This window comes from Oryzihumus sp. (assembly GCF_054325275.1).
This window is the reverse complement of sequence record NZ_JBTCWL010000013.1, coordinates 1-57,671: the sequence shown is the minus strand read 5'-3', so window position 1 is coordinate 57,671 and position 57,671 is coordinate 1. Positions and strand designations below refer to the sequence as shown.

The window sequence follows — 57,671 nt, the reverse complement described above, 5'->3', positions numbered from 1 at the left end:
GCCAGGGCCAGGGCGTCCGCACGCGGCTCAGAGCCCACCTGGTTGCGACAGGACACATGCCGGCACCGACCACATCAGCAGGTGGATCCTGACCAGAGACCTCACGTGCGCGGGCTGCGCCGCCTGCGCCGAGGAGGCGGAGTCGCTGCTGCAGCTCGTTGCGGCGGAGGACGGGATCGACCCGGGGCCGGTGATCACCCGGCTCCGGGGCTGGACCGCCTGCATGCGCCGGTCGGGTCGTGATCCCGCGCCGGTGCCACGACGTCGAAGCGCGGCTGCCGTAGGGTGCCGGCCCGTGACGTGTCGAAGGGGGACAGTGCGGTGATCGGCAACCTGCAGTGTGTGGTCCTGGACTGTCCGGACGCGCCCGGGCTCGCGCGGTTCTACCGGGAGCTGCTCGGCGGTGAGGTCAACCGCCCGGACCGACGCTGGGCGGTCAACGACGACTTCGCCACGCTCCACACGGATGCCGGCCTGGTGCTCGCCTTCCAGCGGGTGGCCGACCACCGGCCGCCGCGCTGGCCCGACGGCGAGCACCCGCAGCAGGTCCACCTCGACCTCGGCGTCCCGGACCTCGACCGGGCCCAGGAGCAGGTCGTCGGCCTCGGGGCCACGCTGCTGCACGTCGACCCGCGCGGGTGGCGGGTCCTCGCGGACCCGGCCGGCCACCCGTTCTGCCTGCTGCGCGGCTGACCGTCCAGGCGCTGCCGCGGGGGTCAGGCTCCCAGGCCCGCGCGCTCGGCCAGGAAGGCCCGCTCGGCGTCGTTGCGCGTCAGCTCGAGCGCCCGCCGGTATGCGGCGGCCGCCTCCTCCGCGCGCCCCTGACGGGCAAGCAGGTCGGCCTTGATGGCATGGAGGTACTGGTAGGACTCCAGCGCGCCGGTGCCTTCCAGGCCTTCGACCTCGGCGAGGGCCTGCGCCGGTCCGGAGACCTCCGCCACCGCCACGGCGCGGTTCAGGGCCACCACGGGGGATGGCCAGATCGACAGTAGCTGGTCGTAGAGGCGGACGATCTGCGGCCAGTCGGTCTCCTCGAAGGTGGCCGCCTCGGCATACAGCGAGGCTATGGCCGCCTGGAGGAGGTAGCGACCAGGCGGCCCGGCGCGCAGTCCCGCGACGATGAGGTCGTGTGCCTCGGCGACTGCCTTCCGGTCCCATCGTGACCGGTCCTGCTCCGCGAGGCGCACCAGCCGTCCCTGGTCGTCGACCCGGGTGCTCCGTCGTGCATCGGTGACGAGCAGCAGGGCGAGCAGGCCGCGGACCTCACGGTCGTCGGGCATCAGCTCGCGAAGCATTCGGGACAGGTGCACGGCCTGCTCCACAAGGTCCGTGCGCACCAGGGAGCCACCCGACGGCGCGGTGTGGCCCATGGTGAACAGGAGGTGGATCACCCCGAGCGCCCCGCGCAGCCGGTCGGGGAGCTCGGCGTGGGTCGGCATCCGGTAGGGGATCCGGGCGGTCGAGATCTTCTTCTTGGCCCGGGTCAGCCGTGCGCTCATGGTGGTCTCGGTCACGAGGAGCGACCGGGCGATGTCCGCGGTGGAGATCCCGCACACCAGCCTCAGGGTCAGCGCGAGCTGGGCCTCCTGGGCCAGTGCGGGGTGGCAGCACATGAACACCAGACGGAGCCGCTCGTCGGTGATGCGGTCGGCGGTCCCGTCCATCCACACCCCGGCCGGGTCCTCCACCTCGCGCGCCGGGTGCTCCTCGGGTTCCACCAGGAGTGGCAGCTTGGAGCGCAGGACCTGCTCGCGCCGGGTCGCGTCGATGGCCCGGCGCTTCGCCGCGGTGGTCAGCCAGCCCAGGGGACTGGTCGGGACGCCGTCCCGGGGCCAGGCCGCCAGGGCCGAGGCGTACGCCTCCTGGACGCACTCCTCCGCCAGGTCGAGGTCGCGCGCGACGCGCACCGTCGAGGCGAGCACGACGGCCCAACCCCGACGGTGCGCGTCAGCGACAGCTGCCGCCACGGCAGCGGGCGAGAGGCCACTCACCTCGTGACCGGCTCCCGCACGAAGCTGCCGGCTACGGGGCGGACCTCGACGCCACCGCCGTACTGGGTGACCGGGTTGCGGCCGGCGATCCTCAGGGCCTCGTCCAGGTCCGGCGCCTCGATGATGTAGAAGCCGGCCACCACTTCCTTCCCCTCGAGGAAGGGGCCGTCCGTCACCGCGTCGCCGCGGATCGACGTGGCGGTGGCGATCGACTCCAGCGCGAAGGCGGCCGTCATGCAGCCCGCCTCCTCCAGCTCCCGGGCGTGACGCTCGTGCACCTCGAGCTCCTCCGGTGACGCGTTATCGCCGTGCGCGGCGTCCGCCGCGTAGATCAGGACGGCGTACTGAGCCATGGTCTTCTCCTTCCGGGTCAATGTGAGCCTGACACCCCTATGTCGAACGGGCACCGCGAATTCGACAACGGGTGCGGCCGGCGCAGGCGTCGGGTCCTCCACCAGATGCCCGAGGTGCGGCTCCCGCATCCGGGCGATGAGGGCTGCGGGGCCGGTTGCCTCACCGGTACGACGGGTGGACGAGGGCCGCACCGCCGAACGGCCCTCTAATCGAAGGGACATCGGACGGGTCTGCGAACGGGGAACAGCATGGCGCTCGGCACGGCGGACGTCGCCCACATCCTGCTCGCGCTCGTCGTCATCCTTGTCGCCGCGCACGGTGTCGGGGAGCTCTTCGCCCGGCTGCGCCAGCCCCGCGTGATCGGCGAGATCGTCGGCGGGCTCCTGCTCGGCCCGACGGTCCTCGGCGCACTGGCCCCGGCGGCGCAGCACTGGCTGTTCCCGGCACACGGGACGACCGCGACCGTGCTCGGCTCGACCTACCAGCTCGGGCTGCTGCTGCTGATGTACTGCTCCGGCATCGAGGTGCGGTCGGCGGTTCGGCGCCGCGAGGGCCGCACGGTGGCGTGGATCCTCGGCACGGGCACCGTCCTGCCGTTCCTGGCGGGGCTGGCCGTGCTGCCGTTCGTCGCCGAGCGCACGTTCTACGGCCCGGCGGGCAACCACACCTCGTTCCTGCTCGTCTTCGGCATCGCCATGGCGGTCACCAGCATCCCGGTCATCTCGCGCATCATGCTCGACCTCGGGATCCTGGGAACTCCGTTCTCCCGCATCGTGATCGGCGCGGCCGTGGTCGAGGACGTGCTGCTCTACATCGTGCTCGCCGTGGCGCTCGGTGCCGCCGCCGAGCCCTCCAGCGCGCTGTTCGGGCTGCCCGGCGCCATCGGGGTCGTCCCCGGCTCGTCGTGGGACTTCGCGTACCACTCGGCCGCCACGGTCGGTGTGCTCGGGCTGAGCCTGCTCGTCGGCCGCCCGCTCTACCGGGCCACCGCGGCCTCCCGGGTCAACCTGGTCCGCCGTCGCAGCCCGGTCGCCTTCCAGCTCGTCTTCCTCCTGCTGGCCTGCCTGCTGTGCATCTTCCTCGGCATCCAGCCGTTCTTCGGTGCCTTCGTCGCCGGGATCATCGTCGGCTCGGCCACGACCGCGCCGAACCCGGCGGAGGAGGGGGCCACGGTCGCGATCAAGGACTTCGCGTTCGCGTTCTTCGTCCCGATCTACTTCGCGGTCGTGGGCCTGCAGCTGGACCTGCTGCACAGCTTCAACCCGTTGTTCTTCCTCGCCTACCTGCTCTTCGCCTGCGCGGTGAAGGCGGTCAGCGTGTATGCCGGCGCCCGCTTCGGGGGTCAGCCCTCCGCGGCGGCGGTCAACCTCGCGGTGGCCATGAACGCGCGTGGTGGTCCGGGGATCGTGCTCGCCTCGGTCGTCTTCGGCGCCGGCATCATCAACCAGTCCTTCTACGCCGTGCTCGTGCTGCTGGCCGTCGTCACCTCATTGCTGGCCGGCAGCTGGCTCGAGCGCGTGCCGCGCGACCGGCTCCTCGGCGCCCACGACGACGACCGGTCGACCCGGTCACGGTCCGGGCGCGCCACCGGCCGGCAGCCACACGGCATACCGGCCGGCGAAGGTGGGCCCGCGGCCCACCGTGACCCTGCGGGCGGCTAGCCCAGGTCGATGCGGGCCCAGTCGAGCTGGCCCTTGAACCAGTCGCCACCGTTCTTGGACCCGATGTAGATCGGCTCCTTGGTCAGGGTGATGTTGCCGACCTTCACCGACTTCGAGCTGACCTGGTTGCCGTCGACGGTCAGGGTGACGGCGTTGTCCGTCTTGGTGCACGCCAGGGTGTGCCAGGCGTCGTCGTCGAGGTTCGGGCCCGCCACGAGGTTGGCCTTGGTGATGCTTCCGTTGAAGAAGCACAGGGCCTGGGCGATGCTGCGCTTCTTGCGGGCCACGACCTCCAGCCGGAACGTCCCGCCGGGCGTGGCGCGGACGATGTCGTAGTCGCCCACGTCGGTGCCGGGGACGTCGTCGATCTGCAGCCGCGCCGAGACCGTCACGGGCCTGCTGCCGATGGGCACCTTGGTGGCGCCCTTGACGACGACCTGGCCCGACGTGCCGTCGAAGGTCAGCACGTCGCCGTCCGAGGTGACGCCGCCCTTGATCGTCCCGTCCAGGTGGTTGGGCCCGCTGTCGGACACCGTCGACGACGACGAGTCGTTCATCTCCCAGTCCGCGAACGTGGTGGTGCCCCCGTCGGCGGCGGCGGCGGGGGCCAGGGCAGCCGTGAGGGCAAGGGCAATCGCTGCGTGCATGGTGGCTCTCCTTCAGGTGTGGCGCCGGACGCGTCTCCGGCCGACCTGACCCTGACCCCGGTCCCCCTCCTGGGCTCGCGGCCGAGCGGGTCGGCCCCACCATTGCGGCGAACGCCCGACCCCGGGACGGGCGATTGCATGGCATCGGACTCACCCCTTCGCCGGATCTGCGGGCCGGGCGTGCCCCGTGCAATGGAGGGGTGGGGAACGCGGATCGCCCGCCCCCGGACTTCCTTCGACACCAGGGGGTTTGACCGACCGATGCTGACCTTCGTCCTGGGCACCGGCCGTTGTGGCTCGACGTTGATCGCCGAGCTTGTGGCGCGGCACCCCGACGTCGGCTTCGTGTCCAACGTCGACGACAAGCTCTCCCGGCTCAACCTCAAGGGCCGCTGGAACAGCGCGCTGTTCGCCAGGTCCGACGAGCGGGACCCGTCGCTGCGGCCGTTCCGCGACCGTCGTCGGGCGCTGGAGCGCGGCCGGCTGCGGGTGGCGCCGTCCGAGGGCTGGTCGGTGCTCGAGCGGCAGGTGTCCGGCATCTTCCCCCAGCCCACGCGTGACCTGACCGCCGCGGACGCCACGCCCTGGCTCGTCGGGCGGATCCGCGAGTTCTTCGACAGCCGGATCGAGGCCCAGGGCAAGCCGATGTTCATGCACCACCTCACCGGGTGGCCGCGCTCGGGCCTGCTGTCCGCGGCGTACCCCGAGGCGAGGTACGTCAACGTCATCCGCGACGGCCGGGCGGTCGCCAACTCGTGGCTACAGATGGGTTGGTGGGACGGCTACCAGGGGCCGGAGCGCTGGTATCTCGGCCCGTTGCCGGAGGCCTACCGCGAGGAGTGGGAGGAGTCGGGGCGTTCCTTCGTCGTGCTCGCCGGCCTCGGCTGGAAGGTGCTCATGGACGCCATCAAGGAGGCCCGGGCGCAGGCACCGGCCGGGCACTGGCTCGACGTGCGCCTCGAGGACTTCATGACCGACCCGCGCGGCCAGATGGAGGCCGTCCTGGACTTCCTCGGTCTGGAGTGGACGCCGCAGTACGAAGCCGGGTTCGCCCGGCACTCCTTCCAGGCCAGCCGCGGACAGGCCTGGCGCCGCGACCTCAACGAGGCCCAGGTCGAGCAGCTCGAGCGCGTCATCGCCAAGCCGCTGCTCGAGCACGGCTACGAGCTGACCGAACCCCGACCCGACCACCGGACCCGCTGACGCACGGCGTCGGCTGAACACCCAAGGAGCCCCTCGTGTCCCAGGACATGGTTGTCCCCACCGCCGAGACCCTCGCGACCCGCACCTGCACGATCTACGTCGTCCGCCACGGCACGACGACGATGAACGTGGAAAACCGTTACCGCGGACGCCGGGACATCCCCCTCGACGCGCAGGGCTACCAGGACGCGGTGGACGCGGCGCGCCAGCTGTCCAAGGTTGGCCTGGCCGCGGTCTACACCGGCAGCCTGCGGCGCACCATCGCCACCGGGCAGATCATCGCCGACGAGGCCGGGGTGCCGGACATCCGGATCATGCACGGCCTCATCAACGTCGACTACGGCGCGTGGGAGGGGATGACCTCCCAGGAGGCCGAGATGTACGACCCGGTCGCGTTCCGGCTGTACAAGACGTCGCCCTCGCGCGCCGTGTGCCCCAATGGCGAGCGGCTGCGCGACGCCCAGGAGCGGATGCTCTCGGCCCTGCAGCTCATCGGTTCGCGCCACCCTGGTGAGCACGTCGCCGTGGTCTCCCACGCAGTGATGATCCGGCTCGTGGTGGCCGCCCTGGAGCACACCGAGGGCGAGCAGTGGCGCATCCCGGTGGGGCGCGGCTCGCTGACCACGATGATGGTCGAGGACGGCCGGGTGCGGCTGCACCGGCTGCCAGATGGCGATGACGTCGACTGAACCCGGTCGCACGCCCGGCCCGAGTCCGGCGAGCGCCCGGCTGTGAGCCCGGACGCGCGCGTCGGCGCAGATCAGGGCCGGTATGCCGGGCCGTGCGTGGGCGCGCCCCCGGCCGGGACCGCGACGGTGAACCGGGCGTGACCGGCGGGTAGCATGGCGGCGGCAGCGTGGCCGGGAACCCTCGGTGCGCTGTCGGCCTCCGACGTCGACCTTCTGGAGCCCACCCGCGTGACTACCTCCCGCCCGGCTGCCGTCATCGTCCTCGCCGCAGGCGAAGGCACTCGCATGAAGTCGGCCACCCCCAAGGTGCTGCACCCCATCGCAGGGCGGACCCTCCTGGGTCACGCCATCGCGGCTGCGCGCGGCACCGACCCCGTCCACCTCGCGGTCGTCGTCCGGCACGAGCGGGACCGTGTCGCCGCCCACGTCGCGGAAGTCGACCCGGCGGCGGTCATCGCCGACCAGGACGAGGTGCCGGGCACCGGCCGGGCCACCGAGTGCGCCCTGGACCTGCTGCCCGCCGACCTCGAGGGCACCGTGCTGGTGACCTACGGCGACGTGCCGCTGCTGACCGCGGCCACGCTGCACGACCTGATCGAGGTCCACCACGCCAGCGGCAGCGCGGTCACCGTGATCACCGCGACGCTGGAGGACCCGCACGGCTACGGCCGCATCCTGCGCGACGAGCACGGCGAGGTCGCCGGCATCGTCGAGCAGAAGGACGCCACGGCCGAGCAGCGGGCGATCACCGAGATCAACTCCGGCCTCTACGCCTTCGACGCCACCGTGCTGCGCAAGGCGCTGGCCGAGGTGGGCACCGACAACGCCCAGGGCGAGAAGTACCTCACCGACGTGCTCGCCATCGCCCGGCGGGAGGGCCTGAAAGTCAGCGCGCACCTGGTCGCCGACCTGTGGCAGACCGAGGGCGTCAACGACCGCGTCCAGCTTGCCCGGCTCGGCGCCGAGCTCAACCGCCGCATCCTCGAGGGGTGGATGCGCGAGGGCGTCACCGTCGTCGACCCGTCGAGCACGTGGGTGGACGCCGACGTCACCATCGGCCGCGACACCGTGATCCAGCCCGGCACCCAGCTCAAGGGCGCGACCACCATCGGCTCCGGCGTCACGCTCGGCCCGGACACCACGCTGGAGGACGTGGAGGTTCGCGACGGCGCCAGCGTCGTGCGCACCCACGGCTCGCTCGCGGTGATCGGCGAGGGCGCGAGCGTCGGGCCGTTCGCCTACCTGCGCCCCGGCACCGAGCTCGGCACCAAGGGCAAGATCGGCACCTTCGTCGAGACGAAGAACACCACGATCGGCGAGGGCGGCAAGGTCCCCCACCTGACCTACGCCGGCGACGCCACGATCGGTGCCGGCGCCAACATCGGGGCCGGCACGATCTTCGCCAACTACGACGGGGTGAACAAGTACCCCACTGTGGTCGGTGACCACAGCTTCGTCGGGTCCAACTCGGTCATCGTCGCCCCGCGCACGATCGCCCCGGGCAGCTACGTCGCGGCCGGCTCGGCCGTCACCGTCGACGTCTGGCCCGGCGAGCTTGCCGTCGCCCGCGGCCGGCAGCGCAACATCGCCGGGTGGGTCGCGCGGGCCCGCGCCGGCACCCGCACCGCAGCCGCCGCCGAGGCAGCTGCCGAGGCAGCCGTCTCCCAGGTGGCCGCCACCAGCCCGACCGACCGCCCCGACGCCCCCGAAGGGACCCCCGCCTCATGACCGGTCTGAAGCGCACCACCGAGAAGAACCTCATGGTCTTCTCCGGTCGGGCCCACCGCCAGCTCGCCGAGGAGGTCGCCTACCAGCTCGGCACCGACCTCGTGCCGATGCAGGCCTACGAGTTCGCCAACAGCGAGATCTACGTCCGCTACGAGGAGTCGGTCCGCGGCTCCGACGCCTTCGTCATCCAGAGCCACACGGCGCCGGTGAACGAGTGGATCATGGAGCACCTGATCATGGTCGACGCGCTCAAGCGCGCCTCGGCCAAGCGGATCACCGTGGTCATGCCCTTCTACGGCTATGCCCGTCAGGACAAGAAGCACCGCGGCCGCGAGCCGATCTCGGCCCGCCTCATGGCCGACCTGTTCAAGACGGCCGGCGCCGACCGGCTCATCTGCGTCGACCTGCACACCAGCCAGATCCAGGGCTTCTTCGACGGACCGGTCGACCACCTCATGGCGCTGCCGATCCTGTCGGACTACGTGCGCCAGAAGTACGGCCAGGAGCAGCTCGCGGTGGTGTCCCCCGACGCGGGGCGCATCAAGGTCGCCGAGCAGTGGTCCGACCGCCTCGGCGGGGCCCCGCTGGCGTTCATCCACAAGACCCGCGACATCACCCGTCCCAACGAGACGGTGGCCAACCGCGTCGTCGGTGAGGTCAAGGGCCGCACCTGCATCCTCGTCGACGACATGATCGACACCGCCGGCACCATCACCAAGGCGGCCGACGCGCTCATCGCCGACGGCGCCTCGGACGTCATCATCGCCGCCACCCACGCGATCCTGTCCGGTCCCGCCGTGGACCGGCTGAAGAACTGCGCCGTGCGCGAGGTCATCGTCACCAACACGCTGCCCATCGCCGCCGAGCGCCACTTCGACAAGCTGACCGAGCTGTCGATCGCGCCGCTGATCAGCCAGGCCATCCGCGAGGTCTTCGAGGACGGCTCGGTCACCAAGCTGTTCGACGGCAAGGCCTGACGCCCCCGTCCCACCCTTCTTGCTCAGCTCAGGCCGGTTCCCGAGGGCGTTCAGTCCCGGGGACCGGCCTGGGTCGAGCAAACCGGCCTGAAGCGAGCCCGGGGCCTGGCGTTAGGGCCCGATTTCCGTATGACGCGGCCCCTCGCCTAGAATCGCGAGGTTGCCTCGGCGAGGGACGCTGCAGGGCTGGTGCGAACCAGAGCCCGTGAAGCAGTCCGTGATCGACGCGGTGGTGCTGGACGCCTGTCTCGCGCCCGCACGCGCCGGTTCGCCCGCGTCGTGCCGCGCCCCGCGTCGAGGCCACCGCACACCAGGAACACCACCCACCGTGCGCGTGCCGCCCGCTATCCGGCCCGTGCGCGACCGTGAAGCAAGCACAGGAGAGACATCGTGTCCGAGATCAAGCTCGCCGCCGAGACCCGCACCGAGTTCGGCAAGGGTGCCGCCCGCCGCATCCGCCGCGCCCACCAGATCCCCGCCGTGATGTACGGCCACGGCACCGAGCCGGTGCACATCACCCTGCCGGGCCACGACACGATGATGGCGCTCAAGCACGCCAACGCCCTGCTCACCATCGAGCTCGACGGCAAGCAGCACCTGGCCCTGGCCAAGGACGTCCAGCGTGACGCCATCAAGCCGGTCATCGACCACGTCGACCTCGTCGTGGTGAAGAAGGGCGAGAAGGTCACCGTCGACGTGCAGGTCCACGTGACCGGCGACGCCGCCCCGGAGACCGTGGTGACCGTCGAGCAGCAGACCGTGCAGCTCGAGGCCGAGGCCACCCACCTGCCCGAGAGCATCGAGGTCTCGGTCGAGGGCGCCGTCGCCGGCACCCAGATCCACGCCTCCGACCTGACCCTGCCGAGCGGCACCTCGCTGGTGACTGACGCCGAGCACCTCATCGTCAACGTCAGCCAGGCGATCACCGCCGAGGCCCTCGAGGCCGAGCTCGCCGAGGCCGAGGCCGAGGCCGGCATCGAGCACGAGGAGGCCGGCGAGGCCGCCGAGGGCGAGGCCGCTGCCGAGGGCGAGACCGAGGCTGCCGCCGAGGGCACCGACGAGGCCTGAGCCGCTGCACGGCCCGGGGCACGCGCCCCGGGCCACACGGCATACTGCATCTCCCATGGACACCTGGCTCATCGTCGGACTCGGCAACCCCGGTCCGTCCTATGCCGGTAACCGGCACAACGTCGGCGCCATGGTCATCGACGAGCTGGCCGCCCGCGCCGGTGCGACCCTGCGGTCGCACAAGGCGCGGGCGGTCGCGTCCGAGATCCGCATCGGCACCCTGCCCGGCGGGGCGCCCGGGCCCCGGGCGGTCATCGCCCGGCCGCTGTCGTACATGAACGAGTCCGGTGGTCCCGTCGCCGGGTTGGTGTCGTTCTTCAAGATCCCCGTCGAGCATCTCGTCGTCGTCCACGACGAGCTCGACATCCCCTTCGCCGACGTGCGCCTCAAGCGCGGTGGCGGCGAGGGTGGCCACAACGGGTTGAAGTCGATCACCAAGTCGGTCGGCACCCGTGACTACCTGCGCGTGCGGGTCGGCATCGGCCGCCCGCCCGGCCGCATGGACGCTGCGGCCTTTGTCCTCAAGGACTTCTCCGGCACCGAGCGCACCGAGCTGCCGTTCCTGCTCGGCGACAGCGCCGACGCGATCGAGAAGCTGGTCACCGACGGCCTCGAAGCGACCCAGCAGGTCTTCCACTCCCGCTGAGGTTCACGGCGCCCGCGACGCAGCGTGGCTCCATACGTTTGCATGAGCCTGGCGCTCCTTCCAAGAGCGCAAGGGCGCTCGTCCAGGAGGGCGATCGCCCGAATTTGTTTGTGCGGCAAGGTGGTTGGACCGGCGGGTTCCGACCATGCCTCTCCCGCCCACCGGTACACAGGTCCTTCCGGGAAGGGTGGGGTGGGAAGGCGGACCGCGGATGACCGACTACGCGCGCCCGACCCGTCGCCAACGGCGCAGACGCGCCGCTCGCGGCTCAGGGGTCGTGCCCGCACAGGTCGGGACCCCGGACGCCATCCGCACGGAGTCGCTGACCACCACCCGCACCGCGCCTGACGTCCTCGACGCGCCACCGCAGCCGAGCGTCCGGGCGCGGGTCTGGGAGCGCCGCTACCGGCGCACCGCCGTCCTCATGGACCTGCTCGCCGGCTGCGTCGCCGCCGTGCTGGGCTGTGTCGTCCGGTTCGGCGCGGAGCCCCGCCTGGCCTACGTGCTGCTCAGCATGGCCGTCCCGGTCGCGTGGATCGTCGCGGTGACGTGTACGCACGGCTACGAGAGCCGCTACATGGGCGTCAGCACCGAGGAGTACCGCGCGCTCGTCGACGCCGCACTGGGCCTGTTGGCGGTCGTCTCGGTGGTGGCGTTCGCGGGCCAGATCACCATTGCCCGTGGCTACGTCGTCCTCGTGCTGCCCGCGCTGTTCGTGCTCTCGCTCATGGGGCGCAAGGGGTTGCGCCGCTGGCTGCACGCGCAGCGCCGTGCCGGGCTGTTCATGCAGCGCACCGTCGTCCTGGGCCGTGCCGACTCCGCACGCGACCTCATCCGTCAGGTGCAGGCCTCGCCGGTGCACGGCCTGTCCGTGGTGGCCGCGTGCGTGTCCGGCCTCGACGGCGCGTGGGAGGACGCCCCGGAGCTGGAGGGCGTCACCGTCTACGGCTGCCCGGAGGACGCCGTGGCCGCCGTCGACCTCTTCGACGCCGACGTCGTCGCCGTCGCCAGCCACCCGGACCTCGGCGGACCGGTGCTGCGCCGGTTGGCGTGGGCCCTGGAGGAGCGCGACGTCGACCTCGTCGTGGCTCCCGGGATCCTCGAGGTCGCCGGCCCCCGGCTGTCCATCCGACCCGTGGCCGGCACCCCGCTGCTGCACGTCGAGCGCCCGGTCATGTCCGGGGTGCGCCGCGCCGTCAAGGTCGTGGTCGAGCGGGTCATGGCCATCTGCATCGCCCTCGCCGCACTGCCGGCCATCGAGCTGGTCGCCCTCGCCGTGCACCTCGACTCGGCAGGCCCGATCCTGTTCCGGCAGAATCGGATCGGGGCCCGGGGAGAGCCGTTCGAGATGCTCAAGTTCCGCACCATGGTCACCGACGCCGAAGACCGGATCGCCGAGATCGACGACGGTCACGAGACCAACGCGGTGCTGTTCAAGAAGCGCAACGACCCGCGGGTGACCCGGGTGGGCAAGATCCTGCGGCGCTACTCCCTGGACGAGCTGCCCCAGCTGTTCAACGTGCTCAGGGGCGACATGTCCCTCGTCGGCCCGCGGCCCCCGCTGCCGCAGGAGGTCGAGAAGTACGAGCCCGACGCGGTCCGGCGCCTGCGGGTGCAGCCGGGCCTGACCGGGCTGTGGCAGGTCAGTGGCCGCAGTGACCTGTCGTGGGAGGAGTCGCTGCGGCTCGACCTCTGGTACGTCGACAACTGGTCGCTCGTGCTGGACGTGCAGATCCTGATCCGCACGCTGCGCGCCGTGGTCCGGGGCGCGGGGGCTTACTAGGGGGCGGCACCGGGTCGGCCGGGGGCCCACGATGCCTCCGGACCGGCTCGGTGCGCCATGAGCGCACAAAGGAGAGCCATGCGCACAGCACCACCGAACACGGCCGCGGACGCAGCGACCGGGAACGTGCCGGCCACACCACCCGTCGGGGTGCCGCGATGAGCACCCGCGGCGTCGTGGCCACGTCCCTGGCCGCCACGCTGGTCCTCGCCGGCGCGGCCGCCGCGCAGGCTTCCGTCACCACCAACCCCCTCTCCTGCGTCCAGCCCGACGGCCGGGTGAGCGCCGTCGCGATCAGCGGCGGCACGGCATACCTCGGCGGGAGCTTCACCCACGTCAAGGACAAGGGCGGCGCCACGGTGGTGCGCAACCGGCTGGCTGCGGTCGACACCGCAACCTGCGCGCTGCTGCCGTGGGCACCATCGGCGGACAGCAACGTCCTCGCCCTGGCCGTGCAGGGCAGCACCGTCTTGGCCGGCGGCGACTTCACCCACATCGGTACGACGGCCCGCAACCACCTGGCGGGCCTGGCCACCGGCAGCGGGGCACTGACGTCGTTCAACCCCAACGTCAACAACAGCGTGCGGGCCCTGGCCGTGTCGGGCTCGACGCTGTACGCCGGCGGGACGTTCACCTCGGTCGGCGGGACCTCACGGAGCAAGCTGGCGGCGTTCTCCACCGCGGACGGCAGCCTCGCCGCGTGGAAGCCCAAGGCGTCCGGGGCCGTCAACGCGCTCACGATGTCTGCGGACGGCTCCGACGTCTACGTCGGCGGCACGTTCACCGCGATCAACGGCACGGGCTCGGCGGCCTACCTCGCGGCCGTCAAGGCGTCGGGCAACGGGGCGCTGGACCCGTCGTTCGACCCGGCACCCACCTTCCCGATCCTCGCCCTGGCCGCCGACCAGCGCGGGGTGTATGCCGGTGCCGGCGGCTCCGGTGGCCACTTCGTGATCTGGAACCTCGACGGCTCGCTCCAGCGACCCGTCTACCAGACCGATGGCGGCGTGCAGGGCGTGGCGGTCGACGGCGACTCGGTGTATGCCGGGGGCCACTTCACGAACTACTGCGTCGGCAACACCGGCTCGGGCAGCCCGTTCCTGTGCTCGACCAACCTCCCGCGGCGCAAGATGTTCGAGGTGTCGCTGTCCTCGGGCAACCTGACCGGCTGGAACCCCGCCCTCAACAGTGCCCACGGCGCCTTCGCGGTGGTCGTCGACCCGGCGACCCACCGCCTGTGGGTCGGCGGTGACTTCACCACCGTCAACGGGTCCGCCGTGGCCCACCTGGCGGTCTTCCCGCCCACGCCGTAGCCCGGCCACGCACGCCCGGGAGGCACCCGGCCTCCCGGGCGGTGCCATGCCCGCGGGTCGCTGGGTGCGGGAGGCCCTGGGTGCGGGGGTATGCCGGGTGCGGCCCCCGGGACGGACCTCCGGAAAGCGGACGTGTCGCGGTCGGACGGTGGCGCGATCGGACCGAGTGCGCGGTCGGACAGGTGGGGTGGGCGTGCGGCAACAGCCGGCCCCGTCACCGTTGGCGGGTGGCGGGGCCGGCTGCCGAGCGTGGCTGGCGCCGTGGCTCAGGGGGTCCCGGTGAAGAGCACCAGGCCTTGCTGCACCCGGGTGGGGCTGGCGACCCAGGTGAAGTCGCCGCCGACGAGCAGACCGGCCGGCACGGCCGCGAACGACCACACGCCCATCGGGGAGTCGAAGCTCGGCGAGTCGGGCAGGAGCGCCCCGGACGACGCGCTGAACACGGCAAACCGCTGGCGTGCCGAGGTCGTGGTGCCGGTGGGGACGACGCGGCACTGGCTCCCGTGCGTGCCGTAGTAGAAGTCGCCGTTGACCTCGAGCGCGCCCTGCATCCCGCCGTTGCAGGCGGTCCGCCAGTGCAGGCCCGTGCTCGAGTAGGTGGTCAGGTAGACCGCATCCCACTGGTAGATGTCGTCGGGGCAGATGTCCCCGCCATACAGCCGCCTGCCGTCGTCACTGAGGTACAGGTGCACGATCCACGTTCCGACCGTGCTGCAGCCGCCGAGGACACCGCCAAGCTGCCGCGCGTTGAGCGCACCGGTCGTGCCGCTGACGACCGCGATGCCTCCGGGGCGGGAGACGCCGTTGACCGTGGTGAACGGTCCGCCGAGGAAGACCATGCTTCCGTCCGCCTTGACCGCCAGGCTCTGCACCATGCCCCCCTGCCGAAGGGTGCCGGCGGGGCCGGAGGTGTTGGCCTTGAACGTCGAGTAGATGGCTGCGATCACCGGGCTGAGCTTGACCGTGTGGCTGTGGGCCGTGCCGTTGACCGTGGTGAACTGGCCGGCCGCGTAGACCGCGTTGCCTCCGAAGCCAAGGGCCAGGACCTGGTTGTTGAAGACCGGCTTGAAGTAGGGGTCCAACATGCCTGTGCTGGTGACGATCGAGGCCATCCGGCTGCGGGCCTGACCCTGCACGTGCAGGAACGCGCCACCGAGGTAGAGCCGCGAGCCGTCGGCGGAGAGCTGCAGGTCGAGGACCTCGTTGTCGGTGTCGGCGGTGAAGGACGGGTCGACGGCGCCGGTGCTGGCCTTCAGGGCTGCGATGCCCTTGCGGACCACGCCGTTGACGCTGGTCATCTCCCCGCCGACGAAGACGGTGCTGCCGGACGGGGCCAGGGCACGGACGCGGTCGCCGGACACGGGGTCCCAGCCGGTCAGCGCGCCGGTGTTGACGTTGAAGGCCGCCGCGTCGTGGCGGGTGGCCGACCAGGACTGGCCGAACCGGCCGCCGACGTAGAGCAGGGCGCCCTTGAGGGCGAGGGCGGAGACCTCCGGGAGGCAGGCCGGGTTGGCGTTTCCATTCCCGGTGGTGTGCCGGATGTTGCAGCCATAGAGGCCGGGATTCAGGCTGCCGATGGTGCCGCCAGGGGTCACCGATGCGAGCCTCGGGCGGGAGATGCCTCCGATCACGGTGAACAGCCCGCCGACGTAGGCCGTGCCGTCGGAGGGGTCGACGGACAAGGCCTCGACAGTGCCGTTCGCCGATGGGTTCCACGATGTGACGTAGCCGGTTGTGGTGTACCAGGCGGCAACTCGGCTCCGTGCCACGCTGGCGGTGCCGCTGGCGGCGGTGTCGAAGGTGCCGCCGCCGTACAGGCGAGACCCGTCGGGTGACAGCCCCAGGGTGAGCACCGAGGCCGTTGCCCCCGACCGGAACGTGCCGTCCAAGGCCCCTGTCGTGGCCGACAGCTTGGCCAGGCGGTACCGCGTCGTGCCGTTGACGACGGTGAAGTCCCCCCCGGCGAAGACCGAGCTGCCGGCGTAGGCGAGGCTGCGCACTGTGGAGCTGGCGCTGGCGGACCAGCCCGGGACCGCCGCGCCGCCGTTCTGGTCGACCGCGCCGAGCCGGGTCGCGGCGACCGGGGTCGAGCCGATCTGGGTGAAGTCACCACCGAGGACGACCGCCTTGTCGGTGACCGCGATCGCGTAGACCGTGCCCTTGGGTCGGGGATTCCAGCTGGTGACCTTGCCGCCGGCCGTGATCTGGGCGGCGCCGGGACGGTAGACGCCGTCCACGTGGGTGAAGCTGCCGCCGATGAACCACCCGCCGGACCCGTCAGGCACGGCGGCGTTGACCACGTCGTCGACCAGCGGCGCGCCGGAGAGCCGGTTGCCGCTGCTGCCGTCGACGCCCACGCCGTAGCCCGTGGACGGACCGACGTAGTCGAATCCACCGGCGAGGTAGACCCGTCCGCCGGCCGCGACGATGTCCGTGACGCGGCCGTTGGTGCCCCACCAGCTCGGGACGTCTGCGGGAGCGGGGTTGTAGCTCAGGTTGGGTGGCGACGCCGACGCGGCGACGGGGAGCGCCAGCGCCACGGCCAGCCCGAGGAGGGCGGCGAGCCGGCGGCGGGGGCTGCCGCGCAGCAGGTGGAACCCGGCGCGAGCGGTCATGGTCAGCAGGCTTTCGAAGCGATGGTGGAGGCGGAGCCGGACATCTGAGCGGCGTTGCCGAGCGCGGCCCTGCCCTTGGCGTCGGTGGCCGCGGCGTCGGCCAGGGTGGTGCTCTGCAGCGTCGAGGCGGCAACCAGGGCCTGCTGCACCTCGGTCGTGCTGAGGACGGTGGGTGGGTGGGCCTCTGCGGCGACCGCGCTGCGCAGGGCGGCGAGGTCGCTGGTGACCCGGGCTGCCGCTGCCTGCAGCGGGCCGAGGCTCGCCCTCATCCGCGCCGTGCCGGAGCCCTCGGCGGCGACCGCCGAGCGCGCCCGGGCGGCGGCCGACCACGTCGCCGCGGCGTTGTCCCGCACGGAGGTGCAGTCGCGCACCCCGCCGAAGGCGGAAGCCCGCTCGCGCGCGAGTGCCGCCCGTCCGGCGGCCAGGGCGTCGGCGACGGCCTGGCGCTGGGTCGCCAGGTTGCTGGCGGTCCGCACCCCGGCGCTCGCGCTGGTCAGGGTGAACAACGAGGTGGTCAGGGTTCTGTTGGCTGCCATCACCCGCTGCTGCCCCGGCGTCAGCGACACCGGGGCGACGGTCGCCGGCGAGGTCGGCGTGGAGGTGCCGGGCCCGGCGGAGTCCGTCGAGGAGCTCGCGGCGGCCGTCGGACGGGCACCCGAGCCGTCGCTGGAGCACCCGGTCAGGGTCAGGGCGGCCGCGGCCCCGAGGGCGGCGAGCACGCGCAGGCGCACGGTCACCACCGGGTCCTCCCGAGGGTGGCGCCCGGCAGGGCTGCGGCCGGCCGGCGGCGCAGCCGGCTGGTCTGTGGGTCCATGCGGACCTCCTCGAGGTAGAGCCGTTCGAGCTGGTCCACGGCCGCGTCCCAGCGGTAGGTGTCGAGCACCTGCCGGCGCAGGCCCGCGGCGGCAGCCCGCTCCTCCCGCGGCGCGGCGAGGGCGGTGGTCAGGGCGGTTGCGAGGCCGGCCTCGTCGCCGGCGGGGAACACCCGTCGGCCCGGGGCGTCGGCGCCCAGCACCTCGAGGTGGGGAGCGATGTCGCTGGCTACCACGGGCGTCCCGTGCGAAGCAGCCTCCAGGAGGGTCAGCGGCAGTCCCTCCAGCAGCGAGGGCTGCACGAACGCCGCCGCGTGCCGGTAGAGCTCGGCCAGCAGGTCGCCGTACGCGAAGCCGGTGAGCATGACCCGGGGGTCCTGCGCGGCCAGGTCCCGCACTAGGCCGGTGTAGTCGTCGGTGAAGCTGGAGTCGCCCACGACGACCAGGGGCAGGTTGCCCGGCACCCGCCGGTAGGCCCGCAACAGCTGGTCCGGCGCCTTCTCCGGCACCAGCCGCCCGACGAACAATGCGTAGCCGCCCGGGGTCAGGCCGAGCTCGTCGACGATCCGGTGCGCCGGCAGGTCCGGGGGCTCGACGACGCCGTTGGGGATGTAGTCGCAGCCGTGGCTGAAGTGCTCGAGGTAGTGGTTTTCCAGGGCTCTGGACACGACCACCGTCCGGTCCGGCAGGTGGCCGCTCATCCAGTGGCCGGCCCCGAGCACGGCCTGGGCGGCGTGGCCCCACTTGCCCCTCTGGTGGTCCAGACCGTGGATCGTCAGCACCACCTTGGCGTGCGAGAGGTAGTGCGGCACCGGGCTCAGCAGGCCAGGGCCGATCCCGTGGTAGTGCACGATGTCGGCGCCGCCGAGCAGCCCCAGCGCCGTGGAGGAGGCGCTGTGCACGATGGCGTCGAGGTGCTTGGTGCCCACCGTCGGTGCGCTGCGCAGTTCCATGCCCAGGTATGCCGCGTCCCTCGCCGCACCGTAGGAGGACCGGCAGAACACGGTGACGTGGTGGCCCCGCTCGGCCAGGCGGCGCCCGACCTCCTCCACATGGTGCTCGATCCCGCCGAAGGTCGCGGGCAGGCCCTTCTGGCCGATCATCACGATCCGCAGTGGGCGCCAGGCGGCTGCCACCGGGGCCGGGGGTTGCGGGCGGCGGCGCGTGGCTCGGGACGGGACGGTCCTCAGGTGGATGGTCAACGGCGCTCCCGTCCTCGTCGCACGCGGCGCTCCGCTCGCGCCTGCTGGTGCCCAGCCGACCGCGCATACGCATGTGTGAACAGACACCAAAAGCGTTGCTCAGCAACGGGATTCGTGGTCCCAGTGATTGCATGAGCGGCAGCTACAGGATCTGCGGCCACGGCTGCGGTGGGTGGATGAGCGCTGGCTCATGCACCTGGCGTAGAGGTGCGCCCGGCCACCACGCGGCCGACCCGGCCGCGTCCACGCAGCAGGGCGCTGAGCATGGTGCGGTCGTCCTGGCTCAGCCCGAGCAGGAGCACTGCGGCCAGGTAGGCCACGGTCACCACGACGGCGCCCACGACCAGGGTGGGCAGCCAGCCGGGGACGTAGCGGTGCACCAGCATGGCGGCCGCGACGGCGGGGACGCCGGCCAGCAGGGCCTTGCCGATCCCGGCCCCGGACGGCGCGACCCCCAGGGTGAAGCGCACCTGGGTGGCCTTGGCGACGTTGGCCACGACCAGCGCCGCGCTCCAGGCGATGGCGGCGCCGACGGCGCCGTAGGCGGGGATGAGCCACATGCTCAGGGCGATGTCGAGGACGAGGACGCCGACGTTGTCGACCATGTTGAGCCACACCCGGCCGGACATGGTCAGGACTGTGCCGCACGGCCCGGCGGCGGCGCTGACCAGCTGCCCCGCGGCCAGGATCACCGTGACCGCGGCTCCGGTGCGGAAGCCGTGGCCGAAGACGCGCAGCAGCTCAGCGGGGAAGACCACCAGCAGGACGAACGCGGGCATCGACAGGCGCACGATCCAGCTCGTCGCGCTGCCGTAGGTGCGGGCCAGCTCGGCGTTCTGGCCGGTGTGGTGCAGGTGCGCGATGTGCGGGGAGAATGCTGCGTTGATGGGCGCCATGACGAAGACGGCCAGCATTACCAGGCGCGTGGACACGTTGAAGACTCCGACCTCCTGGGCGCTGCGCAGGTTGCCCAACAGGACCGTGCCGGCCCAGATCAGCCCCGTCGCGGCCAGCGCCGAGAGCCAGCTGACCATGGAGAAGCTCGTGATCTCGCGGATCCGGTAGACGGGGTCGGCCTGCGGGGTGAGGCGCATCCGGCGGTAGAGGGACCACGCGGCCAGGGCGGCTGCGGTCCAGGCCCCGATGGCCAACGCCCACAGGGCCCCGACCAGCCCGGCGCCAAGGGCGAGCGCGGCGGCGGTGAGGGCCAGCCGGACGACCGGCTCGTAGATGCGGCCGATGTAGGTGAACGGGCGCTGCGTGCGCCAGCCCTGGGTGGCAGCGAGCGCGGCGTCGGAGAAGGTGGCGGCGGGCAGCGTGAGGGCCACCAGCCGGATGCCGGTGACCATTCGCGGGTCGTGGAAGTAGTCGGCCACCCACGGCGCGACGGCGGCCAGGCCGAGGCCGAGCACGGTCGCCCCGGCGACGGTGGTCCCCAGCCCCAGCCGGACCGTGCCGCGAAGGCCGGAGGCGTCGTCGTCGGCGAGGTGGATCGCCACGAACCGGGTCAGGGCCGAGCGGAACCCGGCAAGGGAGACCAGGCCAAGGAGCGACAGGAGCGCGAAGCACTCCGCGTAGCGGCCGACGTCGGCGCTGCCCAGCACGTGGGCCAGCGCCGCCATGATCGCGAACAGCGCCGCCTGGTTGCAGACGGCGCCGACGAGGTTGAGCCCACCACCGCGGGCCATTCCCTTGAGGTGCGCGCCTCCGGCGCCGGCAGGGGTGCCGGCGCCGGAGGGGTTCACCGTGGTGGACACGCCCCCGGTCCGCCTCAGCCGCCGGCGCCCGGGAGGGAGCCAGCCGGCTCGCGAGCCCCCACCGACTCGCGCGGCTCCTGCCGCGTCCAGGCCAGGTCCTGACCGGCGGGGTCCTGCTCGGGACGGCTGGCGCTGGTGGCCCGCGACCGGCTCAGTAGCTCCAGCATCGCGACCAGGGCGATGGCGAGGAACACCGCCGCGCCGGTCACCGGGAGCACCAGTGACAGCAGCGCGGAGGTCCTGCTGTCCGCGGTCGTGGCGCTGATGTCGGCCACCTTGGCCGGGTCGGCCGCCTCGAGCTGGGCCCGGGACTGGGCGAGGTTCTGCTGGGCGGAGGTCACCGCGGCGGCGGACGCGTCACGGTTGGAGGCGAGCACCTGGTACTGAGCCAGCAGCGGGCCGAACCTGGGCAGCTCGGCTTTGAGCGAGGCGATGGCGCCGTTGATGGCCGCCGCGCCGGTGACCGCCCCGTTGGCCTGCAGCGTAGCCCACTGCTGGGTCAGGCTGTTCAGCCGTTGCAGCGTCGTCTGGTAGACGAGATTGGGATCGACCATGTTGTTGGTCTTCTCCCAGGCCACGATGGCGGCGTTGCTCTGGGCCAGGGCCGCCTGCGCCGAGCTCAGCTGTCCCTGGCTGAGCGCCACCTGGGTGCTGAACAGCGTCTGCAGCGTGTGCTTGCTCAGGCTCTGCAGCACCGGCTGGACGGTCTTCTGGTCCGTGCTGGTGTACCCGAGCTGCATGACGCTGCTCGCGCCGACCTGGGTGACCGTGACGTTGTCGGTCAGGTCCGTCCGGGTGACGTTGGTGTCCTTGCTGACGGCATCGAGCACGGCCGGGACGTGCGCCGTCGCGGTGAACTGCGCGACGAACTGGTTCACGGCCTGGGACCCGCTGTACTGGTTGCTCGTCGAGCCACCCACCAGGGCCGGCGCCGACACGGTCGACGTGCCGGTGTAGGTCGTCGGGGCGGCCATGACGATGTATGCCGTGACCGCGGCGGCGAGGATGGGCACGCCCAGGAGCACCCACAGTCGGCGTCTGGCGACGCGCAGGTAGTCAGCGATCTCCATCGTGTTCTCCTTGCTCTTCAGCGCTGGACGGCACCCGAGCGCGCTGGGGATGGAAGCGCCGGGTTGTGGGTGGGATGCGGGTTGTGCCGCCGCGCCACGTATGCCGCGGCGGCGGTGAAGGTGATCAGGTACCAGAGGCTGACCACGTTGGACATGACGTTCGCCGCGAGGCTGGTGAGGATGTAGCACCAGGCACAGCCGAGGGCGCCTGCGGCGACGCCACGTTCGAGGGTCCCGGGGCGGGACCGGCTCACCGCACGGCGGGCGTTGCCCACCATGGCGAGGAGCATCGCGATGTAGGTGACCAGCCCGAGCACGCCGGTCTCGACGTAGGCCCGGATGAAGTCGTTGTGGGGCTGCTTGGCCGCGTCGGTCTCGTACTGGGTGACGTTCAGCCCGATGCCGGTGACCGGGTTGGCGTTGGCCAGGGGGAGGACCTCGGTCCAGTAGTTGAGGCGCCAGGCCAGCGTGTTGCCGGTCGGTGCGCCGCCCGCGGTGGAGCTGGTCCCGATCTCGGAGAACCGGCTGCCGACGCTGGGGAAGAGCACGGCGGCGGCCAGGACGCCCACGGCCACGCCGCCGAGCACCACCTTGCTGCGCTGGACGATCCCGATGATGACGATGCCGACGACGGCGCCGATCAGCGCGCCACGGGTGAGGGTCAGGATGAGGAACACCCCGGACAGCGCGAGCATGGGCGCCAGCGCCATCTTGGCCCGCCGGCTCACGTAGGGCAGGATCCCGACGCCGAACACGATCATGAACGCGAGGTAGCGTGCGAAGGTGTTGGCCTGGGCGAACGGCCCGGTGAGGCGGGTGTAGCTGCCGAGCACCTCGGAGGCGGAGTGCCCCGAGGCGATGCTGTAGAGCTGGTACAGCAGCGGGAACACCAGCGAGGCGTAGGCCGCTGTGAGGACCTTGCGCAGCATCTCCGGGGTGGTGATGAGCTGCTCGAGGACGACGTACATCATCACCACGGACAGGATCCGCAGGGCCTCCAGGGCGCTGGCCTGCGGCTGGGACGAGCCGGGCAGCCCGACGAACCCGGCCACGCTGAAGCACACCAGGGCCAGGCGCAGCCGGGAGCCGCGCAGGTGACCCGTCCGCGCATACTGCGCGATGAGCCACAGCGCCGCGGCGAGCAGGAACAGGACCGCGAGGATGCTCGAGGGGTCCAGCCCGCGGGCGACTGCGGTGTTGGTGAGCGTGTTGCCCGACGACGGGCCGCTGAGCTTGAACAGGTCGATGCTCGCGCGGGCGCCCAGGATCAGCAGGACGAACGCCGAGAACCGGGTGAACGCGAGCGTCGCGAGCACCCCGGCCAGGACAGCGGCCAGCGGCACGATGACCAGGCGCCGGTCGGTCCCGGCCGTCGACATGCCGCTGAACGCCGCGGCGCCGGCCATCACCACGGCGGCGACGAACGTCAGCACGCGCCCGGTGCGGGTCGGGGGCACGGCGGCGGCGCCGTTTCGCCCCGGGGCCAGCGCGGTCATGCCCTCTCCTCCCACCGGAAGTCGATGCCGGGCATCGAGTAGAGCTTGTCGTCGTGCGGGGCGAAGTACTCTTCGAGCCATTTCTCCGTGCTCGCCGGCATCGCGTCATAGCGGCCGACCTTGAGCCGGTTGAGTCCCTGAAGGCGCACCTGGGGGAGCCCCAGGAAGTCCCAGACCACGGACAGCTGCGCATGCGCCTGGGACAGCAGCGCCTCGCTCTGCAGCACGAGCACCTGCTCGGGGCTGAAGAGGGAGTAGAGGTGCTCGAGCTGCTCGGCGTAGTGCCCCCGATGCAGGTAGCTGTGGTGACGGAGCTCGTAGCTCTCGTAACCCGGCTCGCGCCTCATGCGCTCCGCCTCACCCTTGAGCCGCTCCGCCTCACGCGCGAACGCCTCGTCCACCGGCAGGTCCTCGCAGCCGATGACGAGCTCGCGCTGGTAGTGCGACCACGCCCGGGCGACCGGGTCGCGCAGCGACACGATGAGCTTTGCGCCAGGGAGCTCCTCTGCGATCCGCTCCGGTGCGAGGGGGTGGAACATGTAGTAGGGGCTGGCCTCGCCGGTGATCTTCCACTCCGGCCGTGGCTTCTCGAATCTCGAGGTGTACCACGCGAATCCGCGACCGTGGTTCACGTCGAAGTAGTGCGTCCCCTTGCGGGTCAGGCACGGAGCGACATTGGGGTGCCGACTGATCCAGTCGTAGAGAGAGCTGGTGCCTCCGCGCTTGGTGCCGACGACCAGGAAGTCCGGCGTCATGCGGCCCCCGCCGGAAAGCAGGGGGCGCAGGGGTGCCAGCAGGTGCCCCCCTTTGTGTCGTAGGCTCACCGGGCCACCCCTCGTGGCGGTTCGAGCGAGGCCGGGGGCGTGAGGAGATGCCGGCAACTTGGCGCGGCATCGTTCGACATGCCTTCTGCGTCAATGTCTTTGGTCGTCCCAACCATGTCCACGTCCGTCCACTGATGCGACCTTCCCTCGACGGTACGGTCGGCCCGCAGACGGTGAACCCGTTGAGCGAATGAGGGGTCGATACGTCATTGGCATGACCATTGGCACAGGGGTCGCACAGCCCTGGACGGGATCGCCGAAACGCCGTCGGCCGGCCGTTCCCCTGTGCTTCAGTGGAGGGATGATCGAGGGTGAACGCCTGGTCTTCATCGGTGGGCTGCACCGCAGCGGCACGACGCCGCTGGCCGATGCACTCGCCCAGCACCCGGACATCAGCGGCTTGTCGGGCACCGGCGCGCCGCACGACGAGGGGCAGCACCTGCAGCCGGTCTACCCGCGCGCCAAGGTGTATGCCGGGTCCGGGCACTTCGCGCACGCCCCCGAGGCGCACCTGACCGAGTCCTCGCCGCTGGTGACGCCGGGGAACGCGGCGCGGATCCTCGCCGCCTGGCAGCCGTACTGGGACCTCGACCGCAGGCTCCTCCTGGAGAAGTCCCCGCCGAACCTCATCATGGGCCGGTTCCTGCAGGCCCTGTACCCGGGCTCGGCGCTGATCATGGTGGTGCGCCACCCGGTCGTGGTCGCCCTGTGCAACAAGAAGTGGCGCCGGCTGGTCTCGCGCAACATCCGCCGCTACAGCACGCTGGACGGGCTGGTGGCCCACTGGGTGCAGGCCCACAGGCTGCTGCTGGAGGACACGCCCCACCTGCAGCGCCTGCACCTGGTCCGCTACGAAGACCTCGTCGAGCGCCCGGAGGAGGAGCTGGCCCGGATCCAGGCCCACCTCGGCCTGTCCACGCCCTTCCCCACCGGGACGATCCGGCCCAGCCACAGCGAGCGTTACGCGCAGCAGTGGGAGGCGATGCGCTCCGGCCTGACCCCGGGGGCGTACCAGCGGCGGCTCATCACGCGACGCCACGCGGCCGACATCGCGGCGTACGGCTACGACGTCGACGACCTCGGCGTGCGCGGTGACTGGCCGCAGGCCCCGGCGAGCTCTCCGGCCGTCGGCTCGTAGCCGCCCGGGGCCGGTCAGGCCGAGGCGAGGACCGACGCCAGCGGCTGTCGGGTGGTCACGATGACCGGCGAGCCGTGCACGGTGACCGTGCCGCTGCTGACGGGGGCCGCAGCTGCACCCGACGGGCCGGCGGTTGCGCCGTGCCCGACGCTGACCTGCTGGTCACCACCGGTGCTCCACAGGACGAGCGTGCTCTGGCTGCCGGACGTGAACGCGACCCCGCGCAGGGCGCCGCGCACGACCGGCGAGATCCGGGCCCCGCGGGAGGCGGCGACGAGGTCGCGCATCGTCACGCCGGCGGAGCGGATGGTCCCGTCAGGGTCGAGCAGGCCGTAGCGCGCCTCCTGGCCGGTGGCGCTGCCGCTGTTGTCGGCCGAGGTGGCCAGGGGGAGCCAGATGACCCTCCTGATGTCCCCGGCGAGCAGGAGCGAGACCGTGCGGGTCATGTCATCGGTGCGCTCCTGCTCGCTGCCGTTGGCGTTCTTCCAGAAGCTGCCGACCTCCCACGCCTCGATCGGGTGGCCGGACGGGGTGTGCGAGGCCAGGTAGCCGGTGAGCAGGGGCGCGGCGCTCCACGGCTCGTAGAAGTGAACCTGGCGGATGTCGGTGACGCCGCGCTGCGCGAGGCTGGTGGCCACGGCGAGGTACGCGAGGTTGCGCCGGCCCTGGTCAGAGGCGAGGACGGTGCGGAGCTGGTCTGCGGAGCCCACCTGGGGGATCTGCTCCCCGCGTGTGCCGATCCTGTTGGCGTAGTAGGTGTTCCAGGCCTGCACGGCGGCATCGTCCTTGCCCTGGCTGAGCAGCTGGTCGGCGATGCCGTAGCCGTAGCTGGTGCTGCTCATGCCCGCGTCGGCGACCTTTGCCGTCGGGTCGGCGGACCGGATCTCGCTCGCGGCAGCCTCGGTCAGAGCGGTCAGCTGCTCCGGGGTCCCCGACCAGAAGCTGGCCGAGTTGACCTCGTTCTCCACGGCATAGGTGTGCACGCCCATGGTCTTGTACCGGTCGACCACGTCGCGGACGAACGAGCGGTACTGGCCAAGGTCGGTCGGCATGGCCGACTCCGTCTTGTTCCTGACGCCGCGCACGTGCTGTGCCTGGCCGCCGGTGGCCCAGCAGGCGCCGACCCGGATCTTGATGTCCAGGCTGATGCCGTGCTGTTGGGCGACCTTGGCGAGGTCGTCGATCTGGCGCCAGTTCCGCTGCCCCTGCTGGCTCTCGACGTCGCACCAGACGAGCTCGGTGAACGTGGTCGTGCCGCGCAGCGACTCCAGGTAGGGGCCGAAGGCGCTGACCCGCGACTTGTCCCACTTGGCACCCAGTGGGCTGACCCCCGGGGCGGAGGTGGTCCCGTCGGTCCCCGTGCCACCGGTCGGCCCGCCGGAGGGCGCGCTGGACGGGCTGCCCCCGGTGTGCTGGGCCGAGGGGGGCGCGTTCCCGGTGCAGGCTGCGAGGACCAAGGTGAACTGCGCCGCGGCCAGGAGGGCCAGGGCGCGTCGGAGCCGACGGTGAGGCATCAGAGGTACCCGAGCTCCTTCAGGGTGGGCCGGGCGGTCAGCCACAGCAGCGCGCGCATGAACGGGTCGAGCTCGCGACGGTAGGTGCCGACCCGGGAGGCGTAGACCGCGTCGGTGGTGCCGGCCACCCCGCGCCGCGCGTTGAGCTGCTGGTGGTAGCGCTGCGGCACGTCGTGCCGCTGCCTGTCGAACTCCAGCACGGCCGGGTCCCACGGCTCGCCGAGGAAGTCGAAGAGCCGGCGCAGGGTGGCCTCGCCGTCACCGACGAGGTCCTCGTAGCGCAGCTCGAGGTACTGCCCCTCGGGCATCCTCGACCCGGCTGCCCGGGCCGCGGCGATGTAGCGCGGCCACTTCACCGACGACTTCACGCTGGACCAGTAGCCGAAGCGCTTGCGGTGCGAGACGGCGACGTCGCGCCCGTCCCGGATGACGTGCACCACCTGGGCGTCGGGGAAGACACGGGTGATGAAGTCCATCGACAGGGCGTAGCGCGGGCTCTTGTCGGCCCAGCGGACCTTGCCGTGCGCGGCCGCGTAGTCGCTCTGGATCCCGCCGAAGAACGCCGCGATGCGCGCCAACCACTCCTCCTGGCTGAAGCCGTACTGCGACAGGCGCTTCCAGTCCGCGCCGACGACCCGCTCCAGGTCGGCGAGGAACCGGGTCTCGGGACCGCAGGCGATGTGCGGGTGGCTGTCCAGCATCAGCCGCAGCATCGTGGTGCCCGAGCGCTGGCAGCCGACGACGAAGACCGGGCGGGCCATCAGCTCACTCATCCTTGCTCCTTCCCCGCCGGGTCGGCCCCGGCACGCTGGCGCTCCAGCACCTGCTCCAGCCGGGCGGTCATGGCGTCGCACAGCTCCCTGACGCGCGGGTCGATGGACAGGCGCCGGCTGCCGTGCGAGACGCGGCGCTCGACGTGGGCGGACAGGTCCGGACGCCAGGGGAAGTCGATGAAGCCGCACAGCTGCCGCATCGTGGCCTCGGGGTCACGGACCAGGTCGTCATAGGACAGCAGGAGCACGTCGTCGCGGGCGTCGAGGCCGAGGTCGAAGAACAGCCCGTTGCGCAGGCACCAGAAGAGCGCCGCCCCCGAGTCGGGCGTCAGGGCGTCCACGCCGAGGGATCGCACCAGCTCCACCGCCTCCGCCGGCAGCCGGGCCGCCTGCCAGTCGCCGTCGGCCTCCCCGGCGGCGATGCGGCGCAGCGCCGCAAGGTTGGAGTCGCCGAACTTGGACACCTCCGAGCGGGCCCGGTCGTCGACGTCGCGGACGACCCAGACCGCCCGACCCGGGGTGCCGGTGGGCAGGTCGAGCAGCTGGTCGACCCGCTGGGAGTCGCACAGCGGCTTGACCAGCACCACCCGGTGGCGGCTGCGCGCGACCACGTCGAGGAGCACGTCGTCGGGGCGCATGCGGAAGCGGTGGAAGAGCCGCCGGTCGTTCTCGTTGTGCACCTCGACCTCGGGCGCCGCGTCCAGGCCGCGCAGCAGCATGTTGGTGCCGGAGCGCTGCAGGCCGACGACGTAGACCGGCAGTGCCATCCCGGGGGCCACCCCGTGCGCGCCGCGCCAGCGCCACTTCGCGACGGCCGTGCCGATCCGCTCGCGCGGGTCGAGGCGGTCCTCCTCGATGAGCCGGCCGATGCCCTCGGTGCGCGCCCAGTGCACGTGCCTGGCGATCCGCTTCGCGGTGTATGCCGCGCGGCCGGGCTCGCGGCGCGTCTCGCCCCGGGTGGCGCTCACGCCGCACGCTCCGCGGCCCGGCGCTGGGCGGCCAGCACGGAGGCCAGCTCGGCGAGGCGGTCGGGGGAGTGGGCGCGGACGTAGTCGACGAGGGTCTCGGCGTCGGTGACCTCGTCGACCCCGGCGGCGCCGTAGCCCTGGGCGAGGAAGGCGACGTGCTCGGCCTCGCTGAGTCCCAGCGGTCCGATCAGGGTGGCGGTGTTGTCGATGAGCCGGCCCATCGGGCGCTGGTCGACGCGGTAGAACCCCGGCGCCAGGTCCTGGCCGGACGCGAGGAGCAATGCCAGGCGGTGGCCGCCGTCGCCGACGTGGACGCGACGGTCCACCACGGCACCGCTGTCGGTGGGCAGCCCGGAGCGCGCCCCGCGCAGGGTGACCGGGTGGCGGGTGTCGAAGCCGCCGGAGCGGAAGGAGTCCCACAGCGCCACCGAGCGCGTCACCCGCTCGGCGAACTGCGCCTCGAACAGGTCGCGGTCCTGCAGCACCCATGGGCGGAACCGGGCCATGGCGACCTTCTCGAACCACACGGCATACGCACCCTCGCGCGCGGCGGCGACGATCTCGGCGTCGCTGCCGCGGCCGGCGGCGCGCTGCTGCTCGACCAGCGCGAACAGCCCCGCTCGCACCAGCACGTCGTAGCGCAGCGGGCTCACGAGCTCGGCCACGGACAGGCTCTCGCGGCCCGTGGTCTTGGGGCGCCACGTGGCGGCACGTCGCGCGGTGCGGCGCAGCGTCGCGACCGGTGAGCGCTTCACGAGGGCCGCCCCGGCCGCTGCGTCAGTGGTGTGTTGTCCACCTGCATCTCCCGTCCTGGTGGGGTCCACCGGGCCGTTGACCGACCTCCAGTGAAACACCTCGAAAGGGGCCCACACGGCCGGTTTCGGGGAATGCACAGGCAACCTGCAAATGACGTAGGGCGTGGATTGTCCGGGGTGCAGGCGGTCTGTCGCTTTGGACCGAAAAGCGTTGTCAGACAGATGTTTTCGCGTTCGCCGGATCGCGCCGCCCGACCTGTGCTGCACTGGTGGAGGCAGTCACGGACCACGGGCGCGGGCCCGGGAGGCGGATGCTGTGCGGATCCTCCACGTCAACAAGTTCCTCTACCGTCGCGGCGGCGCGGAGGGCTACATGCTCGACGTCGCCCAGCTGCAGCGCGAGCAGGGCCACGAGGTGGCGTACTTCGGCATGGACCACCCCGACAACGACCAGCCGCAGCGCTTCGGTGCCAGCTTCCCGGCGCACGTCGAGCTCGAGCCGCCACCGCCAGGGGTGGCGCGTCTGCGCGCGGCCGGGCGCATGGTCTGGTCGACCTCGGCGAGCCGGGGGATGCGTGAGGTGGTCCGCCAGTTTCGGCCGGACGTCGTCCACTGCCACAACGTCTACCACCAGCTCTCCCCGTCGGTGCTGCAGCCGCTGCGGGCGGCCGGGGTGCCCTGCGTGATGACGCTGCACGACTACAAGCTCGCCTGCCCGAGCTACCAGCTGCTCGACCACGGCCGGCTGTGCGACGCCTGCGTCACGGGCGGCGTGTGGCAGGCCGCGCGACGGCGCTGCAAGGACGACTCGCGCGGTGCCAGCGCGCTGCTGTCGCTGGAGTCGTGGGTGCACCGCACCACCGGGGCGTGGTCGGCCGTCGACCTGTTCATCAGCCCGAGCCAGTTCCTGGCCGGGGTAATGGCCCGGGCGGGGGTCTTCCCCGAGCGGATGCGTGTGGTCAACCACTTCGTCGACCCCGGCGGGCCCGGGCCTGCGGAGCAGCCCGGGCGGGGGCTGGTCTTCGCCGGCCGGCTCGCCCCGGAGAAGGGCGTGGACACCCTCATCGAGGCCATGGCGCGGATGCGCACGCCCACCACCCTGACCGTGGCCGGGGACGGCCCGGCGCGGGCGGCGCTGGAGGAGCAGGCGGCGCGGGTCGCGCCGGGCCGGGTGGAGTTCGTCGGGCGGCTGGACAAGGCGGACCTGCAGCAGGTCGTGCGCAGGTCGGTCGCCTCCGTGGTCCCTTCGGTGTGGCACGAGAACCAGCCGATGACGGTGCTCGAGGCCTTCGCCCTCGCGGTGCCTGTCGTGTGCACCGACCTGGGCGGCCTGCCCGAGCTGGTCCGTGACGGCATCGACGGAGCGGTGGTGCCGGCCGGGGACCCCGGCGCCCTCGCGACTGCGCTGGACGCGGTGGTGGCCGACCCGGCCGCGGCGCACCGGATGGGGGTGGCCGCGCGCGAGCGGATGGTGGTCGACTTCAGCCCGCAGGTGCACCTGGACCGGGTGGCGGGGGTCTACGAGGAGGCGCGGATGCGCGTTCAGGGACGGGTGTGGACCGGGACAGGGGCGCGGCGATGAGCAGCGAGGCACGCGGCATACCGGCGGCGGGTGGACCCGTGCGGGTGCTGTACTTCGCCGGCAGCGGACGCAGCGGCAGCACCGTCATCAACAGCATCCTCGGCCAGGTCGACGGCGCGTTCGCCGCCGGCGAGCTGCGCTACCTGTGGCAGCGCGGGGTGGCCGAGAACCGGCTCTGCGGCTGCGGCACGCCGTTCGCCGACTGCGCGCTGTGGCGCCAGGTGATGGACGAGGTGCGCGCCGACGTGTCCCCGCTGGACGCCGCGGGCGTGGGGAGCCGGCTGCTCTCCCGGCTGCGGATGGCGCGGGTGCCGGCGATGCTGGCCCGCCGCGCGCTCGGACGCCGGGCCGTCCCCGCGCACCCCGACGACGTGGCCGTCGCCCGCCTGTATGCCGCGCTGGCCCACGTCAGCGGCGCCCGCGTCATCGTCGACTCCTCCAAGCTGCCGCCCTACGCGCTGCTGCTGTCCGGGCTTCCCGGCATCGAGCTGCACGTCCTGCAGGTCGTGCGCGACTCGCGCGCCACGGCGTTCTCCTGGCGGCGGCGCAAGCAGGCTCGCGACTATGCCGAGGGAGACGGCTTGATGCCGCAGCAGCCGCTGTGGAAGAGCTCCCTGCTCTGGCTCGTGTGGAACTCCCTGACCGTCCTGCTGTGGCACCGCGACCGGGAGCACTACGTGCGGCTTCGCTACGAGGACTTCGTGCGGGCGCCGCGCGAGTCGATGGATCGGGTGGTGCGGATGGTCGGGCTCGACCCGGCGACGCTGCCGTTCGAGAGCCCGACGAGCGTGCGGCTGGAGCCGACGCACTCGGTCGCCGGCAACCCCTCGCGGCACCGGGTCGGCTCGGTGGAGCTGCGCCCCGACCACGAGTGGCTGCAGGCGATGCCACGGCGCCAGCGCGTGCTGGTCACGACGCTGACGGCGCCCGCGCTGCGAGCCTTCCGCTACCCCCTGCTGCCCGGCGGGCGCCCTTAGGGCTCAAGGGTCGCGGGCAGGCCGAACGCGAGGACGTGGCGCGCACCGACGAATGCGTTGCTCTCCACGATCCTGCCGTCCGCGACCCGCAGGACGTCGACGACCAGCGCCTCGTAGTGCGTGCCCCCGGGATGGCGCAGGTAGTTGACCAGTGCCGGCCGCCCGTTGGCGGACGTGGGGAACGTGCGCCAGTCCAGGGGACGACCGAGGAGCTCGGCGGCCGCGTCGATCCCGACCACCGGGGGCTCGGGCGGCATGGTGATCCGGACGTCGTCGGCGAGCAGAGCGCGGAAGTCCTCCGGGGTCCTGGCCTCGGCGTAGCGGCGCAGGACGTCCTCGTCCTCGATGGTGAGCTGCGGTCGGCGCCAGTCCTGGCGATCCGCCGGGACGCGGCCGCGCAGGGTGCCGCGGGCCCGCTGCAGGAGGCTGTTGACGGCCGCGACGCGGGTGCCCAGCGTGCCGGCGACCTCCTGGGGCGTCCACCCGTAGACGTCGCGCAGCACGAAGGCCGACCTCTGCCGAGGAGGCAGGTACATCAGCGCGGCGAGCAGGGCCAGCTCCACGGTCTCCCGGGCGGCCAGGCCCGTCTGCGGGTCGTCGGCCAGCAGGGCGTCGGGATAGGGCCCGAGCTCGGTGGACCACTCCAGCGGGTCACCGGACGGCACGGTGCGCCGGGCGGCCGCCTTGCGGCTGTCGAGGAACACGTTCGTGGCGATCCGGTAGAGCCAGGTCCGCGCCGACGCCCGCCCCTCGAAGCGGCTGCGGGCCCGCCAGGCGCGCAGGAACGTCTCCTGCACCAGGTCGTCGGCGTCCGCCACGTTGCCGGCCAGGCGGTAACAGTGGACGTGCAGCTCGCGTCGGTGCTCTGCGAAGGCGCTCTGCAGCCACACGTCACGCGCGTCGGTCACCTGGCCCCCTCTGTCCGCAGTCGTCGTCATGACAGTACTGACGTCCACACGCCGCGATCGTCATCGGTGACCGATGACGATCAGTGGCTGGCTCGTCAGTACCGGTGGCAGACCAACGGCACGCGAAGGAGACACGTCATGACGCCAACCCCGGCACACCGCCCTGCCCTGCCCCCGGTCGTCGACAGGGAGACGTGGCTGCGCGAGCGCGAGGCGCTGCTGGCCCGGGAGAAGGCCCACACCCGCGAAGGGGACGCGATCGCCGCCGCGCGCCGGCGGCTGCCGATGACCCCGGTGCCCGAGGTGACCGTCGAGGGCCCGGGCGGGACCGTGCCGCTGGTGGAGGCGTTCGAGGGCCGCCGGATGCTCATCGCCTACTTCCACATGTGGCACGACGGTGAGCCGTTCGAGGACCAGTGCGAGGGGTGCACCTTCTCGACCTGCCACATGCAGACGCTGGACTACCTGCATGCCCGGGACGTGACGTATGCCGTGTTCGGCCAGGGCGCCTACGACGAGAGCTCCGCGTTCGCGCAGTTCATGGGGTACCCGTTCCCCTGGTACTCGGCGAGGGACTCCGACCCCGCCCTGCTGGACGGTCGCGACTTCGGGTTCATCGCGTGCTACCTGCGCGACGGGGACCAGGTCTACGAGACGTACTGGACGACCGACAGGGGCGTGGAGGCGTTGATGACCAGCTACTACGCCCTGGACCTGACCGTGTACGGCCGGCAGGAGCACTGGGAGGACTCACCCGTCGGCTGGCCGCGGGTCGAGGGACACCCGTGGCGCCTCGACGGCCGCCCGGTGGCGCAGTGGTCCCGTCCGGGCGTTGCGACGTCCCGATCGGGCGTCGTGGCGGCGAAGGCTTCCTGTTGCGCGACGTGACACCGCCGGAGGCACCAGGTCCGCCGGACCGCCCGTTCCCCCAGGGCGATCCGACGGACCTGGTGTGTTCGGTGGGGCGCGAGTGGGACGCCCCGGGCTCCGCGCCCGCCCGTCAGGACGCCTCGCCGATCATGCCCGCCGCGACCGTGCGGTGGGTGCCCTCGTCGATGAGCACGAAGCCGCCGGTGGTGCGGTTGCGGGAGTACTCGTCGCACATCAGCGGTGCGGTGGTGCGCAGCTTGACCCGGCCGATCTCGTTGAGCCGCAGCTCCTGGGCATCCTCGTCGCGGTGCAACGTGTTGACGTCCAGGCGGTAGCTGAGGTCGCGGATGATGGTGCGCGCCGAGCGGGTCGTGTGCTTGATGGCGTACTTGCGCCCGACCTGCAGCGGGGCGCTCTCGTCCATCCAGCAGATCATCGCGTCGACGTCCTGGGCGACCACCGGCCTGTTAGTCGGCCGGCACAGCATGTCGCCGCGGGAGATGTCGATCTGGTCCTCCAGGCGCACCGTCACCGACATCGGCGCGAACGCCTCCTCGAGCTCGCCGTCGGCGGTCTCGATCGCCTTGATCCGCGAGGTGAACCCCGACGGCAGCGCCATGACCTCGTCGCCGCGGCGCAGCACGCCACCGGCGATCTGCCCGGCATACCCGCGGTAGTCGTGCCAGTCTTCGGACTGGGGCCGGATGACGTACTGCACCGGGAAGCGGACGTCGATGAGGTTGCGGTCGCTGGCCACGTGCACCGTCTCGAGGTGGTGCAGCAGGCTGGGCCCGTCGAACCAGGGCATCTTCGCCGAGCGGGTGACCACGTTGTCTCCGTGAAGCGCCGACACCGGCAGCACGGTCAGGTCCGGGACGCGCAGCTTGGCGGCGAACGAGACGAACTCGGCGTGGATCTCGTCGAAGACCTCCTCGGAGTAGTCGACGAGGTCCATCTTGTTGACGCAGAGCACGATGTGCGGGACCTGCAGCAGCGTCGCCAGGAACGCGTGCCGGCGGCTCTGCTCGACGATGCCCTTGCGCGCGTCGACGAGCACCAGCGCCAGGTCGGCGGTCGAGGCACCGGTGCCCATGTTCCGGGTGTACTGCACGTGCCCGGGGGTGTCGGCGATGATGAACTTGCGCCGGGGGGTGGAGAAGTAGCGGTAGGCCACGTCGATCGTGATGCCCTGCTCCCGCTCCGCGCGCAGGCCGTCGGTGAGCAGCGCGAGGTTGACGTGCTCCTCGCCGCGGTCACGGCTGGTGCGCTCGACCGAGTCCATCTGGTCCTGGAAGACCGTCTTGGTGTCGTAGAGCAGCCGGCCGATCAGCGTGCTCTTGCCGTCGTCGACGGAGCCGGCGGTGGCGAACCTCAGAATGTCCACGATCAGAAGTACCCTTCCCGCTTGCGGTCTTCCATGGCTGCCTCGCTGAACTTGTCGTCGCCGCGCGTGGCGCCGCGCTCGGTGATCCGGGTGGTGGCGACCTCCTCGATCACCTTTTCCACCGTGTCGGCGTCGGAGGGGACCGCCGCGGTGAGGCTCGCGTCGCCTACGGTGCGGTAGCGCACCCGCTGCACCGAGGTGGCCTCGCCGTCCCGCGGGCGGAAGAACTCGTTGACGCCGAACAGCATCCCGTCGCGCTCCACGACCTCGCGGTCGTGCGCGAAGTACAGCGACGGCAGGGCGATCTCCTCGCGCGCGATGTAGGACCAGATGTCGAGCTCGGTCCAGTTCGACAGGGGGAAGACCCGGATGCTCTCCCCGACGTGAATCTGGCCGTTGTAGGCGTTCCACAGCTCGGGGCGCTGGTTCTTGGGGTCCCACTGGCCGAACTCGTCCCGGAAGCTGAAGATGCGCTCCTTGGCTCGGGCCTTGTCCTCGTCCCGCCGGGCGCCGCCGAAGACCGCGGTGAACCGGTGCTTGGCGAGGGCGTCGAGCAGCACCGGCGTCTGGATCCGGTTGCGCGTGCCGTCCGGCGGCTCGACGACCGACCCGTTGTCGATCGCCTCCTGCACGCTGGCGACGATGAGCTGCACCTTGAGCTCACGCACCCGCCGGTCCCGGAACTCCAGCACCTCGGGGAAGTTGTGCCCGGTGTCGACGTGCATGACCGGGAAGGGGATCCGGGCCGGCCAGAACGCCTTCTCCGCCAGGCGCAGCATGACGATCGAGTCCTTGCCGCCGGAGAAGAGCAGCACCGGCTTCTCGAGCTCGGCGACCACCTCGCGGAAGATGAAGATCGACTCGGCCTCCAGCGCGTCCAGCTGGCTGAGCTGGTAGTCGTTGGCGACCGGGGCAGGGGCGTTCATGAGGCCTTCTCCTCGTGCGTGACGGCGGCAGGGGTCAGCTCGGCGATGGCCGCGAGCACGCGCTCGCTCACCTCGGGACGGCAGATGAGCAGGTCGGGCAGCAGCGGGTCGCTGTGGTTGTAGGTCAATGGCGTGCCGTCGATCCGGCTGGTGTGCAGCCCGGCCGCGCGGGCCACCGCCACCGGGGCCGCCGAGTCCCACTCGTACTGGCCGCCGGCGTGCACGTAGGCGTCGACGGTGCCGTCCAGCACCGCGGTCGCCTTGACCCCCGCCGACCCCATCGGGACCAGCTCCGCGTCCAGCCGCCGGGCGAGCTCCTGCACGAAGGCCGGTGGCCGCGAGCGGCTCACCGCCAACCGCAACCGCACCGGTATGCCGGCCGGCCGGGCCGGTGGTGCGTCCGTCGCCAGGGTGGAGTGGCGGGCCGGGCGGCCCACGGCGCCGGCGACCAGGTCGCCGCGCTCCCACAGGGCGACGTGCACCGCCCAGTCGTCGCGGGGTGGCTCGCCGAACTCCCTGGTGCCGTCGAGCGGGTCGATGATCCACACCCGCTCCGCGCCCAGGCGGGCCCGGTCGTCCAGGCCCTCCTCGCTGAGCACCGCGTCGCCCGGCCGCTCCTCGTGCAGCCGTCGCATGAGCAGCTCGTGGGAGCGCGCATCGCCCTGGCGGCGCAGCTCGGTCATGTCGGTCAGGCCGGAGCTGCGCAGCTTCAGCAGGAGCTCGCCTGCCTCGTCCGCCAGCTCCCGCGCCAGCACGTCGTCCTCGTGACCCACACCGACTCCCTCGTCCTGGACGGGCGTCTTCGCCCCTGAGCCCGGCCTGGCGACCAGATGGCCCCATTCGTCGTGGAGAGAGGGGAATTGGTGCTCAAGACGGCCAATTCGAGTGTGGTTGTGAGGGATCGGTGGCTGATCGCCAGCAAGGCGTAGAGCGGCGTCACCCCTTTGCCGGGGTCAGGACTCCGTCTGCGGCAGGGGCCCCTCCGCCAGGGGTCCGTCCGCCTGCGCCCGGCGCAGGCGTGCCCGCGCGCGACGCCCGGCCAGGGCGGGGAAGCCCAGACGGCGCCGGATGAGCATCCACAGCACCGGTGCGACGAGGGCGACGGCGACCAGCGCGATACCGGTGACCTCGGTGGAGACGCCCAGCAGCTTCAGCGCGGAGGCCAGCAGCACGAACGCCAGCGCGCGCCGGACCACGCCGCCGGGCGCGCGCGAGGACAGCTGGGCGCCGACCCACACGCCCGGGACGGCCCCGAGCAGCAGCGAGGCGGTGAGCCCGAGCTTGAAGTCGCCGAAGAGGATGTGCCCGAGCGCAGCGGCGGCCACGAGCGGGACGGCCTGGAGCAGGTCGGTGCCCACGAGCTGGCTGGCCTTGAGCCGCGGATACAGCGCCATGAGCGCGATGATGATGAGCGAGCCCGAGCCGACCGAGGTCATGCCGACGACCAGGCCGCCGACCGCGCCGACGAGGACCGTGGGCAGGGGGCGCATGCGCACCTCGGGCCGGTCCTGCGGCAGCGCCTCGGCGGAGCCGTCGCGGCGCCGCGCCCGCTCGGACAGGCGCAGGTAGGCCCGGATGATCAGGCCGGCCGCGGCGACGAGCAGCGCGACGCCGAGCGCCGTCTGCACCGCGTCCTGGACCTCCTTGCCGCTGCCCAGGGCGCGTGTGACGAGCACGCCGCAGAACGCGGCCGGGACCGACCCGAGGCACAGCCACTTCACGAGGCCCAGGTTCACCGTGCCGCGGCGCAGGTGCACGAACGAGCCGACCGGCTTCATCACCGCGCTGGCGACCAGGTCGCTGGACACGGCGGTGAGGGGAGGCACGTTGAACAGCAGCACCATGACCGGGGTCATCAGCGCGCCACCGCCCATGCCGGTCAGCCCGACGACGACGCCGATGCCCAGTGATGCCAGCACCATCAACGGGTCGATGCTCACGCGTCCACCTCCGCCAGCCAGCCCCCGACGCGCAGGTAGCCCAGGACGTGGGCGACGGCTTCCTCCGGTTCCATCTGCGAGGTGTCCACGGTGACCTCGGCGTCGAGGGGTTCCTCGTAGGGGTCGGAGACGCCGGTGAACCCGGGCACCAGCCCGGCCCGGGCCTTGGCGTAGAGACCCTTCAGGTCGCGGGCCTCGCACTCCTCCAGGGGGGTGGACACGTGCACCAGCACCATGTCGCCCACCGGTTCCACCATGGCACGGACCGCGGCCCGGGTGCTGGCGTAGGGGGCGATGGGGGCGCACACGGCGATGCCGCCGTGGCGGGCGATCTCGCTGGCGACGTAGCCGATGCGGCGCACGTTCATCTCGCGGGACGCCTTGTCGAAGCCGAGCCCGGCGGAGAGCATCTGCCGCACCACGTCGCCGTCGAGCAGGGTCACAGACCGGTCGCTCAGGCTCGCGATCCGCTCACGCAGGGCACGGGCGAGGGTGGACTTGCCCGACCCGGACAGCCCGGTGAACATCACGACGAGGCCCCGCTCGTGGCGCGGCGGACGCCACCGCCGCAGCACCGGCTCCGCGCCGGGGCTGAGCAGGGACAGCTGGGCGTCGGTGCCGAGCTGGAGGGCCTCGCGGGCCTCCTGCCACTGCCGCGCACCCTTGGCCTCGTCCCGGGCTGCCAGGTGCACCAGCGGGACGGCGCCGGCGGCGCTGCTGAGCAGCTGGCCCAGGACCAGGTCGCTGTCGGGGTCGCGCCAGGCCAGCGGCGCCGAGCGCACCTGCACCCGCTCGGGGGGACCCAGCTCCGCGGCGAGCAGCCGGGCGAGTCGCAGCATCACCGACCCGGGCACGAGCCCGTCCTGGGAGGGCCCTTCGGAGACGAGCACCAGCACCCGGCCCGAGGCGGCGGCGACGGCGGCGGCCAGCGCCTCGGCGTCGCCGGTCATCGGCGGCCGGCCCACCACGACGAGGGCGTCGGCGGACTCGAGGTCGCCGGGGCGCAGCGCCTCGGCGCGGTTCTCGCCCGACTCCCGCGGTCGCAGCGCGCGGGCCCGCCCGGCCAGCTCCAGACCGGACCCTGCGGACGCCGGTGCGTCCACGTGGACGTCCTCGAGCAGCGCCAGGGGGGTGGACTCGTGGTCGCGCAGCACCACGCTCCCGGCGGCGGCGACCCGGACGGCGAGCTCCTCCGGGAGCTGCAGGCGCACCTCCGGCGGGTCCACGCCGGGAGCCGCGGGATCGGCCACGGTGAGGGGCATCCCCAGCGGCTGCGCGCCCTGCAGCACGCGCATCAGCACGAGCTCGAGGTCGAACACGGCGGCCGGGTCGAGGTCCACCTGGGGCGCGCTGGCGTCCGCGGGCATCGTCGGGTCGTCGGGCACGGCGCAGCTCCATCCCGCGGGGTCAGCCGCGCCGGTGTTCCCGGACGTGGCCCCCTGTGCCCGCGCCCTCCACGGTAAGGACGGGCACCGCGCCCCGTCTCGCAGTCGGCCAAATCCGCGCCCGTGCGCCGGTGTCGGGCGGCAGTCGTACCCTGAAGAACGCCCGCTTCCACCGGAAGTGGGGCTTTCGTGCTGTCCACCGCACCCCTGCAGGAGCCATGAGCCTCACCAGCCTGCTCGACGTCCTCACCACTGACGCGCCCGTCCGGGCCGCCCTTGCCGCGGCCGACAGCGGCGAGCGGGTCGTCGACGTGGCGGTGGCAGCCGGTGCCCGCCCGCCGCTGCTCGCCGCCCTCGCCGGCGCCGGCGGGGGGTCGGCCCACCCGGTCCTCGCGGTGACCGCCACCGGCCGCGAGGCCGAGGACCTCGCCTCCGCCCTGCGCTGCTTCCTGCCCGCGGACCGGGTCGCCGAGTTCCCGTCCTGGGAGACGCTGCCGCACGAGCGGCTCTCGCCCCGCAGCGACACCGTCGGGCGCCGCCTGGCCGTCCTGCGGCGGCTGGCGCACCCGGACCCGGCCGACCCGGCATACGGCGTGCTCGACGTGGTCGTCGCCCCGGTGCGCGCGCTGCTGCAGCCCCTGGTGACCGGCCTCGCCGAGCTGGTCCCGGTCGCCCTGACCGCGGGGCAGGAGGCCCCGCTGGAGGAGGTCGTCGAGGCGCTCGCGGCGGCCGCCTACACCCGCACCGACCTGGTCGAGCGGCGCGGGGAGTTCGCCGTCCGCGGCGGCATCCTCGACGTGTTCCCACCTACCGAGGAGCACCCGGTGCGCGTGGAGTTCTGGGGTGACACCGTCGAGGAGATCCGCTGGTTCAAGGTCGCCGACCAGCGCAGCCTCGAGATCGCCGAGCACGGCCTGTGGGCGCCGCCGTGCCGTGAGGTGCTGCTGACCGAGTCGGTCCGCAAGCGCGCCGCCGCCCTGGCCGAGCAGCTGCCCGGTGTCGCCGACCTGCTCGGCAAGCTGGCCGAGGGCATCGCCGTGGAGGGCATGGAGTCCCTCGCCCCGGCCCTGGTCGACGGCATGGAGTCGCTGCTGGACGTCCTGCGCCCGGGCACCCAGGTCGTGCTGGTCGACCCCGAGCGGGTGCGCACCCGGGCGCACGACCTGGTGGCGACCAGCGCCGAGTTCCTCGAGGCCAGCTGGGCCAACGCCGCCGCCGGCAACGCCGTGCCCGTCGACCTGCAGGGGGTCCTCGGCACCGCGTCCTACTGGTCCCTGGCGCAGGTGCGCGAGCACGCCCTCGCCACAGGTCGCCCGTGGTGGTCGCTCACCTCCTTCGCCTCCGACGCGGAGCTGGCCGAGTTCGCCGACGACGAGCTGCCCGGCGAACGCGTCACCATCGACTCGAGCGACGTCGAGGCCTACCGCGGCGACACCGAGGCGGCGGTGGGCGACCTGCGTCGCTGGGCCGCCGAGGGCTGGCACACCCTGGTCGTCACCGAGGGGCACGGCCTGGCCCGGCGCGTCACGGAGGTCCTCGCCGAGCACGACGTGCCCGGCCGGCTGGAGGAGGGCGCCGACGACCTGTCCCCGGGGCTCGTCCACGTGACGACCGGCGCCCTCGGCCGCGGCTTCGTGCTGCCCGGGGCGCGGCTGGCCGTCGTCACCGAGGCCGACCTGACCGGCCAGCCGGGTCAGGGCAACACCACCAAGGACATGCGCCGCATGCCCTCGCGCCGGCGCAACATGGTCGACCCGCTCCAGCTGCGCCCCGGCGACTTCGTCGTGCACGAGCAGCACGGCGTGGGCCGGTTCGTGGAGATGATGCAGCGCACCGTCGGCGGGGCGACCCGCGAGTACCTCGTCATCGAGTACGCCGCCAGCCGCCGCGGCCAGCCGGCCGACCGGCTGTCCGTGCCGACCGACCAGCTCGACCAGGTCACCCGCTACGTCGGTGGCGAGGCCCCGACGCTGAACAAGCTCGGCGGCGCCGACTGGGCCAAGACCAAGAGCCGGGCCAAGAAGCACGTCAAGCAGATCGCCGGCGAGCTGATCCGCCTCTACAGCGCCCGCATGGCCACCCAGGGCCACGCCTTCGGGCCCGACACCCCGTGGCAGCGTGAGCTCGAGGACGCCTTCGCCTATGTCGAGACCCCCGACCAGCTGAGCAGCATCGACGAGGTCAAGGTCGACATGGAGCGCTCGGTGCCGATGGACCGCCTCATCTGCGGCGACGTCGGTTACGGCAAGACCGAGATCGCGGTGCGGGCGGCGTTCAAGGCGATCCAGGACGGCAAGCAGGTCGCCGTCCTCGTGCCCACGACGCTGCTGGTGCAGCAGCACTTCCAGACCTTCTCCGAGCGCTACGCCCAGTTCCCCGTGGTGGTCAAGGCGCTGTCCCGGTTCCAGACCGACGCCGAGGCCAGGCGGGTGCTCGACGGCCTGGCCGACGGCAGCGTCGACCTGGTCATCGGCACCCACCGGCTGCTCTCCAAGGAGGTGCGGTTCAAGGACCTCGGCCTGGTCGTCGTCGACGAGGAGCAGCGCTTCGGTGTCGAGCACAAGGAGCAGCTCAAGCAGATGCGCACCGCGGTCGACGTCCTCGCGATGTCGGCCACCCCGATCCCTCGCACGCTCGAGATGGCGGTCACCGGCATCCGCGAGATGTCGACCCTGGCCACCCCGCCCGAGGAGCGCCACCCGGTCCTGACCTTCGTCGGCGCCTACGACGAGAAGCAGATCGTGGCCGCGATCCGGCGCGAGCTGCTGCGCGAGGGCCAGGTCTTCATGGTCCACAACAAGGTCAGCTCGATCGAGAAGGCCGCGGCCCGGCTCCGCGAGCTGGTGCCCGAGGCCCGCATCGCCACAGCGCACGGCCAGATGGGCGAGCACCGCCTCGAGCAGGTCGTCCTCGACTTCTGGGAGAAGAAGTTCGACGTGCTGGTCTGCACCACGATCGTCGAGACCGGCCTGGACATCTCCAACGCCAACACCCTCATCGTCGAGCGCGCCGACATGCTCGGCCTGTCCCAGCTGCACCAGCTCCGCGGCCGGGTGGGGCGTGGCCGTGAGCGGGCCTACTCCTACTTCCTCTACCCGCCGGAGAAGCCGCTGACGGAGACGGCCCACGACCGCCTCCAGACCATCGCCAGCCACACCGACCTCGGGGCCGGCATGCAGGTGGCCATGAAGGACCTCGAGATCCGCGGCGCCGGCAACCTGCTCGGCGGCGAGCAGTCCGGCCACATCGCCGGCGTCGGGTTCGACCTCTACGTGCGGCTGGTCGGCGAGGCGGTGGCGGACTATCGAGGTGATGGCGGCGAGGACCGCGTAACCGAGATCAAGATCGAGCTGCCGGTCGACGCGCACCTCCCGCACGACTACGTGCCGGGGGAGCGGCTGCGCCTGGAGGCCTACAAGAAGCTCGCCGTCGTCGAGGACGAGGCCGGGCTGGCCGAGATCGAGGCCGAGCTGCGCGACCGCTACGGCGCCCCGCCGGAGCCGGTGCAGAACCTTCTCGAGGTCGCCCGGCTGCGCACGGTGGCCCGCCAGGCGGGGGTCGCCGACATCAGCGTCCAGGGCAACTTCGTGCGGTTCGGGCCGCTCGAGCTGCCCGAGAGCCAGCAGCTGCGGCTGCAGCGGCTCTACCCGGGGTCGCTGGTCAAGGACCAGGTCCGTACGATTCTCGTGCCCAAGCCCATGACCGCGAGGGTGGGTGGCAAGCCGCTGCGCGACACCGCAGTCCTGCGGTGGGCCAGCGACCTGATCCACGCGGTCCTGCTCGACAGCGTGGCCAGCGCCGCGCGCGTGGCCTCGAGCTGACGGCCATGATGTGCTCGACCCGCGCGCGCCGGCACCCGGCGGCACGACGAAAGGAACGTCCGTGAAGGTTCTCCCGACGGCCCGCGCCGCCGCGCCGGTCGCCCTGGTGCTCGGTGCCGCCCTGGCCCTGTCCGGCTGCGGCCCGCAGGAGGCCGGTGCCGCCGCCATCGTCGGCAACCGGGTCATCAGCGACCAGGACGTGCAGACCGCGGCCCAGGAGACCAACAAGGGGGTCGAGGGGCTGCAGCAGCCGTTCACCGCCTCCGACACGCTGGTCTTCCTCATCGTCTCGCCCTACGTCCTCGACGCGGCGGCCAAGGGCGGTCACGGGGTCTCCGAGTCCCAGGCCAAGGCGGCGCTGACCAAGCTGGCCAACCCCTCGCCGGCCACACTCGAGTTCGCCCGCACGTTCATCGCGCTGCAGGGGCTGACCCAGGAGCAGGTTCAGGGCGTGCTCGCCGAGGTGCAGAAGGCCAGGATCACGGTCAACCCGCGCTACGGCAAGCTCGACCCCAAGACCCTGCGCCTGGACACCAGCGAGCCGAACTGGATCAAGAAGGTCCCGCAGGCCAACGCCACCACCGCCCCGTCGGTCCCCTCCGGCCAGTAGTCCGCAGGCCCGCGTGGCGCACCGCCTGACCCTCCTGCTCAGCAGCCCGCGCGTCGCGCCGGGACTGCTCACCCGCGACGCGTGGGACGTGCTCGCGTCCGCCGCGGCCGTCCTCGCCCGCGACGAGGACGAGGCCCAGGCCGTCGCGGTCGCCGAGTCCGGTATGCCGGTCGCGCACGTGGGTGCCGAGCCGCCCGCCTCCCTGGCCCGCCTCCTCGCCGACCGCGCGGAGCAGGGCGAGGTGGTATGGCTGGGCTCCGCCGACGGCGACCCGGGCCTGACCGACGCCTTGGCCGCAGAGGTCAGCCGGCGATCCGATCCGCCCGAGGTCGAGGTGCTGGTCGGGTCGTGGGACGTGCCGGGTGCCCGGCTGCTCGACCTCGTCGCGGTGATGGACCGGCTGCGCACCCCGGGCGTCTGCCCGTGGTACGCCGAGCAGACCCACGAGTCCTTGCTGCCCTACCTCATCGAGGAGGCCTACGAGGTCGTCGAGGCGATCGAGTCCGGCGACCGGGCCCACATGCTCGAGGAGCTCGGCGACCTGCTCTTCCAGGTCGCCTTCCACGCCCGGGTCGCCGCCGAGGACCCGGCGGCGCCGTTCGACGTCGACGACGTGGCCGCAGCCCTCGTCGACAAGCTCGTCCGGCGCAACCCGCACGTGTTCTCCGACGTCGAGGCCGAGACCGCCGAGGACGTGACCGCGAACTGGGAGGCCATCAAGGCGCAGGAGAAGCCCCACCGCGACTCGCCGCTGGACGGCATACCGGCTGGCCTGCCCGCGCTGGCGCGGGCCGACAAGGTGCTCTCCCGGCTGGAGCGGGCCGGGGCCGGGCAGGTCGCGGCGGAGGCCACCGCAGGCGAGGACGTGGGCGCCCAGCTGCTCGCCCTGGGGGCCCGGGCGAGGGCCGCAGGCGTCGACGCCGAGGCGGCGCTGCGGGCGACGTTGCGCGAGGTCGAGGCGCAGGTCAGGGCCGACGGGGCCTGAGCCCGCGCTTCCCCGGTGCGGGTCGGTCACCGGTGGGGGCAGGCCCAGCCGTTAGGCTCCTGTCGTATCCGTCCGGCCCACCGATGGAGATGTTTGTGGCCAGCATCGAGGCAGTAGGCGCGCGCGAGATCCTTGACTCGCGCGGCAACCCCACCGTCGAGGTCGAGGTCGCCCTCGACGACGGCACGATCGCCCGCGCGGCGGTCCCGTCCGGAGCGTCGACCGGCGCGTTCGAGGCGGTCGAGCGCCGCGACGGTGACAAGAACCGATACGGCGGCAAGGGCGTCGAGCAGGCGGTCGACGCCGTCCTGGACGAGATCGGCCCGCGCCTGCTGGGCTTCGAGGCGAGCGAGCAGCGTCTCGTCGACGCCGAGATGCTCGCGATGGACGGCACCGCCAACAAGGGCACCCTCGGCGCCAACGCCATCCTCGGCGTCTCCCTCGCCGTGGCCCGCGCCGCGGCCGACTCCGCCGGCCTGCCCCTGTTCCGCTACGTCGGCGGTCCCAACGCCCACGTGCTGCCCGTACCGATGATGAACATCCTCAACGGCGGGTCGCACGCCGACTCCAACGTGGACATCCAGGAGTTCATGATCGCCCCGATCGGCGCCGGCTCCTTCCGCGAGGCGCTGCGCTGGGGCACCGAGGTCTACCACGCTCTCAAGGCGGTCCTGAAGGAGCGCGGCCTGTCCACCGGCCTGGGCGACGAGGGCGGCTTCGCGCCGAACCTCGAGAGCAACCGGGCAGCGCTGGACATCATCAGCGAGGCGGTCGCCAAGGCCGGCTACACCCTCGGCACCGACATCGCCCTGGCGCTCGACGTCGCGGCCTCGGAGTTCTGCGAGGACGGCGTCTACACCTTCGAGGGTCAGCAGCGCACCGCCGCCGAGATGACTGCCTACTACGCCGAGCTCGTCGAGGCCTACCCGCTGGTGTCCATCGAGGACCCGCTGGACGAGGACGACTGGGAGGGCTGGGCGACCATCACCGCGGTGCTCGGCGACAAGGTCCAGATCGTCGGCGACGACCTGTTCGTCACCAACCCCGAGCGGCTGCAGCGCGGCATCGACAACGCCACCGCCAACGCCCTGCTGGTCAAGGTCAACCAGATCGGCTCGCTGACCGAGACCCTCGACGCGGTCGACCTGGCCCAGCGCAACGGCTACCGCGCGATGATGAGCCACCGCTCCGGCGAGACCGAGGACACCACCATCGCCGACCTGGCCGTCGCCACCAACTGCGGCCAGATCAAGACCGGTGCCCCGGCCCGCTCCGAGCGGGTCGCGAAGTACAACCAGCTCCTGCGCATCGAGGAGGAGCTCGACGAGGCCGCGCGCTACGCCGGCGCCGGCGCCTTCCCGCGCTTCAAGGGCGACCGGGCCTAGCCCGGGCAGGGACACCGCTCGTGGCCGCCAACCGACCGGGCAGTGCGTCGAGGAGTCCTCGGCGCACCGGCTCGTCACGGTCCGGTGCGGCGGCCACGAGTCGTCCCTCCACCCCCCGCAAGTCCGCCAGCCGTCCCGCGACGTCGGCCCGCATCCGCCGCCCGCGTGGCGACCAGCACACGCCCCGCTCGCTGCGCCGGATGGCCATCCTCGCCTCGATCTTCGTCATGCTCGCGGTCCTCCTGGTCCCGACCCTGCGCTCCTACCTGCGCCAGCAGGGCGAGATCGAGGCGATGCGGCACAAGGTCGCCCAGCAGGGCAAGGCCGTCGATGCCCTGCGCGTGCAGAAGCAGCAGTGGGACGACCCGACCTACGTCCAGGAGCAGGCGCGCCAGCGGCTCAAGATGGTCAAGGTCGGCGAGCGCTCCTTCACCGTGCTCGACGCCAGCCCGGCCTCGCCGCAGCGCAAGGACCCGCAGGTCGCCTCCGTGCCGGCCGCGTCCGGCCGCAACCACCCGTGGTACGGCCAGCTGTGGGAGTCGATGGTCATCGCCGACACCCCGCCCCAGCCCACGCCGGGCGCCCCGACGCCGGCACCGCTCCCCACCCCAGGACACAGCACCCCATGAGCACCGTTGACGCCGCCGACCTCGCCGCCGTGGAGCAGCAGCTCGGCCGTCCACCCCGTGGTGTCGCCGAGGTCGCGCACCGCTGCCCGTGCGGCAACCCTGACGTGCTGCGCACCGAGCCCCGGCTGCCTGACGGCACGCCGTTCCCGACGACCTACTACGCCACCTGCCCCCGCCTGACCGGCGCCATCAGCACCCTGGAGACCAGCGGGCTGATGAAGGACATGACCGCGCGACTGGCGGAGGACCCCGAGCTGGCCGCCGCCTACGTCGCGGCCCACGAGGACTACCTGCGCCGCCGGGCCGAGCTGGGCGACGTGCCCGAGATCGAGGGCATCACCGCCGGCGGCATGCCGACCCGCGTCAAGTGCCTGCACGTGCTGGTGGCGCACTCCCTGGCCGTGGGTCGGGGCGTCAACCCGCTCGGGGACGAGGCCCTGGACGCCCTCGACGACTGGTGGGCGGGCGGCCCCTGCGTAGAGCGCGGGGCCGCGGAGTGACCCGCGTCGGGGCGGTCGACTGTGGCACCAACTCGATCCGGCTGCTGATCGCCGACGTCGACCCGGTGGCTGGCACCTTGACCGACGTGGTCCGCCGGATGGAGGTCGTCCGGCTCGGCTACGGCGTCGACCGCACCGGCGTCATCGCCCCGGAGGCGATGGAGCGCACCCTCGCCGCCTGCCGCGACTACGCCGCGCAGTGCGAGGAGCACGGCGTCGAGCGGGTCCGCTTCGTGGCCACCTCCGCCTCGCGCGACGCGCGCAACGCCGCCGAGTTCGTCGCCGGGGTGCGTGAGGCCTTCGCCTCCTTCGGTATCGCGCCCGAGGTCGTCAGCGGGCACGAGGAGGCCTCGCTGTCCTTCCGTGGCGCGACAGGGGAGCTGCGCGGGCGCGGCGTGCCCGGCCCCTACCTCGTGGTCGACCTCGGGGGCGGGTCCACCGAGCTGGTCCGTGGCACCGACGACGTCGAGCAGGCGCGCTCGGTCGACATCGGCTGCGTGCGGATGACCGAGCGCCACCTGCACTCCGACCCCCCCACGGCCGCCGAGGTCGCCGCGGCGACGCGCGACATCGAGGCCGCCATCGACGAGGCCGCCGCCGTCGTGGACCTCGCCGGGGTCAAGGCCCTGGTGGGCCTGGCCGGCAGCGTGACCACCCTGACGGCCCACGCCCTGCGGCTGCAGGCCTACGAGCCGGCGCGCATCCACCTCGCCTCGCTCCCGGTCGACACGGTGGCTGCGGCGGCCGAGGACCTGCTGGCCATGTCGCACGCCGAGCGCGCGGCGCTGCCGTTCATGCACCCCGGCCGGGTCGACGTCATCGGGGCTGGGGCGCTCATCTGGCGCCTCGTCGTCGAGCGGGTCCGGCGCGAGGCGGGCGTGACCGAGGTGGTCACCAGCGAGCACGACATCCTCGACGGCATCGCTCTCGGCATCGCGGGCTGACCGGGGCTGGGGGAGGCTGGCGATGGGGGAGCCCGGCGGTCCGGGGCACGACCGGCAGGAGCTGCTGCCCCACCCGGTGACGGGTCGGCTGTTCCCCTCGCCCGTGCCGCCCGGGACCGGCTGGCCGGGCGATCCGGCGGCGGAGGACACCCCGGTGGCCCGGACGCGGGCGGCGGCCGCGCGCCTGGCCCGGACGGCCCCCGATGTCGAGGAGCTCGACGCCAGGGTCAGCGTGTGTCGGGCCTGTCCACGCCTCGTACGCTGGCGGGAGGAGGTCGCCACCGGGGGCAAGCGCGCCTCCTTCGCCGACCAGCCCTACTGGGGGCGGCCCGGCCCCGGGTTCGGGGACCCCCATCCGCAGGTCCTGGTCGTCGGCCTCGCGCCGGCGGCCAACGGCACCAACCGCACCGGGCGGATGTTCACCGGCGACCGCAGCGGCGACTGGATCTACGCCGCGCTGCACCGCGCCGGGTTCGCCGCCGAGCCGCACAGCGTGGCCAGCGGCGACGGGCAACGCCTGAGCGGGGCACGCATCGTCGCCGCGGTGCGGTGCGCCCCGCCGGCGAACCGGCCGTCGCCCCTGGAGCGGGACACCTGCGGGGCCTGGCTGGACCGTGACCTTGCTCTCGCCGAGCCGACGCTGCGCTCGGTCCTGGCCCTCGGGGCCATCGCCTGGACGGCCACGCTGCAGTCCGCCCGCCGGCTCGGCTGGGCCGTGCCTCGACCCGCGCCGCGCTTCGGCCACGGGGCCGAGACCACGCTGGTCTCCAGCCACGGCAAGGCGATTCGCCTGCTCGGCAGCTACCACGTCAGCCAGCAGAACACCTTCACCGGCAAGCTCACCGAGGCCATGCTCGACGCTGTCCTGAGCCGCCTGTGAGGGGAGCCGGGCTGGGTTCGCGCGACCCGGCATACCGGGGTCAAGGGGCTGTCCGCGGACTGGGAGGGACTTTGTGAAAACTTTCACGAGTAGTACCGTCGAGCGGTGAGCAAACGCATCGTGGTCCTCGGAGGCGGCTACGTCGGGCTCTACACGAGCCTGGGGTTGCTGCGGAAGCTGCGCGCCGGAGAGGCGACCGTCACGGTCATCGACCCGCGCTCCTACATGACCTACCAGCCGTTCCTGCCGGAGGCGAGTGCCGGCAGCCTCAGCCCACGGCACGTGGTCGTCCCACTGCGCCGGGTGCTCAAGGGCGCCGAGATCATCAACGCGCACGTGACCAAGGTCGACCACGCCCGCAAGGTGGTCACCGTCGAGCCGCTGGAGGGCCCGTCCTACGAGGTGCCCTACGACGAGGTCGTCGTCGCGCTCGGCTCCAAGGCCCGCACGCTGCCCATCCCCGGCCTGGCCGAGCAGGGCATCGGGTTCAAGACGGTCGAGGAGGCCATCTGGCTGCGCAACCACGTGCTGCGCTGCCTCGACCTGGCCGCCTCCACCCAGGACGCCGAGCGGCGCAGCCGGGCCCTGACCTTCACCTTCGTCGGTGGTGGCTACGCCGGCGTCGAGGCGATCGCCGAGCTGGAGGACATGGCCCGCTACGCCCTGCGCTACTACCCCCAGGTCCATCCCGACGAGCTGCGTTTCGTCCTCGTCGAGGCGACCGGCCGGATCCTGCCCGAGGTCGGCGAGGACATGGGCCGCTACACCCTCGACGAGCTGCGCCAGCGAGGCCTCGACGTGCTGCTGGAGACCCGGCTGGAGTCGTGCGTCGACGGCCACGTCGTGCTCTCCGACGGGCAGCGGTTCGACTCCGACACCGTGGTCTGGACCGCCGGCGTCAAGGCCAGCCCGGTGCTGGCCAACACCGACCTGCCGCTGGACGACAAGGGCCGCCTGGTGTGTGACGCCGACCTGCGCGTGCACGGCCTGGCCGACGCGTGGGGCGCCGGTGACAACGCCGCGGTGCCGGACATCACCAACCCCGGTTCCTTCTGCTCGCCCAGTGCCCAGCATGCCGTGCGGCAGGCGACCCACCTCGCCGACAACATCGTGAAGTCGTTGCGGGGCAAGGAGATCGAGCCTTACCGCCACAAGCACGTCGGCTCCGTGGCGAGCCTCGGCCTGCACAAGGGCGTGGCCCAGGTCTACGGCGTCAAGCTGCGCGGCTGGCCGGCCTGGTTCATGCACCGGACTTACCACGTGTCCCGGGTCCCCACGCTCAACCGCAAGATCCGGGTCATCGTCGACTGGACGTTGGCGCTGTTCTTCAAGCGAGAGATCGTCAGCCTCGGCGAGATGGCCGCGCCCCGCGAGGAGTTCCACCAGGCCGCGGGCGGTGGCCAGTGAGCGTCCCCGGCCAGGTCATCGCGGTGACGGTCCTCGGCCAGGACCGCCCCGGCATCGTCGCCGACGTCACCGGCGCCCTCGCGGACCTGCACGGCAACCTCGAGGACTCGACCATGACGCTGCTGCGCGGCCACTTCGCCATGGTCCTGCTCGTGCGCACCGGCGCAGGCGTCGACGCGGTGGAGTCCGCGCTGCGGCACCTCACCGCCGACGGCTCCCTGGTCATCAACGCCCGCGTCCTCGCCGACACCACCCCGAGCGCCCCCTCCGGGCCGTCGTACGCCCTGCACGTCCACGGCGCCGACCGTCCCGGCATCGTCGCGACCATCACCAGGGTGGTGGCCGAGCACGGCGGCAACATCGTCGACCTCGGCACCCGCCTCGGCGGCGACCTCTACGTGCTCATGGCCGAGCTGGAGCTGCCCGACGTCGCGGCCGCGGAGGCGCTAGAGCGCGACCTGCGCATCGTCGCCGACGAGATCGGCGTCGACGTGCACCTCTCGCCCGTCGAGGACGACCTCTTGTGAGCTCGCAGCCCGGGCACGACGCCGGCGCGCCACCGGGGTTCAGCATGCCTCCCCTGCCCGTGGGGCGGGTGCTCCCGGTCCGGCAGGCCCCCGACGCCGTCCTGGGCACTCCCGGGGCCGACGTCGACCCAACCGGCCCGGAGTCCGTCCAGCTGGCCGCCGATCTGCTTGCCACGCAACGGGTCTCGCCCGGCTGTGTCGGACTCGCGGCGCAGCAGGTCGGCCTCGCCGTCCGCATGTTCAGCGTCGACGTGACCGGTCACCCCAAGACCCGCACGTGCCACGGCGCGTTCGTGCTGTGCAACGCCGAGGTCGTCAGCGCCACGCGCAGGGAGCGCGGCCGTGAGGGCTGCATGTCCGTGCCGGACTTCACCGGAGACGTAGCCCGCGCCCGTCGCCTGGTCGTACGTGGCCAGCTGCCGGTCACGGGGGAGTGGGTCGAGGTCACCACGGACGCCTTCGAGGCGGTGGCCCTGCAGCACGAGGTCGACCACACCCAGGGCCTGCTGTTCCTCGACCGCGTGGCAGGCGCCCACGCGATCCACCCGCGCCGCACCTATCTGTAGCCTGACGCCTGTCCCCGTAGCCCAACGGCAGAGGCGAGCGACTTAAAATCGCGCAAGTGCGGGTTCGAATCCCGTCGGGGGCACGCATCGGGGAACTTCCTGGCCCCCTCGGACATCTTCTCAGTGACGGGCCGCCGCCACGGCGGCATGACGTGCTGGAGGCACACGATGAGCAACCCGGTGTTCAACCGGATCGACAAGCAGGTCCGCCGCGGCGCCTATGCCGGCTTCGGCCAGGAGCCCCGGGCGCAGTGGTCCACCCCGCAGCAGCCCGCCGCGGCCGACCTCAGCGCCGCGCAGCTGCAGCAGATGTATGACGCGCAGCCCGCCACCGCGGCGCAGGCCCGTCGGATGACCCTCGACGACGTGGTGATGAAGACGCTGCTGCTGTTCGGCATCGTCGTCGCCGTCGCGGCGGCCTCGTGGGTCGTCACCGACACGAGCCCCGCCCTGGCGCTGCCGATCTGGCTGGCCGGCATGCTCGGCGGACTCGTGGTCGGCTTCGTCATCGCCTTCCGGCAGAAGGTCAGCGTCCCGCTGATCCTCACCTACGCGGTGCTCGAGGGTGGCTTCGTCGGCGCGATCAGCCGGGTCTTCGAGTCCTACGCCCACGGCGTCGTCGGCCAGGCCGTGCTGGCGACCATGGCGACGTTCGCCGGCATGTTCATCGCCTGGAAGGTCGGCTTCATCAAGGTGACCGACCGTTCGCGCCGCATCTTCGGCATGGCGGTCATCGGCTACCTGCTCTTTGGCCTGGTCAACCTCGTGTTCGCCTTCGCCACCGGCGGCTGGGGCCTCATCGGTTCGCAGTTCGGCCTGCTGATCTGCGTCGTCGGCGTCGGCATGGCGGCCTACTCCCTGGCCATCGACTTCGACACCATCGACCGCGGTGTCGCGGCCGGGCTGCCCGAGCGCTGCTCCTGGCTCATGGCGCACGGCCTGATCGTCTCGCTGGTCTGGCTCTACCTCGAGCTGCTGCGCCTGTTCACCCGGGCCCGCAACTAGTGCAGCCACCCACCCCGGTGCCGGTCGAGGTCCGCACCGAGCTCGCCCGGGTGGTCGAGCGCTGGCAGCAGCTGCCGCTGGACCGCGCCGAGCGCCACGCCGGCGCCGTCCGCGAGCTGGTGCAGCGCCTGGCCGACGAGGTCGCCGAACGCACCGGTCAGGACCCCTGGCCGGTGCCCGACCTCGGCCCGGCCACGCTGATGGACCAGCTGGCGGTCATGGTCTACGACGCCAGCGAGGTGGGCCTGCCGGAGGACCTCGCCGGGCAGCTGGGCGACCTGCGCCGCGCGCTGGCCTGACCGGCATACCGGCGCGGCTGGCGCACCCTCACCCACCGAACGCCCGAAATCCGTCGAATCGCACCCCTGCCGGGGCGGATTCGACGGATTTTGGGCGTTCGGTGGAGGTGTCTCAGGCGCGCAGGTGGGCGACGGCGGCCCACGCCGGGTCGAGCTGCGAGGCCACCTGCACCCGCCCCTGGTCCCACCCGGAGACGGCGGCCCGGACCTGTTCGGCGGCCGGGGTGGTGCCGTCGACGTAGAGGTGCAGCACGCGCACCCCGTCGTGGCTCTCGTGCGCGACGAGACGGCCACTGGGCCCCACCCGGTCGGTGAGGTGGTCCTCGAGGCTGCGCAGCCGTGGCAGGCTCTGCGCGCCAGGCAGCCCCTGCTCCGTGGTGTCGGTGAAGGGCACGACCACGGCGACGTGCGTGTCCAGATGCGGGGCCGTCGCCGCGCGCAGCGGCACCTGGGTCATGGCGAGAACGGGCCGCCCGGTGGGACCGGTGCCCTCCAGCACGGCCCAGGTGGGTTCGCCGTCGGCGTCGAGGTGCTGCTCCTCCAATGAGCACACGACCGAGCGCAGGCCGGTCAGCGGGACCGCGTCCAGCGGCTCGAGCTCGGCCGCGGAGACCTCGCCGAGCCACGTCTCCACGGCGGCCTCGCCGAGCACGGTGTCGAGCAGCAGGAACGCGGCCTGCGTGCGCGTCTGTGGCTCGAGGTCGGCCCAGGCCGGGTGGTGCACGCTGACGTCCACCGCTGCACCGACCACGCGGGCACCGGCGGTGGCCCGGGCCAGGTCGACGTGCTGTCCCTCGATCTCCAGCGACACCGCCCCGGCGTCGGCTGTGGGCTGGCGCATGTCGGCATAGCTCCACACCGCGTCGGCCGGCGGCGCCGCGAGCCGCCAGCGGCGGGCCAGGGGCCGCAGCGCGGGGTCGCCGGCCGCGGTCACCACGAGCACGTGCTGGCTCTCCTGGCCGCCGGGCCCGAGCTCCCACGCCAGGCCGTCGTGCACCGCGTCGACCCGGGCACTGAGCGCCTCGACGATGCGCCCCGGTTCCCGGTCGGCGATGGCCCCGGCGACCGCGTCGGCGCCCTCGGCCACCCACCACTGCCAGAACGCACCGAGGGTGGCGCCAGCGTCGGTGGTGGCCCTGCGGCGCGAGAAGAGTCCCATGGCGGTCATCCTGCCGTGCCTGTCCACGCGGCACGAGGCAGACCGCCGCATCACCCACCGAACGCACGAAATCCGCCGAACCGAGCCTCTTTCGGGGCAGGTTCGACGGATTCGGTGCGTTCGGTCGAGGGGAGCGACGACCTCAGCTGAGGCGCTCGTAGATGACCGCCATCCCCTGGCCGCCACCGACGCACATGGTCTCGAGGCCGAACTGGCCGTCGCGGGCCTGCAGGCCGTTGAGCAGCGTGGTGGTGATCCGGGCGCCGGTCGAGCCGAACGGGTGGCCCAGGGCGATCGCGCCGCCGTGCACGTTGAGCTTGTCGAAGTCCATGCCGAGGTCGTCGGCCGACGGCAGCACCTGGGCGGCGAAGGCCTCGTTGATCTCGTACAGGTCCATGTCGGCGATGGTCATGCCGGCGCGGGCCAGGGCCTGGCGCGAGGCCTCGACCGGGCCGAGGCCCATGATCTCCGGCGACAGCGCCGAGACGCCGGTGGAGACGACGCGCGCCAGCGGGGTCAGGCCCAGCTCCCTGGCCTTGGTGTCGCTCATGACGACCACGGCGGCGGCACCGTCGTTGAGCGGGCAGCAGTTGCCGGCGGTGATGGTGCCGTTCTCGCGGAAGACCGGGTTGAGGCCGGACACACCCTCCAGCGTCACGCCGGCGCGCGGGCCGTCGTCGGTGGAGACGACGGTGCCGTCCGGCGTGGTGATCGGCGTGATCTCGCGGGCGAAGAACCCGTCGGCGATGGCCTTCTCGGCGCGGTTCTGGCTGGAGACGCCCCACTCGTCCTGGCGCTGGCGGGAGATGCCACGCGACGTGGCGACGTTCTCGGCGGTCTGGCCCATGGACAGGTAGACGTCGGGCAGCAGGCCCTGCTCGCGCGGGTCGGTCCAGACGCTGTTGTCCGTGGCGATCTGCTGGCTGCGGGCCTGGGCGTCGGCGAACCTCGGGTTCTGCCACTCGGCCTTCGAGCCGCCGGCGCCGGAGAAGTCGGCGTAACGCGAGACGCACTCCACGCCGGCGCTGATGAACACGTCGCCCTCGCCGGCCTTGATCGCGTGGAAGGCCATCCGCGTGGTCTGCACCGAGGAGGCGCAGAACCGGTTCACCGTCGCCCCGGGCAGGTGGTCGTAGCCGGCGAGCACCGCCACGACGCGGGCCATGTTGGAGCCGTGCTCGGCCCACGGCTCGGCGCAACCGAGGTAGAGGTCGTCGACGAGCTTCGGGTCCAGGCCGGGGACCTTGTCCAGGGCGGCCTGGACGATGGTCGCCGCGAGGTCGTCGGGGCGGACGTCCTTGAGCGAGCCCTTGAAGGCGCGCCCGATCGGGCTGCGGGCGGTCGAGACGATGACGGCTTCGGGCACGGTTCCTCCACTGACGGACTCGGGATGCGCCGTCGATGCTATGCCGGGCCGGGCCCCTCGGGGGTGTGGCCTTGGTCTCCCGGCTCATCCTCGCCGTCCACCATCGCCGGTATGCCGTCCGGCTGGCTCGCGGGGGCCACTGCCGCGGCTGTCCCGTCGGCCGGGTCCACCGCGCCCGTGCCGGTGCTGCCGTCCGCGCCGGCGTCCGAGACCTCGCCGTCCAGCTCGGACCGGTCGGTGACCGGGGTGCGGCGCCGGCGCAGCAGCACGGCCCAGCGGCCGCGCGGCCCGCGGGACTCCCCCTCGACGGCGGTGGCGCTGACCTCGGTGCCGGGGTCGCGCACGGCCTGCACCGCGGCCACGGCGACCGGGCTGACGCCCTCGCCGCGCCGGGCGTCGGGGACCCGGTGGTCGTCGGCCGCGCCCCACAGGCCCAGGGCCGCGCACACGCTGGGCAGCAGCGCCGCCGCGGCCCGCGCGTAGCCGGCAGGGGAGGGGTGGAAGCGGTCGGCGCTGAACAGCTCGTGCGGGCGCTCGGCGAACTCGGGTCCGAGCAGGTCACCCAGGGACACGGTCCGGCCCCCGGCCTCGACCACGGCGACGGTCGGGGCCGCGGCCAGGTCGCGCGACCAGCGGCGGGCCAGCAGCCGCAGCGGCTGGGCGACCGGCTCGATCGTGCCCAGGTCGGGGCAGGTGCCGACCACGACCTCGGCCCCGGCAGCACGCAGCGAGCGCACGGTCTCCTCGAGGTGGCGCACGGCGACGGCCTTGTCGATCCGGTGCGTGACGTCGTTGGCGCCGATCATGATGAGCGCGATGTCGGGGTGTGGCACCTCCTCCAGGGCGTTGGCCAGCTGCACCTCCAGCCCGGAGGACTCGGCCCCGACGACGGCGACGTTGGTCAGCCGCACCGGCCGCCCCATGAAGGCGGACACGCCGTTGGCCACGATCGCGCCGACGGTCTGGTGCGCGCTGTCGGCACCCATCCCGGCGGCGGAGCTGTCCCCGAGGACGACGAGCTGGACCGGCTCACCGAGCCCCGCGCCATACACGGCGTTGTCGTCGGGGGAGCCATCGAAGGGCTGGCCGACGACGCGGCGGGCGAGCTGGGCCTCGAGCTTGAGCACCGCGAAGCCGATCAGGCCCAGGGCGCCGATGCCCGCAGCGCCGACGCCACCGCCGTAGGCGGCGGTGGCTGCGATCCTGCGTGCCCGTCGTGCCCTGCCCATCAAGCCTCACCTCGCGTGCCGATCGTGTGTCACCGGGTGCCCTCGCGGCTCCACCACGGTAACGAGGGACATCCGCCGAATGTGCCGTGGGATGCCCTCGTACGCAAGGGGGATCGGCGCCGGCGACATGCCCCTCGGCCACGGGGAGAGGCAGCGTCCGGAGTCTGAGACGATGGGGGCGTGAAGTACGCCGAACACATCGCCGACCTCGTCGGGAACACGCCCCTCGTCAAGCTGAACGCCGTCACCGAGGGCATCACCGCCACGGTGCTGGCCAAGGTCGAGTACATGAACCCCGGCGGGTCCGTGAAGGACCGCATCGCGCTGCGCATGGTCGAGGCCGCGGAGGCCTCCGGCGAGCTCAAGCCGGGCGGCACGATCATCGAGCCCACGTCGGGCAACACCGGCGTCGGCCTGGCGCTGGTGGCACAGCGCAAGGGCTACAAGTGCATCTTCGTGTGCCCGGACAAGGTCGCCGAGGACAAGCGCAACGTGCTGCGTGCCTACGGCGCGGAGGTCGTGGTCTGCCCGACCGCGGTCGCCCCGGAGCACCCCGACTCCTACTACTCGGTCAGCGACCGGCTGGTGCGCGAGACCGAGGGCGGCTGGAAGCCCAACCAGTACGCCAACCCCGAGGGCCCCAACAGCCACTACGCCACCACCGGCCCCGAGATCTGGGCCGACACCGAGGGCAAGGTGACCCACTTCGTGGCCGGCGTCGGCACCGGCGGCACGATCAGCGGCACCGGCCGCTACCTCAAGGAGGTCAGCGACGCCGCGGTCCGCGTCATCGGCGCCGACCCCGAGGGCTCGGTCTACTCCGGCGGCACCGGCCGTCCCTACCTGGTCGAGGGCGTCGGCGAGGACTTCTGGCCCACCGCCTACGACCCCTCCGTGGTCGACGAGATCATCGCGGTCAGCGACGCCGACTCCTTCGCCATGACCCGGCGCCTGGCCCGTGAGGAGGGCCTGCTCGTCGGCGGCTCCTGCGGCATGGCGGTCGTCGCGGCCCTGCGCGCGGCGAAGGACCTCGGCCCCGACGACGTCGTCGTCGTGCTGCTGCCGGACTCCGGGCGCGGCTACATGTCCAAGATCTTCAACGACGACTGGATGGCGTCCTACGGCTTCCTCAAGGAGGTCGGCCAGCGCACCGTCGGCGAGGTGCTGCACGCCAAGTCCGGCGACATCCCGGCCCTGGTGCACACGCACCCCACCGAGACCGTCCGCGACGCGATCGAGATCCTGCGCGAGTACGGCGTCTCGCAGATGCCGGTCGTCAACGCCGAGCCGCCGGTCATGGCCGGCGAGGTGTCCGGCGCGGTGAGCGAGCGCGACCTGCTCGAGGCGCTGTTCACCGGCGAGGCGCACCTGGCCGACCCGGTCGAGAAGCACATGGGCAAGCC

At 72.5% G+C, this 57,671-nt stretch carries 51 protein-coding genes and 1 tRNA gene; 29 read left to right on the top strand and 23 right to left on the bottom strand.

What is annotated here, in order from left to right:
* Positions 1-300 precede the first annotated feature (300 nt).
* Positions 301-693, top strand: a complete 393-nt coding sequence (locus tag ACXVGS_RS05240; RefSeq protein ID WP_458536709.1) for a VOC family protein — start codon at positions 301-303, stop codon at positions 691-693.
* A 23-nt stretch (positions 694-716) separates the two neighbouring features.
* Here ACXVGS_RS05240 and ACXVGS_RS05235 read toward each other — a convergent pair whose 3' ends face one another.
* Positions 717-1,922 carry an RNA polymerase sigma factor gene (locus ACXVGS_RS05235; protein WP_458534223.1) on the bottom strand — a complete coding sequence of 402 codons (1,206 nt, stop codon included), beginning with the start codon at positions 1,920-1,922 and terminating at the stop codon, positions 717-719.
* 65 nt (positions 1,923-1,987) lie between these two features.
* Complete coding sequence (locus ACXVGS_RS05230; protein WP_458536708.1) at positions 1,988-2,344, bottom strand: YciI family protein; 357 nt, start codon at positions 2,342-2,344, stop codon at positions 1,988-1,990.
* 249 nt (positions 2,345-2,593) lie between these two features.
* Between ACXVGS_RS05230 and ACXVGS_RS05225 the strand changes: the two genes are divergently transcribed.
* Positions 2,594-4,006, top strand: coding sequence for a cation:proton antiporter (locus ACXVGS_RS05225; protein WP_458527948.1), 1,413 nt, complete (start codon positions 2,594-2,596; stop codon positions 4,004-4,006).
* Here ACXVGS_RS05225 and ACXVGS_RS05220 read toward each other — a convergent pair.
* Positions 4,003-4,653 carry a LamG-like jellyroll fold domain-containing protein gene (locus ACXVGS_RS05220; protein ID WP_458536707.1) on the bottom strand — a complete coding sequence of 217 codons (651 nt, stop codon included), beginning with the start codon at positions 4,651-4,653 and terminating at the stop codon, positions 4,003-4,005. The two genes, ACXVGS_RS05225 and ACXVGS_RS05220, sit on opposite strands and share 4 nt — an antisense overlap.
* Before the next feature lie 261 nt (positions 4,654-4,914).
* On the opposite strand from ACXVGS_RS05220, the gene ACXVGS_RS05215 reads away from it, so the two are divergent.
* The 8 genes from ACXVGS_RS05215 to ACXVGS_RS05180 all read left to right on the top strand — a co-directional run bounded on the left by ACXVGS_RS05215 (position 4,915) and on the right by ACXVGS_RS05180 (position 14,060).
* Entirely contained in the window at positions 4,915-5,856 is a 942-nt protein-coding gene (locus tag ACXVGS_RS05215; RefSeq protein WP_458527950.1) for a sulfotransferase family protein, read from the top strand.
* Between the two features lie 35 nt (positions 5,857-5,891).
* Positions 5,892-6,545 (top strand): histidine phosphatase family protein, encoded by a 654-nt coding sequence (locus ACXVGS_RS05210; protein WP_458527951.1) that lies wholly within the window; start codon positions 5,892-5,894, stop codon positions 6,543-6,545.
* Positions 6,546-6,773: 228 nt separating this feature from the next.
* Positions 6,774-8,273, top strand: coding sequence for a bifunctional UDP-N-acetylglucosamine diphosphorylase/glucosamine-1-phosphate N-acetyltransferase GlmU (glmU, locus tag ACXVGS_RS05205; protein ID WP_458532034.1), 1,500 nt, complete (start codon positions 6,774-6,776; stop codon positions 8,271-8,273).
* Positions 8,270-9,250 carry a ribose-phosphate diphosphokinase gene (locus tag ACXVGS_RS05200; RefSeq protein ID WP_141787120.1) on the top strand — a complete coding sequence of 327 codons (981 nt, stop codon included), beginning with the start codon at positions 8,270-8,272 and terminating at the stop codon, positions 9,248-9,250. The genes glmU and ACXVGS_RS05200 overlap by 4 nt, the downstream gene beginning before the upstream one ends.
* A gap of 387 nt (positions 9,251-9,637) precedes the next feature.
* A complete protein-coding gene (locus ACXVGS_RS05195; protein WP_458528008.1) occupies positions 9,638-10,318 on the top strand; it encodes a 50S ribosomal protein L25/general stress protein Ctc in 681 nt (226 codons plus the stop codon).
* Between the two features lie 55 nt (positions 10,319-10,373).
* Positions 10,374-10,964, top strand: coding sequence for an aminoacyl-tRNA hydrolase (gene pth / locus ACXVGS_RS05190; RefSeq protein ID WP_458536706.1), 591 nt, complete (start codon positions 10,374-10,376; stop codon positions 10,962-10,964).
* A gap of 277 nt (positions 10,965-11,241) precedes the next feature.
* Positions 11,242-12,747, top strand: coding sequence for a sugar transferase (locus ACXVGS_RS05185; protein ID WP_458532033.1), 1,506 nt, complete (start codon positions 11,242-11,244; stop codon positions 12,745-12,747).
* 158 nt (positions 12,748-12,905) lie between these two features.
* The gene (locus ACXVGS_RS05180; protein WP_458532032.1) at positions 12,906-14,060 is read left to right on the top strand and encodes a hypothetical protein; all 1,155 of its coding nucleotides are present in this window, start codon (positions 12,906-12,908) and stop codon (positions 14,058-14,060) included.
* Between the two features lie 266 nt (positions 14,061-14,326).
* Here the strand turns inward: ACXVGS_RS05180 and ACXVGS_RS05175 are convergent, their stop codons facing one another.
* From ACXVGS_RS05175 to ACXVGS_RS05145, 7 genes are all read right to left on the bottom strand, one after another.
* The gene (locus tag ACXVGS_RS05175; protein ID WP_458536705.1) at positions 14,327-16,675 is read right to left on the bottom strand and encodes a hypothetical protein; all 2,349 of its coding nucleotides are present in this window, start codon (positions 16,673-16,675) and stop codon (positions 14,327-14,329) included.
* 2 nt (positions 16,676-16,677) lie between these two features.
* The gene (locus ACXVGS_RS05170) at positions 16,678-17,412 is read right to left on the bottom strand and encodes a hypothetical protein (protein WP_458527958.1); all 735 of its coding nucleotides are present in this window, start codon (positions 17,410-17,412) and stop codon (positions 16,678-16,680) included.
* The gene (locus ACXVGS_RS05165; RefSeq protein ID WP_458528009.1) at positions 17,409-18,590 is read right to left on the bottom strand and encodes a glycosyltransferase family 4 protein; all 1,182 of its coding nucleotides are present in this window, start codon (positions 18,588-18,590) and stop codon (positions 17,409-17,411) included. Before ACXVGS_RS05165 ends, ACXVGS_RS05170 begins: the two co-directional genes overlap by 4 nt.
* 287 nt (positions 18,591-18,877) lie before the next feature.
* Complete coding sequence (locus ACXVGS_RS05160) at positions 18,878-20,446, bottom strand: flippase (RefSeq protein WP_458536704.1); 1,569 nt, start codon at positions 20,444-20,446, stop codon at positions 18,878-18,880.
* Between the two features lie 14 nt (positions 20,447-20,460).
* Positions 20,461-21,516 carry a hypothetical protein gene (locus ACXVGS_RS05155; RefSeq protein ID WP_458527960.1) on the bottom strand — a complete coding sequence of 352 codons (1,056 nt, stop codon included), beginning with the start codon at positions 21,514-21,516 and terminating at the stop codon, positions 20,461-20,463.
* A gap of 17 nt (positions 21,517-21,533) precedes the next feature.
* The gene (locus ACXVGS_RS05150; protein WP_458534226.1) at positions 21,534-23,012 is read right to left on the bottom strand and encodes an O-antigen ligase family protein; all 1,479 of its coding nucleotides are present in this window, start codon (positions 23,010-23,012) and stop codon (positions 21,534-21,536) included.
* Positions 23,009-23,767, bottom strand: coding sequence for a sulfotransferase domain-containing protein (locus ACXVGS_RS05145; RefSeq protein WP_458527962.1), 759 nt, complete (start codon positions 23,765-23,767; stop codon positions 23,009-23,011). Before ACXVGS_RS05145 ends, ACXVGS_RS05150 begins: the two co-directional genes overlap by 4 nt.
* 370 nt (positions 23,768-24,137) lie before the next feature.
* On the opposite strand from ACXVGS_RS05145, the gene ACXVGS_RS05140 reads away from it, so the two are divergent.
* Positions 24,138-24,974: a sulfotransferase family protein gene (locus ACXVGS_RS05140; protein ID WP_458535881.1), complete on the top strand. Its 837-nt coding sequence runs from the start codon at positions 24,138-24,140 to the stop codon at positions 24,972-24,974.
* Positions 24,975-24,988: 14 nt separating this feature from the next.
* Here ACXVGS_RS05140 and ACXVGS_RS05135 read toward each other — a convergent pair whose 3' ends face one another.
* Genes ACXVGS_RS05135 through ACXVGS_RS05120 form a run of 4 tightly spaced genes read right to left on the bottom strand, consistent with a single transcriptional unit; the run spans position 24,989 to position 28,984 of the window.
* Entirely contained in the window at positions 24,989-26,488 is a 1,500-nt protein-coding gene (locus ACXVGS_RS05135) for a hypothetical protein (RefSeq protein WP_458531557.1), read from the bottom strand.
* Positions 26,488-27,261: a sulfotransferase family protein gene (locus ACXVGS_RS05130; protein ID WP_458531556.1), complete on the bottom strand. Its 774-nt coding sequence runs from the start codon at positions 27,259-27,261 to the stop codon at positions 26,488-26,490. Before ACXVGS_RS05130 ends, ACXVGS_RS05135 begins: the two co-directional genes overlap by 1 nt.
* Positions 27,258-28,229 carry a hypothetical protein gene (locus ACXVGS_RS05125; RefSeq protein WP_458527966.1) on the bottom strand — a complete coding sequence of 324 codons (972 nt, stop codon included), beginning with the start codon at positions 28,227-28,229 and terminating at the stop codon, positions 27,258-27,260. Before ACXVGS_RS05125 ends, ACXVGS_RS05130 begins: the two co-directional genes overlap by 4 nt.
* Positions 28,226-28,984, bottom strand: coding sequence for a hypothetical protein (locus ACXVGS_RS05120; RefSeq protein WP_458531555.1), 759 nt, complete (start codon positions 28,982-28,984; stop codon positions 28,226-28,228). Before ACXVGS_RS05120 ends, ACXVGS_RS05125 begins: the two co-directional genes overlap by 4 nt.
* Before the next feature lie 316 nt (positions 28,985-29,300).
* On the opposite strand from ACXVGS_RS05120, the gene ACXVGS_RS05115 reads away from it, so the two are divergent.
* Positions 29,301-30,566 (top strand): glycosyltransferase family 4 protein, encoded by a 1,266-nt coding sequence (locus ACXVGS_RS05115; protein WP_458527968.1) that lies wholly within the window; start codon positions 29,301-29,303, stop codon positions 30,564-30,566.
* The gene (locus ACXVGS_RS05110; RefSeq protein WP_458536703.1) at positions 30,563-31,543 is read left to right on the top strand and encodes a hypothetical protein; all 981 of its coding nucleotides are present in this window, start codon (positions 30,563-30,565) and stop codon (positions 31,541-31,543) included. Before ACXVGS_RS05115 ends, ACXVGS_RS05110 begins: the two co-directional genes overlap by 4 nt.
* On the opposite strand, the gene ACXVGS_RS05105 is transcribed toward ACXVGS_RS05110, so the two are convergent.
* Complete coding sequence (locus tag ACXVGS_RS05105; RefSeq protein WP_458536702.1) at positions 31,540-32,451, bottom strand: RNA polymerase subunit sigma-70; 912 nt, start codon at positions 32,449-32,451, stop codon at positions 31,540-31,542. The genes ACXVGS_RS05110 and ACXVGS_RS05105 overlap by 4 nt on opposite strands.
* 138 nt (positions 32,452-32,589) lie before the next feature.
* On the opposite strand from ACXVGS_RS05105, the gene ACXVGS_RS05100 reads away from it, so the two are divergent.
* The gene (locus ACXVGS_RS05100; protein WP_458527971.1) at positions 32,590-33,339 is read left to right on the top strand and encodes a DUF899 family protein; all 750 of its coding nucleotides are present in this window, start codon (positions 32,590-32,592) and stop codon (positions 33,337-33,339) included.
* A 112-nt stretch (positions 33,340-33,451) separates the two neighbouring features.
* Here ACXVGS_RS05100 and cysN read toward each other — a convergent pair whose 3' ends face one another.
* The 5 genes from cysN to cysC all read right to left on the bottom strand — a co-directional run bounded on the left by cysN (position 33,452) and on the right by cysC (position 38,956).
* A complete protein-coding gene (gene cysN, locus ACXVGS_RS05095; RefSeq protein WP_458536701.1) occupies positions 33,452-34,705 on the bottom strand; it encodes a sulfate adenylyltransferase subunit CysN in 1,254 nt (417 codons plus the stop codon).
* A gap of 2 nt (positions 34,706-34,707) precedes the next feature.
* Positions 34,708-35,631 (bottom strand): sulfate adenylyltransferase subunit CysD, encoded by a 924-nt coding sequence (gene cysD, locus ACXVGS_RS05090; protein WP_458527973.1) that lies wholly within the window; start codon positions 35,629-35,631, stop codon positions 34,708-34,710.
* Entirely contained in the window at positions 35,628-36,404 is a 777-nt protein-coding gene (locus ACXVGS_RS05085; protein ID WP_458531553.1) for a 3'(2'),5'-bisphosphate nucleotidase CysQ, read from the bottom strand. The genes cysD and ACXVGS_RS05085 overlap by 4 nt, the downstream gene beginning before the upstream one ends.
* Positions 36,405-36,584: 180 nt before the next feature.
* Positions 36,585-37,571, bottom strand: a complete 987-nt coding sequence (locus ACXVGS_RS05080; protein ID WP_458527975.1) for a sulfite exporter TauE/SafE family protein — start codon at positions 37,569-37,571, stop codon at positions 36,585-36,587.
* Positions 37,568-38,956: an adenylyl-sulfate kinase gene (gene cysC / locus ACXVGS_RS05075; RefSeq protein ID WP_458527976.1), complete on the bottom strand. Its 1,389-nt coding sequence runs from the start codon at positions 38,954-38,956 to the stop codon at positions 37,568-37,570. The genes ACXVGS_RS05080 and cysC overlap by 4 nt, the downstream gene beginning before the upstream one ends.
* A 218-nt stretch (positions 38,957-39,174) precedes the next feature.
* Here cysC and mfd point away from each other — a divergent pair, with 218 nt between their 5' ends.
* The 14 genes from mfd (at position 39,175) to ACXVGS_RS05005 (ending at position 52,514) form a co-directional block, all read left to right on the top strand.
* Positions 39,175-42,777, top strand: a complete 3,603-nt coding sequence (gene mfd / locus ACXVGS_RS05070) for a transcription-repair coupling factor (protein WP_458536700.1) — start codon at positions 39,175-39,177, stop codon at positions 42,775-42,777.
* A gap of 61 nt (positions 42,778-42,838) precedes the next feature.
* Entirely contained in the window at positions 42,839-43,387 is a 549-nt protein-coding gene (locus tag ACXVGS_RS05065) for a hypothetical protein (protein WP_458527978.1), read from the top strand.
* A 13-nt stretch (positions 43,388-43,400) separates the two neighbouring features.
* Positions 43,401-44,372, top strand: coding sequence for a MazG family protein (locus ACXVGS_RS05060; RefSeq protein ID WP_458536699.1), 972 nt, complete (start codon positions 43,401-43,403; stop codon positions 44,370-44,372).
* A 95-nt stretch (positions 44,373-44,467) separates the two neighbouring features.
* Positions 44,468-45,757, top strand: coding sequence for a phosphopyruvate hydratase (gene eno / locus ACXVGS_RS05055; RefSeq protein WP_141787145.1), 1,290 nt, complete (start codon positions 44,468-44,470; stop codon positions 45,755-45,757).
* Between the two features lie 20 nt (positions 45,758-45,777).
* Positions 45,778-46,386 carry an FtsB family cell division protein gene (locus ACXVGS_RS05050; protein ID WP_458536698.1) on the top strand — a complete coding sequence of 203 codons (609 nt, stop codon included), beginning with the start codon at positions 45,778-45,780 and terminating at the stop codon, positions 46,384-46,386.
* The gene (locus tag ACXVGS_RS05045; RefSeq protein WP_458536697.1) at positions 46,383-46,886 is read left to right on the top strand and encodes a DUF501 domain-containing protein; all 504 of its coding nucleotides are present in this window, start codon (positions 46,383-46,385) and stop codon (positions 46,884-46,886) included. Before ACXVGS_RS05050 ends, ACXVGS_RS05045 begins: the two co-directional genes overlap by 4 nt.
* Positions 46,883-47,830, top strand: coding sequence for a Ppx/GppA phosphatase family protein (locus ACXVGS_RS05040; protein WP_458527983.1), 948 nt, complete (start codon positions 46,883-46,885; stop codon positions 47,828-47,830). The genes ACXVGS_RS05045 and ACXVGS_RS05040 overlap by 4 nt, the downstream gene beginning before the upstream one ends.
* A gap of 22 nt (positions 47,831-47,852) precedes the next feature.
* A complete protein-coding gene (locus ACXVGS_RS05035) occupies positions 47,853-48,710 on the top strand; it encodes a uracil-DNA glycosylase (RefSeq protein ID WP_458527984.1) in 858 nt (285 codons plus the stop codon).
* A gap of 105 nt (positions 48,711-48,815) precedes the next feature.
* Positions 48,816-50,117, top strand: a complete 1,302-nt coding sequence (locus tag ACXVGS_RS05030; RefSeq protein WP_458527985.1) for an NAD(P)/FAD-dependent oxidoreductase — start codon at positions 48,816-48,818, stop codon at positions 50,115-50,117.
* Positions 50,114-50,644 carry a glycine cleavage system protein R gene (locus ACXVGS_RS05025; RefSeq protein ID WP_458527986.1) on the top strand — a complete coding sequence of 177 codons (531 nt, stop codon included), beginning with the start codon at positions 50,114-50,116 and terminating at the stop codon, positions 50,642-50,644. Before ACXVGS_RS05030 ends, ACXVGS_RS05025 begins: the two co-directional genes overlap by 4 nt.
* Complete coding sequence (locus ACXVGS_RS05020) at positions 50,641-51,210, top strand: peptide deformylase (RefSeq protein WP_458527987.1); 570 nt, start codon at positions 50,641-50,643, stop codon at positions 51,208-51,210. Before ACXVGS_RS05025 ends, ACXVGS_RS05020 begins: the two co-directional genes overlap by 4 nt.
* A gap of 10 nt (positions 51,211-51,220) precedes the next feature.
* Positions 51,221-51,293: transfer RNA gene (locus tag ACXVGS_RS05015), tRNA-Leu, on the top strand.
* 85 nt (positions 51,294-51,378) lie between these two features.
* Entirely contained in the window at positions 51,379-52,215 is an 837-nt protein-coding gene (locus ACXVGS_RS05010; protein WP_458527988.1) for a Bax inhibitor-1/YccA family protein, read from the top strand.
* A gap of 17 nt (positions 52,216-52,232) precedes the next feature.
* Positions 52,233-52,514 carry a hypothetical protein gene (locus tag ACXVGS_RS05005; RefSeq protein ID WP_458527989.1) on the top strand — a complete coding sequence of 94 codons (282 nt, stop codon included), beginning with the start codon at positions 52,233-52,235 and terminating at the stop codon, positions 52,512-52,514.
* Between the two features lie 112 nt (positions 52,515-52,626).
* Here the strand turns inward: ACXVGS_RS05005 and ACXVGS_RS05000 are convergent, their stop codons facing one another.
* The 3 genes from ACXVGS_RS05000 to ACXVGS_RS04990 all read right to left on the bottom strand — a co-directional run bounded on the left by ACXVGS_RS05000 (position 52,627) and on the right by ACXVGS_RS04990 (position 56,268).
* Positions 52,627-53,673: a DUF695 domain-containing protein gene (locus ACXVGS_RS05000; protein WP_458536696.1), complete on the bottom strand. Its 1,047-nt coding sequence runs from the start codon at positions 53,671-53,673 to the stop codon at positions 52,627-52,629.
* 142 nt (positions 53,674-53,815) lie between these two features.
* Complete coding sequence (locus ACXVGS_RS04995; RefSeq protein WP_458531547.1) at positions 53,816-55,039, bottom strand: acetyl-CoA C-acetyltransferase; 1,224 nt, start codon at positions 55,037-55,039, stop codon at positions 53,816-53,818.
* A 38-nt stretch (positions 55,040-55,077) separates the two neighbouring features.
* Entirely contained in the window at positions 55,078-56,268 is a 1,191-nt protein-coding gene (locus ACXVGS_RS04990; protein ID WP_458536695.1) for an SGNH/GDSL hydrolase family protein, read from the bottom strand.
* 180 nt (positions 56,269-56,448) lie between these two features.
* On the opposite strand from ACXVGS_RS04990, the gene ACXVGS_RS04985 reads away from it, so the two are divergent.
* On the top strand, positions 56,449-57,671 hold a 1,223-nt coding region (locus tag ACXVGS_RS04985), incomplete at its 3' end, for a cystathionine beta-synthase (RefSeq protein WP_458536694.1).

What these genes read in the sequence shown, in the direction of transcription:
- ACXVGS_RS05220 (WP_458536707.1), bottom strand. Translation starts at nt 4,653, where the DNA reads ATGCACGCAGCGATTGCCCTTGCCCTCACGGCTGCCCTGGCCCCCGCC.
- ACXVGS_RS05135 (WP_458531557.1), bottom strand. Translation starts at nt 26,488, where the DNA reads ATGCCTCACCGTCGGCTCCGACGCGCCCTGGCCCTCCTGGCCGCGGCG.
- ACXVGS_RS05200 (WP_141787120.1), top strand. Translation starts at nt 8,270, where the DNA reads ATGACCGGTCTGAAGCGCACCACCGAGAAGAACCTCATGGTCTTCTCC.
- ACXVGS_RS05100 (WP_458527971.1), top strand. Translation starts at nt 32,590, where the DNA reads ATGACGCCAACCCCGGCACACCGCCCTGCCCTGCCCCCGGTCGTCGAC.
- ACXVGS_RS05000 (WP_458536696.1), bottom strand. Translation starts at nt 53,673, where the DNA reads ATGGGACTCTTCTCGCGCCGCAGGGCCACCACCGACGCTGGCGCCACC.
- ACXVGS_RS05130 (WP_458531556.1), bottom strand. Translation starts at nt 27,261, where the DNA reads ATGAGTGAGCTGATGGCCCGCCCGGTCTTCGTCGTCGGCTGCCAGCGC.
- ACXVGS_RS05145 (WP_458527962.1), bottom strand. Translation starts at nt 23,767, where the DNA reads ATGACGCCGGACTTCCTGGTCGTCGGCACCAAGCGCGGAGGCACCAGC.
- ACXVGS_RS05175 (WP_458536705.1), bottom strand. Translation starts at nt 16,675, where the DNA reads ATGACCGCTCGCGCCGGGTTCCACCTGCTGCGCGGCAGCCCCCGCCGC.
- ACXVGS_RS05150 (WP_458534226.1), bottom strand. Translation starts at nt 23,012, where the DNA reads ATGACCGCGCTGGCCCCGGGGCGAAACGGCGCCGCCGCCGTGCCCCCG.
- ACXVGS_RS05230 (WP_458536708.1), bottom strand. Translation starts at nt 2,344, where the DNA reads ATGGCTCAGTACGCCGTCCTGATCTACGCGGCGGACGCCGCGCACGGC.
- ACXVGS_RS05215 (WP_458527950.1), top strand. Translation starts at nt 4,915, where the DNA reads ATGCTGACCTTCGTCCTGGGCACCGGCCGTTGTGGCTCGACGTTGATC.
- ACXVGS_RS04990 (WP_458536695.1), bottom strand. Translation starts at nt 56,268, where the DNA reads ATGGGCAGGGCACGACGGGCACGCAGGATCGCAGCCACCGCCGCCTAC.
- ACXVGS_RS05140 (WP_458535881.1), top strand. Translation starts at nt 24,138, where the DNA reads ATGATCGAGGGTGAACGCCTGGTCTTCATCGGTGGGCTGCACCGCAGC.
- cysD (WP_458527973.1), bottom strand. Translation starts at nt 35,631, where the DNA reads ATGAACGCCCCTGCCCCGGTCGCCAACGACTACCAGCTCAGCCAGCTG.
- ACXVGS_RS05045 (WP_458536697.1), top strand. Translation starts at nt 46,383, where the DNA reads ATGAGCACCGTTGACGCCGCCGACCTCGCCGCCGTGGAGCAGCAGCTC.
- ACXVGS_RS05110 (WP_458536703.1), top strand. Translation starts at nt 30,563, where the DNA reads ATGAGCAGCGAGGCACGCGGCATACCGGCGGCGGGTGGACCCGTGCGG.
- mfd (WP_458536700.1), top strand. Translation starts at nt 39,175, where the DNA reads ATGAGCCTCACCAGCCTGCTCGACGTCCTCACCACTGACGCGCCCGTC.
- ACXVGS_RS05035 (WP_458527984.1), top strand. Translation starts at nt 47,853, where the DNA reads ATGGGGGAGCCCGGCGGTCCGGGGCACGACCGGCAGGAGCTGCTGCCC.
- ACXVGS_RS05180 (WP_458532032.1), top strand. Translation starts at nt 12,906, where the DNA reads ATGAGCACCCGCGGCGTCGTGGCCACGTCCCTGGCCGCCACGCTGGTC.
- ACXVGS_RS05165 (WP_458528009.1), bottom strand. Translation starts at nt 18,590, where the DNA reads ATGATCGGCCAGAAGGGCCTGCCCGCGACCTTCGGCGGGATCGAGCAC.
- ACXVGS_RS05155 (WP_458527960.1), bottom strand. Translation starts at nt 21,516, where the DNA reads ATGGAGATCGCTGACTACCTGCGCGTCGCCAGACGCCGACTGTGGGTG.
- ACXVGS_RS05010 (WP_458527988.1), top strand. Translation starts at nt 51,379, where the DNA reads ATGAGCAACCCGGTGTTCAACCGGATCGACAAGCAGGTCCGCCGCGGC.
- ACXVGS_RS05225 (WP_458527948.1), top strand. Translation starts at nt 2,594, where the DNA reads ATGGCGCTCGGCACGGCGGACGTCGCCCACATCCTGCTCGCGCTCGTC.
- pth (WP_458536706.1), top strand. Translation starts at nt 10,374, where the DNA reads ATGGACACCTGGCTCATCGTCGGACTCGGCAACCCCGGTCCGTCCTAT.